This window comes from Staphylococcus sp. ACRSN, assembly GCF_022346615.1.
Lineage (GTDB): Bacteria > Bacillota > Bacilli > Staphylococcales > Staphylococcaceae > Staphylococcus.
In genome coordinates, this window is sequence record NZ_JAKRNS010000005.1 from 1 (window position 1) to 57,671 (window position 57,671).

Sequence of the window (57,671 nt, forward strand, 5' to 3'; positions counted from 1 at the left end):
GTACTGTATAGATGAATGTATTATTGCTTATAGAAATAATAAACCAAGAAAATCTAATATAGACTTTGCTGTAGAAGTAATTAATCAAATAGTAATGTACAAGAAAGCTTATATTTATATAGGCGATTTTGCTAATTATTTTGATAGAATAAATCATATGATTTTAAAAGAAAATTTAAAAAGAGTTCTTAATATTAATAGGGTACCTGAAGATTGGTTCAATATTTATAAATCAATTACCAGTATGGTTTTTATAAAAGGGACTTTTTAGAGACTTGTATAGGCAGAGAACGATATTTACGTTTACAAAAATGATAGAAGTTATTTTAGTAGTTTAAAAGATTTCCGAGACTTTCAAAAAGTACATAGAACAAACTATAACGATAAAAAATTTGGCATACCTCAAGGAACAGCAATTAGTACGGTATTCGCAAATATATGCTTTAGACTTTGATCTGAAAATGAAGCAGATTGTTGATAATCACTTTGGTATATATAGAAGATACTCAGATGATTTTATTCTTATACTTCCTATAAGAAAAGATATTAATGAATATCTTTATATCGAAAATGAAGTTAAATATCTAGGTGAAAATTATAAAATTGATATAAAATATAAAAAAACAAATACTTTTCTTTACAATAATTATGAAATAGTAAATTTGAATACTGAAAATATTGGTCAAATGGACTACTTAGGTTTCAATTTTGACGGAAGGAACGTTAGAATGCGCAGTAAGAGTGTTTATAAATTTTATCGTAAGGCGAAAAGACTTATAAGCTATGCGCAAAACCGAAAAACAATTGGAAACGATACCTTACCGTAAAAGTATTTATAGATTATATACAGATTTAGGAAAAACAAAAAAGGGACGTAATAGTTTTATAGATTATGCCAAAAAAGCACAAACAAAATTTGACATTTTTTCTCCAAATACTAATAATTTGATGTTGAAGCAAATTAATAATAGAAAAAAGAAAATTGAGAGATTACTTGGAATACAAATCCATACAAAAAGATAAGATAGAAATATTAGAGAAGTCATATTGTTTATTCTCTTTTTTAGTAATATCACTGATAGGGGGAGTGTATCACAAGTGATGAGGTTTATTTGAGTCACATTTTTAAGCGATTTTGAGCTGCCAACAGTCTATAAGTATTAGTAATAAGAATCAATATTGAAATCTTTATAGCAAGACAAGGACTATTTATAATTCTTTAGAAGTTGATAGAAATAAGAAAGTTATATAAAAATATATTTGTACCCAATTACAAGAGAATCTTCTTGCAAAGCAAACCACCCATTATACGGGTGGTTTTGTTTATTTATTCTTCACTATAAAAGTGATTTGCGATAGGTTCATAAATCGATTTTAAATTGTTTATCATTGTCGTGGAGCCACTAACAATATCTACAACATCACTGCTATTACATAGTAGATTATGTTCATTATAAATACACATATAAGGATTTTTTAATGCATTTTTTAAATATAAAAGGTAATTAATCAATTCAGATTTTCTAATACGCTTAATCGTTACAATTGCATAAATTTCTTTCTCATTAAACTCATTTTCTATTTCGATTAGTTCTTCTTTCCAGTTGTTTATTGAAATATACTTACCTATTCGAGTAGGTTCTTTAATTATTTTTGGAAAAACTGTTCCATAGTAATAGGAAAGATTAATACTGTAATCATCTTTAAAGAGTGTATTAACTATTTGACTAAGGTTATTTCGGTTAATATAGTCTATATCTAGTCTTAACCTATTTTCATTTTCTACTTGAAAAAAAGGATCAGGACCTTCATTTCTAAAGTTTATCTTTAAATTTTCTAACTGAATATTCAATATTATCCACCTATTCTTTTTAAGTTTGCATCATAAGTTCCACTTCTAGGTTTTTTCGTCCCTAAATTTTTCACTGAACTTGCACCTTCCCAAGCACCAGCAATATGGCAAGTTCTATCAATATTTATATATTTGGGATGTTTCTTTTAAATACCAATTACTTCAAGAAGTATAATTAGGGGATGAGTAACCTAATCTTTTTGCTGCATTAGCTACAGTTTTTGGATTATTATTATCATATTTGTAACTGCAGTTTTAAAATTATCTTCATAAATAATGTCATTAAATTCGATGATATATAATAGCTATTTAAAGTTTGTGATATTATAACATAAATTATTAATTAATTAATTTTGATTAATGTAATTTGAGGTGTTTCATGACTCTTACTCTGAAATAGTTTTCTTTCAATTTATTTTAGAGTATGTTTTTGACCAGTTCCTACTCATTAAAAAATTATTATTATCTATTTATAAATGAAAGTATTTTTGATAGATGTATTTTATATTTGAAGAAACATTGTTCATTATTTTTAAATCTTTAAAGAATTCCCAGTAGTTAGATTTGATTAAATAATATATTTAAAAAGTAGATTAAACTATCGCAAAATTGATAAAATAGTAATTAATAGAAGATAATTCGATAGGTGATAATGATGGGAAACTTGTTAAAGATAGAAAATATGCAATATTCATTAGAAAATCTTAATAATTCAGTGCAAAAATGGAAATCTTCCTCAGATGGTAAATATTTATTAACATATCCAACCGTTTATATAATAAATGATAAAAAACGTGGAAGTAATTTTGAGGTTTATGTTGGAGAAACAGCAGATATTAGAAATAGAACTAGACAGCATCTTAATGTAGATAGAAAAATGAAACCATTTTGGGATGATTTTTCTATATCCAATAATTCATCAATGTACGTTATAGGCCATGAATTGTTTAATAAGTCATTAACCTTAGATATTGAAAATAGATTAATGCAGTATTTATTAAGTGTAGATAATGTTTCTAGAGTTCATAATAGTAGAACAAATCAACAAAATGAATATTTTACTTCTGATAAGCTAGATGACATATTTTCTGATATTTGGAAGGCATTAAATAGAAAAAATAAATCTTTATTTCCAATTGAAAGTATTATTAAAGATTCAGCAATATTTAAAGCATCACCTTTTCATAAATTAACTCAAGAGCAAATAAATGCCAAAGAAGAAATATTAGATAAAATTAAAGAATCTGTTATTTCAAATGAGGAAGGACAATTAATAGTTGTTGAGGGTGAAGCTGGATCAGGAAAAACGGTTTTAATGAGTACATTGCTTTATGAAATTGGAAAATATAATTTAGATTTAGATAGAAATATAGATATTCATTTATTAGTAAATCATAATGAGCATGTATCTATCTATAATCAAATAGTCACTAAATTAGGAATATCTACTAAAGCGAATGACATTGTTAGTAGACCAACTAGATTTATTAATAGTCATTCAACAAATGAAAAAGTAGATGTTGTAATTGTTGATGAAGCACATTTACTTTTAACTCAAGGGAAGCAGAGTTATCAAGGTAAAAATCATTTAAATGATTTATTAGAAAGAGCTAAAGTAGTTGTTATTGTTTTCGATTTAAAGCAAGTACTTAAAACTGAACAAATATGGGAATTAGATAAGTTGAACTATTATTTTGATAGTGCAAAAATTAAGAATAATCATATCAGATTGAAAAATCAAATGCGTATTAATGGTGATGAAGCAACAGTTAATTGGATAAGAAATTTGGTGGATAATCAAAAGATAAGTAATATTCCATATGATAATAAGGGGTATGAAATTAAAATTTTTGATACACCAAATGAATTAAAAAAAGCCATAAACGATAAATCTCAAAATACAGATAGTGGTATATCAAGAATGCTTGCTACTTTTGATTGGCAATACAAAGAAAAATCCCCTGAGAATGAGGATTATTGGAGAGTGAAAATTGGTGATTGGTCAATGCCATGGAATTATCAGCTAAAAGTAAGTAGAAAACAGAAAAATTTGCCATGGCTTGAGCAAAATCAATCAATAGACGAAATTGGCTCAACATATACAATTCAAGGTTTAGACTTAAACGTTGCAGGAGTAATAATTGGACCTTCAGTAAAATATAGAGATGGTAGAATCATTTTTGATGAAAAAAGTAGTGCCAATAAAAAAGCTACACAACGAAGAACATTAGAAGATGGTTCAAAGCATTATTTCTCAGAAATGCTATTGAAAAATGAATTAAATGTTTTACTGACACGTGGTGTTAATGGACTATATATTTATGCAGTAGATGATCAATTAAGAGAAGTACTAAAAAAAGCGTCTAAAGGTGATAAAAATGGATAAAACAGAAGAAGTGCTAAAAGAAATCAATCGATTTAGGGATGAGCGTAACTGGAGACAATTTCATAATGAAAAAGATCTATCTTTATCAATAAGTTTAGAAGCAGCTGAATTACTTGAGTTATTCCAGTGGAAAGCATCTGAAGAGGTAGTGAATACTAACCAAGAAAGGTTAGCAGAAGAATTAGCAGATGTATTAATCTATAGTTATATGCTAGCAGATAACTTAGATTTTGATATTAATGATATTATTCGTAAAAAACTAGAGAAAAATGCTGAAAAATATCCAATAGATAAAAGCAAAAATTCGAAGAATAAATGCTAAGATCTATAAATTAAGGATATTAATATATAGTGAAATTTAAATTAAAAAGTAATTAAATTTTCAAATTTTACTTCTTATCATACTTAAATTTATATATTGGATATATTTGTTCTGAATAGACAATGTCATGACCATGTGAAGTGGTAATTAATTTAGGTTTAACTTTATCAATGATGCTTCCATTATTAATATTTTGTGTCATATCATAGGTGAATTTATTTATTGGTGGATGTAATGTTTCGGAATTCGTGATGAATAAATCTCCACAAATCAGCACATCATCTTCGTTGTGGTAGTAGATTACATGTCCTGGTGCATGACCGGGTGTTAAATAGTAAGTGAAAGGCATATTTAATGATGGTTGCAGTGGCTGCACTTTATGCGCAACATGTGTTGTTTCAACTTTGTTTTTATTTGGATAAGGTAATGTGCCATTAATGTAAGGTAATTCAAGTTCATGCGCGTACATCGGAATATTGAGTGCTTCAGTTATTATACTTGCGCCATTTATATGATCTAAGTGCCCATGTGATAAAAGAATTGCTTGAGGTGTACCAAGTAGTTGCGCTGTTTTTATTTGTGTATCAGCATAGAATGCCATTCCTGTGTCTATAATATATACATTATCTCCATTCACTACATACCATGTGTTGATAATAATTGGAATACCGACATTAGTTTCTACAGTTAATTTATAGATATGATTTGATATTTGTTTTAGTTCCAATTTCCCCGCCCCTTTGTAAAATTTGATATGATAAAAGTGTAAAATAGGATTATTTCTATCACAAGAAGGCACAAATAAGTAACTGGTTGATTATAGGAGGGAAACTATGATGTATACAACAATCAAGTATGGTAATTGTAATGCAGTGATTCAACGTGGATGTCCGATTGAAACCATTCTTCGAGCATTAGGTGGTAAATGGAAAGGCATCATAATTAGTGCACTTTATCATGAACCTCATTTTTATAATGCGCTACATAGAGATATACCAGGAATAAGCAGAAAAACATTAACAGAACAGTTGAATGATTTAATTTCACTACAAATTGTACAAAGGGAAGAAATGGATGATTACCAAAATAAGGTTAAGTATGCGTTAACACCAAAAGGGGAGGTCATCTATCCAATGATTCAAGAAATGACAAATATTATAAATACAGATTTATAGATATTAATTTAGTAGGGTAAACAACCGCATTATAAACTGAAAAGCACAAGATTATCACAAATAATAATCATAAGTTTCTTTACTGGTAAAAAACATAAGTATTTAGAGTGTTAGTTAATCCCGATATAATCAATAAAATCTCCCTTATTAACAAGGGAGATTTTATAGTTTCAAAAATTTATGATTCTACTTCTTCCATCTGAGCTTCAAACTCATCCAGCAATGCGAGTGCTTCGTCTGTCGAATGTGTCTGCATCAATTGATGTCGTAGTTCGCTAGCACCTCTCATGCCACGTACGTAGATTTTAAAGAATCTGCGTAAGGGCTTATATTGTCGATTTTCATCTTGGGTATATTTGTTGAACAATGCGAGATGTAATCTCAATAAGTCTAATAGTTCTTTACTTGTATGTTCGCGTGGTTCTTTTTCAAATGCATAGGGATTATTAAAAATACCTCTACCAATCATGACACCATCAATGCCATATTTTTCTGCCAATTCGAGGCCAGTTTTTCTGTCTGGGATATCACCATTAATAGTAAGTAATGTATCCGGTGCGATGTCGTCTCGCAATTTTTTAATTTCTTCGATCAATTCCCAATGTGCATCAACTTTACTCATCTCTTTGCGGGTACGGAGGTGTATGGATAAGTTTGCGATATCTTGTTCGAAGACGTGTTTTAACCATTCCCTCCACTCGTCTATATCATAATATCCGAGGCGCGTTTTAACACTTACCGGTAGACCTCCTGCTTTGGCTGCTTGAATAATTTCGGCTGCAGTTTCAGGTCGTAAAATAAGCCCAGAACCTTTACCTTTGCTTGCAACATTGGCTACTGGACAACCCATATTTAAATCAATACCTTTAAAGCCCATCTCAGCCATGCCGATACTCATTTCTCGGAAATGCTCTGGTTTGTCTCCCCAAATATGAGCGACCATAGGTTGTTCATCTTCACTGAATGTTAAGCGTCCGCGTACACTGTGCACACCTTCAGGATGGCAAAAGCTCTCAGTATTTGTAAATTCAGTGAAAAATACATCAGGTCGACCTGCTTCACTAACCACATGGCGAAAAACGATATCTGTCACATCTTCCATAGGTGCTAAAATAAAAAATGGACGTGGTAATTCACGCCAAAAATTTTCTTTCATAATATATTTAAACCTTCTTTTCTATTAATATATCGACTTTTTATACATGATGATATTACCATAAATTATAAAATTACAAAATGGTTGCTGATCAGTAATAACCTTTTGGAAGCAATTTCTTTCAATTGTATAAAAACGTATGATGACTATGATAATTTTACCAATGTAATGAGTAACAAACAATCGACTTTTTAAATTATTTAAAGTGATCAAAAATTTATGAATAATTGTAGTTTTACAAAAAAATCATAATGCAGCATCCCCATTAAGATATATGTGAACTATGGAAGCGCGCAACGATGAATTTTTTGATTGTAGAGAAGCTATAAGTATCGATTAATACAAAGTCTGACGATAAATTTATAATGGATTATTATTTCCTGGAAAATAGTTATAGAAAGAAATGAATGCAGATAATGTTTACTTGTAAATTAAAAAATTTTTATACGCACAAATTGACAAATGCATTTAATTTTAAGTCTTGAGTATCGTTATTTTGAGTGTAAAAAGATTTGTTTTATCATGTAATATAAGATAAATGATATATAGATTGATTACTAAAAGTTTAGAATTAGACTATAAAGGGAGTGTGTTTATGAATATAAAGCGATTGGATCATTTAGTGTTAACGATATCTAGTATAGAGGAGACTGTTGCATTTTATGGAGATGTATTAGGTATGGAAGTTATCAAATTTGGTGAAGATAGAACCGCATTGAAATTTGGTAATCAAAAGATCAATCTACATCAGAAAGATAATGTTATTAAGCCAAATGCTAAAAATGCAGTGCCAGGATCTGCTGACCTTTGTTTTATAACAGATGTTCCTATTGATGATGTAATAAAACATGTTAAAAGTTTGGGGATTAGTATAGAAATTGGTCCAGTAGAAAGAACCGGGGCATCAGGTGAAATTAATTCAATATACTTAAGAGATCCAGATGAAAACTTAATTGAAATCTCAAACTATAAATAATGGTATAGTTACCCTATTTTTGCTGTATATTTTTAATAGACTTTAAAATAAGTTTTTTAATCATAATTCTAATGCTTTTTCTCTCTGTAACATTAGAAACATCGTATTATTAGAAAAACAACCTTTTGTGTGATTAAGATTAATCGCTTTAACGCCAGGGTGTTGGTTCTAGTGTTATTTTTTATAAAAAATTTCGAGTAACTATATTGCTAGGATTATAAATTTGATGTGCACTATACATAGGTATTCGAACTAAAACATTAAACGAATCCATGAATTGTAGTCTTATTATTCTTTAAGGCTTACCTCGTTATAAAAACCACTGGAGTTTGACGGCTTCAGTGGTTTGTTTATTCATACTATAGTTGATATATCTATGAGAATTATCCCTTTTCTTTTTGTGTAATTATTAAAATAATAAATGCGATAATCATATAAAATGTTATTAGCCACATCACTGTATGATAATAGCTGATTATATTCGTAATTTGAGAAGTTATTAATACGATAATTGATAAACCAACTGGTCCACCTAGTTGGTGCATACTATTAGTCATGCCACTTGCAGCGCCTGCTATTTTATTATCGACTTTATAAATAGCAGCGTTAGTTAAGGGAGCAAGAATCCACCCTTGTCCAAGTCCTACAAATATCATTGGAAGTCCAATTGCTATCCAATAACCATTGGAAGGGTCAACGAATGCAGAAATAACTAAACCTATAATTAATATAAGTTGTCCTGCGAGTAATACACGTGTATTTCCGAATTTTTCTGTAATTACTGGTAAGTACATTGCAGCAATAAAGTTTACAATTGTTAGTGGTAAAAATCCAACACCTGCTTGTAATGGTGTATAGTGATAAATTTGCTGCATGATTTGAGGCAGTATAAACCAATAAGGAAGCATTGCCATCATAAATATAAATCTACCTATATATGCGCCGGAACGTACAGAATTTTTAAAAAGAGACAATGGCATTAATGCATAGTCTAATTTCTTTTCTAACCAAACAAAAGCAATGATAAGTATCAAACCTAAAATGATGAAAGATAATACATTATCTGTAATGCCATAAACCAAACTCATAGCTGCAACCACAGACAGAATGGCACCTAAATAATCTATCTTTACATGTTTTATTGGCGTTTGTTTAACATATAATAACGTTAAAATAATTAATAGAATTGTGAAGGGTACGTTAATTAAAAATCCTGAGCGCCAACTGATAGCACTTGTTAACCATCCTCCTAATAGTAAACCCACACTTGCACCTATGCCAGCTGTTGCCCCATAATAGCTGATTGCTTTGATACGTTTTTTACCTTCATACGTATCCATAAGAAGTGCAAGAGAAGTAGGAGCAATAATAGCAGAACCAATGCCTTGTATCGCTCTAAAAGAGATAATTTGATATTCTGTTTGAGAAATGCCAATTAATAAACTAGATATACCAAATATCATTAAGCCGATTAGAAATATTCTTTTACGCCCTAGAAGGTCTCCGAGTCTGCCTGCAAGTAATAAAAAACCGCCAAATGTAATTGTGTAAGCATTAGAAACCCAAGAGAGTGAAGCATTGTTCATATGAAGATCATGTGCTATTTTAACTGTACTTGTGAATATAATGGAATTGTCCATCAATATTAAAAAGTAACTGAATAAAATAATCGGTAATACAATACCGAATGTGTGTTTCGACATGTGTAAAAACTCCTTTAAATTAATAAAAGTATTATAATGTATGGAGTGGACTCCCGAGCAAGGCTATTTTATAAATTTTTTTCTACAATGAAATTAAATCTAGTTATTGAATTGATTTAGTTATGGAAGGGGTAGATATTATGAAAACGAAAGAAGTAGTAAAATTAATGGAAATTTCTCAAGATACGCTTAGATATTATGAAAAGGTCGGTGTAATTCCACCTGTTACGCGTGATAAAAACGGTTATCGTGATTATAAGGATAATGATTTAAACTGGGTTTATTTAGTAAAACACTTAAGAAGAGCAGGAGTTAGTATCGAGTCATTAGTAGAATTTTGCAGACTGGGTCAATTACCTAAAGACCAATATATACAAAATCAACAAAAACAAGTCTTAAATAATCAACTAGACGAATTAAATGAAAAATTGGAAACGGTTCTTAATGCTAGAGATTTACTGCAATATAAAATTGAAAATTATGATAATCATATTGCTAAAATTGAAGCGGGTGAAGTTGATGAGGAAAATATTGAACGACTTTGGGAAAAAGCTGTTAACAAATAGCTTGCCGTTGAGTTAACTCCATGGTATAAGATTTCAAATATAGGAGGTGCTTTCATATGAAAATGAGAGTATTAGGAAATTCTAATATACAAGTTTCAGCGATTGGTTTAGGCGCTATGGGTATGGATCATGCTTATGGTCCACAATCTGATAGGGATGAAATGAAAAGTTTACTTAAACGAGCTGTTGATTTAGGATGTAATTTTTTTGATACTGCACCTGTGTATGGTGAATCCAACGAAAGGTTGTTGGGCGAAGCATTTAAAGGTATAAGAGAGAATGTAATTATTGCAACTAAGTTTGGTATCACAGGACAAGAAAAGGTATCGAATAAAATTCAAAACAAACTTAATAGTAAACCTAATAGTATAAGACAACAAATTGATGGATCTTTAGAAAGATTGGAAACAGATTATATAGATTTATATTTTCAACACCGAGTTGATCCGGATGTAGAACCAGAAGAAGTAGCACAAACAATGAGTGAACTCATTCAAGAAGGTAAGATTAAAGCATGGGGCGTTTCCGAAGCACCACTTGATTATATTAAAAGAGCACATAGAATATGTCCAATATCTGCTATAGAAAACCAATATTCTATGGTATATAGAAAACCAGAAGATGAACTCTTTGAATTTTGTGAAGAACAAAATATAGCATTTGTAGCGTATAGCCCACTTGGAAATGGCTTCTTAAGCGGCAAATATTCTGACAATCAATCATTTTCTGATGATGATTTTAGAAGTGAAATGGGAAGATTTAAGCCTGAAGTAATGGCACAAAATCAAGCAGTATTAGATGAAATTACACAAATGGCCAAAGATAAAAATGTAACACCTGCACAAATTGTACTTGCATGGGAATTACACCAAAAACCATTTATTATTCCAATACCTGGTACGACTAAAATAGAACGTCTTAAAGAAAATTTGAAAAGTAATGAAGTAGAATTAAGTGAACAAGAACTTGATTACCTTAATCAAACTTTAGACAAACTTGATATTGATGAAACACATTTTTAAAAAGTTAGTAAATTGAAGAAAATACAGTATTAATTAATGCAAGTAAAGACGACAATTGTATTAGCTGAACATCAGGGAAAGCTTGTTCAATCAGTTTAGTAATTTAAATATAGTTTTAAGAAATTATTACATTTGTTAAAAAGGTCAAAGGGATAGTAGTAATGTAATCGATCAAGTGGTAAAACTAATTGGTTATGTAGATATCAGGGCCTAGGCACACGAGTTTATTAAATCTGAAGTTGTGCTTCTCTACAATCAAACATAAATTCACCAGTAAAGTTATTGAAAAAATATAAATTTAAAGAATCATATGATAAAACCACCTATTGCCAAGGTGGTTTTATTTAAAAATAGAATTAGTTAATTTTATTTAATGCATATTCAATCTCAAATTCACCATCTGTCATATCAAATGATTTATTTATCGTATTTTCATTTTCTAGTGAATTTAATATAGTTAATGCAACATTTTCTCTTGAAGTTGTATGATAATCAAGTTTATCTCCAGCAATGATTTTTCCATATCCATGTTCATCTGTTAAATGAGATGGACGGATAATTGTATAATTAAGGCCACTATTTTTTAACCACTCATCTGCGTAAAATTTTGCAATACTATAAGGGGCGAGTGCAGTATCTATCTTTGTATCATCTTCAAAATCATGAATTCTGTCGACATACATCCCACTTAGCATAATAAATCTATTCACGCCCGCTTGTTTAGCTGCTTCTATAGATTTCACAGCACCATCTAAGTCTATTTGAATCGTTTTATCAGTATCAGTATGACCACCAGATCCGGCAACAAATACAACTGCATCGACTTGTTGACTCATGTTTGCCAGTGACGAAATTGAACTTTCTAAATCTCCGATAATAGTTGAGATACCTTTTCGTGAAAAGAAATCCTGCTGACTTTCTTTTCGAATCATAGCAATGGGTGTATGATTTTTAGAATTTTGAAGTTTGTCTACTAGAATTTTACCAACTTTACCATTTGCCCCGATAACTAAAACTTTCATATGATATCTATCACCTTTCACAAAATTTATTTTATATTCCAAATCCACCATCTATACTGTAATTAGCTTCAGTCACCAATACGGTTTTATTTTGGAATACTTGTTTCATAGTCGTTCTCCTTTTCGAAAAATGAAAGTGAATTAAATTTATACCCCAATAACACTGACACGTTTACGAACGTAATCATTTTCTATAATTTCAACAAAAGCCATAGCAAAATCTTCATAGCTAATATAGCTTTCGCCTTTTTCATTAGTAAAATATTCTTCTCCACCGATAATGTATTTTCCAGTTCTTGCACCATCTATATCTAATTCAAATGCAGGTGTTACATATGTCCATCGTAAGTTTGAAAAAGAGCGTAGACGATTAAGATTAGCGCTCAATACTTTACCTAAAGGTTTAAGTTCGTCAGGGAAATCTGCTTGATCCATTACTTGTAATGAATGTGATTTATTGATATATAATGTTCCTGCACCACCAACCATCAATAATTTTGTTTCTGTACCTTCTAATAGGTTTGCTAAGTGTGATAAACCTGTTGTGTGGATATCAAAAGTTTCCTCAGTCCAAGCGCTCACTGCGTTTACTACTGCATCTAAGCCTGTTAAATCTGCTTTATTTAAGTTCATTAAGTCTTTTTCTAAAATTCGCTCAAAGTTATCATTTCTTTTTTGTCTAACAATTGCTGTAACCTCATGACCTTTTCTTTCTGCTTCTTTTGCAATTAGATTTCCAGCATTTCCATGTGCACCAATAACAGCTATTTTCATATTTAAAAACTCCTTTTATTAAAATTTATAGTTTATTTATTTTAAGATTGTAAAACTAAATTACTACGACGATTAAATAACCAAATCAATAATGCTAAGACATTAAGTGCGAGTCCCGTTGACATGATTCCGAGCCAACCTGAACTTGCCCAGATAGGTCCAGAAATAATGGAACCTATAGCGCCACCGATAAAATTGCCTACGACAATTGCAGTGTTTAAGCGACTTCTTTCAGTAACAGGTAAGTTGAATAGTCTAGTTTGTCCTAATACTAAAGCACTTTGTGTCGCGACATCTAAAATGATAATGACGATGATAATCGCAATAATTGAATTGCTGAACAATGCGCCAATCACTAAAGATAAGGCAATCAAAATAATAGATATACCAGTAACAGGGATAGACAATCCGCGATCATGAAAAATACCTGCTCGTTGTGCTGCTAGAGCACCTACTAAACCAATAAGACCAAATAGCCCAATTTGACTAACAGAATAATAAAATGGTCCATCAGACAATAAGTAGGTTAATGATGTCCAAAATAATGAAAAGTTAGCAAATATTAAAGCAGTTATCGCAAGTGTAGGTGGGACAACTTTATATTTTTTTACAGTATTAAAAACCGATAACAGTAATTTGATATACGATATTTGGTTATTTGTCGGTAATTTAGGTATAACTTTAAATAATACAATAGCGATTAAAATAATTAATATGCCTGCAATCCCAAAGACAAATCGCCAGTTGATTAAATCGGAAATAACACCACTCACAGTTCTGGATACTAAGATACCTGTTAATGCACCAGATGACACAATACCAACTACTCGACCACGACTATTTGAATCAGCGAGTTCACTAGATAATGGAATTAATAATTGTCCAGCTACGGTAGTCAATCCAAGTAAACCTAACAAGAGTAGTAAAAATGAAAAATTGGGTGCAACGCTTGCACCTATAAGCATTAATCCAGATAAACTCATTACTAATGGAATAAAAAGCTTACGGTTTAATACGTCACCTAATGGAACTAATAAAAACACACCTAATGCATAGCCCAATTGTGTAACAGTTACTAGAATGGATGCACTTGTCGGTGTTATATCAAGTGAACTAGCAATAACTTTAAAAAGTGGTTGAGTTAAATACAAATTGCCAATTGCTAAACCAGATGCAACAGCAAACAATAGCACCGTAAATCTACTTAACTTCCAATTCTTGTGCATAGCTTTAATCTCCTTTCATCCAATAAATAAGCTCGATATTTACAATATTGAGTATTTGAAGTAATATTACTTTAATACCTTCGAGTTACTCGAAGTCAACACTTAAAATAAAAATAAGGTGATAAATATGTATACAATTAAAGAAGCATCTAAAATTTTAGGGTTAACTGAGCACACATTACGTTACTATACAGATAAAGGATTAACGCCAAGTCTTATTAGAGATGAGAATAATAAACGATTATTTAATGACGCTTCATTACAATGGTTAGCAGGCGCAAAAAAACTCAAAACATGTGGCATGTCGATCGATAATATAAAAAAATATGTAGATTTATGTCTAGAAGGCGAATCAACAATTAATGAACGCTACGAACTCATTGCAGCTCAAAAAGAAGAAGTTCTAAAGAAATATGAAGAAATTAAAAAAATGAAAGAATACATTATAAATAAAGAGCAACACTACAGAGATATTATGGAAGGTAAAATAGAAGACGATACAAACCCATCATTGTGGGGAAATAGTGATAAAAAATTTGACTATATAGAAGTATAGTTTGTATAGATATGAAGATAATAGAACCAACAAATACTTAAACGTGAATAAGATGGACCGCTAATATAAAAAATAAGCGAAGTGCTTTGGCACTTCGCTTAATCAATTATTATTGAGATGAATCTGTGATTTTTAAAATAGTATCCTTATCTTTTGAAACATCGATTTGTTGAAGTATTTGATGTTTAATTTGATTGATCTTACCTCGTTTTAATATACTACTTGAAAAGTTCTTAGCTGAATATTGATTCCAATATTCTAATTCTGCGTATAGTTCATGACATGATTTCATGATATAACCACCTTTATAATTATATACAATAAAATAGCTCTTCAAATTAAGAAGAGCATTACATATCTTCTCATCTTTCAGTCTAAATACTGTTGGAATTAGCACATCGCAAATTAGCTGTTGCTGGAGCTTCTAAGGGCCAAATCCCTCCACTCACTCTTAATAAGAGAACTATTTTATTAAGATGATTATAACACAATATAAATGCTTTTGAATATTGACGTGTAGTAATTTTTAGATAAATTGAATTAGTGGTGTATTAAGGCAATATCTATTAAGTATTATACGAGACTGCCTTTTGATATAAAGCAATGTAATCCTGAGAATGACTATTTTTAATTGTTAAAAATATAAATATTTTGTGTTTCATAGTTCTGTTGATTAGATTAGTAAAAGTGAAGATTGACCACCTTAATATTAATCAATGTTTTAATTTTGAGGAAACCTATTAATACTATTAATTTATTTGTTAAAATAGTGTTAAGCAAAAAAATAAAACAGTCAAGGTGGGTTATGATGGGGCAATTGGTAAAGGATACATTGTCAGCGTGGTTGTTAATTGAATCTTTAAGTCCTGGTAAAGTAGATTATACAACTGAAGATGTTTTGTCATCAAACCATTTCAAAAATGGAAGGAAACAAACGAAACTTCAAAGTTTTAATGAATATTTTGATATATGGAACGATAATCGTTTTATTGTTTCAGATGAGAAGAAGAAAACTGGCAATATAATATTTAAATTCTATAGACATTGCTTTTACTATAATAAGATTAATCTGAAAATTCAAGATATTTTTAGTAATCATTCAGATATTTATAATCCTAGTACAAAGCATTGTTATGGTTATACTTTCAATACTGATGAAAAAGGTAAGGTCTTAAGTGATTCAATACATATACCAATGATAATGAGCGCTTTAAAAGAAATTGAAAAAAATAAAAACGCTGATATAGAAGAGCGATACAATGATTCAGTAAATAAATTTCTGCAGAAAGTAAAAGAAATTTTAGCAGATGAGCCTATTAATGAACAAAAACTAGAAAAAATGGATAAAGCATACGATACGTTTTTCTCAGTACTACATTCAACAAATGACGGCTTGTTTGAACATTATGTAACAATCGATTTCTTGAATAATTATAATTCTCCGCAACCAGAATTTAATAGTTTCTTTATAAGTGATATAGAAGAGGCAAGAAAAAATCCAAGTGACGCTTTAATAAGTTATATAGAAGGAGTTGATGATAGTCAACGTATAGAAGTTGATGAAAATAAAGAAATTATTGAGAAATTTTTGCATCCTTCACAATTACCTGATGGACGCTGGCCTTCACAAACTGAGCATAGATTATCTCTTATGCAACAGCTCGCTGTGAATCGTATTACGAATACAGATGCAAATATTGATTCAGTTAATGGACCACCTGGAACAGGGAAAACGACTTTATTAAAAGATGTTTTTGCACACTTTGTTGTTGAAAGAGGTAAAGAATTAGCTAAACTGAAAAATCCTAAAGATGCATTTGAGAAAACTAAGTTACATGAAACAGATGAAAGAGATGTTTATCTTTTAAAAGAGAATATTTCAAAATATAAGATGGTTGTCGCTTCTAGTAACAATGGTGCAGTTGAGAATATATCTAAAGATTTACCAAAATTGGAAGAGGTTATTAGAAATCCTGAAAAATGCAAATTTCCAGAATATGAAAAGAGTTACGCAGAATTAGTGAAAGAGTTAGGTCAATTTGCAGGGATTGCTGAAGGTTTAATCGGCGAAAAGGCATGGGGATTATTTTCAGGTGTATTTGGTAAAAGTAAAAATATTAATGAAGTACTGGACCAACTGTTGAAACAAGATGATGAAAATATCGGTTTTGCAAAATTGCTAAAAAACGAAAATAATAATTTGAGTTATTTAGAATTGATGAAAGAGTGGAAAAAACAACAAAAATTATTTTTAGAAGAACTAAATAATGTTGAAAACTTGAAAAAAGAAGCAACAAAAGCATTTGATGTATATAAAGACTATGAACAATATTTAATTGATGAAATTTCACTGGAAAGTGAAAAACAAACAATAAAGAAACAATTAGAAAAAACAAAACTTGAAGTAGAGAATGGTAATAAAAAATTAGAAGATTTGAATAATCAAATTAATTATAATGATAAGCAATTGGGTATTATAAGTGACTTAATGCAATCTATAAAGGCAAATAATAAAGGTTTAATCAATAAATTGAAAGCTTTAATCAATGCTGAAGAAGACAGTCAATTTCAGGAATATAATAAAGAACAACAAGAGTTATTAACAAAAAAGCTGAACTTAGAGAGAACTAAAAATTCAATACAAGAAGATATTACTGATAAAAACACAAAACAAGAATCTTTAAATCAGCAACTAATAAAAGTTCAAAAGCATTTGGCAAGTATTGAATATAAAGTACAAGACTTTGAAACGTATTGTGTCGACTCTAAATTCACGATTCCCTCTAAAGATTTTTGGAATGAAAATAATTATGATTCAAGACAAATCTCAAATTTATGGACAAGTGATGAATTACAGTATAGAAGGGCAATGTTATTCCTAAGATCAATGATTTTACATAAATTGTTGTTAATAGCTAACAATACAACTATTTATTATGGTATCAAGGATTTTAAGGATAGACGAAGGTTGATAGATGCAAAACCTGAGGTTGTATATAATGCATGGAATGTGATGCACTTGATATTTCCAATTGTCAGTACAACGTTTGCTAGTTTTAAATCTATGTATCAAAGCATACCACAAAATTTTATTGATCATTTATTTATAGATGAAGCGGGACAAGCAATTCCCCAAGCAGCAGTTGGTGCTTTGAATCGATCTAAGCATATGGTGGCTGTAGGGGATCCTATTCAAATAGAACCTGTTGTTACGTTAGAAAGTCATTTGATAGATAATATTCGGAAAAATTATAATGTTCCAGAACGTTTAGTATCAAAAGAAGCATCGGTGCAAGCTATAGCAGACAATGCCAATCGTTATGGATTCTGGAAAAAAGATGCTACTGAGGAAGATCAGAAGACGTGGATAGGAATTCCATTATGGGTGCATAGACGTTGTTTAAATCCTATGTTCTCAATTGCTAATCAGATAGCTTATAACAATAAAATGGTGTTACCTAGCGACATTGAAAAAGTAGGGAAAACGGGTTGGTTTAATTCGAGAGGGACTTCATTGCAAAAGCAATATGTGAAAGAACATGGTGAAAAAGTATTAGAATTGCTAGCTAATGATTGGAATGAAGCAATCAAAAATGGAGAGATGGAACCGAATTCTTTTGTGATTTCTCCATTTTCTGCAGTCCAAAATCAAATCAAGCAATTAGTAAAATCTAGATTGCCTCACAAGACTAATATAGAACGGGGAACAATTAGTCGATGGGTGAATAAATCTATAGGTACTGTACATACTTTCCAAGGGAAAGAAGCACAGAAAGCATACTTTGTAGTTGGTACTGATAATACACAAGACGGTGCTGTAAACTGGTCTTGTGAGAAACCTAATTTATTGAATGTAGCAGTAACAAGGGCTAAAAAGGAATTCTATGTTATTGGTGACCTTCAAAGAATACAATCTAAACCGTTTTATGAAATTATATATAAAGAAAAGAATATTGATTAAGCATATATTTGATAAGTGTATAAATCAGGCTTAATGGGAGATGAAATGATGGTTGAATTAGTTGATAAAACATGGATTAAATTTTATAGAAAACTTGCTAATAGATTACTTGATTTTCGTGAGCAGCGAGATCAACTAATTAATAATATAAAAAGAGTATATGAACTTGCAGAAATGAAACTACCTACGCTAGAGCGAGATAATAATATAATGGATATAGATCCATTTACTGTTTTTTCATTGTTTAATAAAAGTTCTATGAGAGTATCTAATAAAATTAAAATTGCTAAATATTTAGCTGAAATTTTAAATGTAGAGGCAGATATACCGACTAGTTTTGAGAGTATACCCACAGTTAATAATATGGGAGCTACATTCTATTATTTTGTTGGAGACCGAGAAGAAGATGATATAGATGAGTTATGGTCGTTGTTTGAGGCAGCATTAAATTATTCTAATGAGAATAATGAGTATCGTGCTAATCAATTTATTCACTATTTTGATCGAGTGATTTCCAAAAAAGGAATAGGCAATAGTAAGTTAACAAGTGGTTTGTATTGGATATCTCCTCAAACATATGTGAATTTAGATAAGCGCTCAATTTGGTATATTTATGAGTCTGGTAAAATCCCAAACGAACTAACGAATCAAATGCCAAAATTTACATATTATTTAAGCGGTAAGGATTATTTAAACATTATTAAAATATTAAACGATTATTTATTTAATGCACAAAAAGAATTAATTGATTTTGTTGATTTCAGTTATGAAGTTTGGCGGTATTCAGAAGAAATAAAAAAACAAAAAAAAGAATCTAGTATTAAAGAAGTTGAAACAACTGATGCGGATAAGGATATCGAATCGAAAGATTATTGGATTTTTTCACCTGGGTCTCAAGGAGTAAATTGGGAGTTGTTTTATGAAAAAGGCATAATGTCTATTGAATGGAATGAAATAGGTGATTTTTCAATATATAGCAATAAAGAAGAAATAAATAGTAAATTACAGGAAGTACATGCTAATGACAGAAATTATACCAACATAACAAATGCAATATGGCAATTCACTAATGAAATGAAAATAGGGGATACAGTTTATGCAAAAAGGGGACAAAATACAATTCTAGGTTGGGGGATTGTCACTTCCGACTATGTTTACAATTCCGATAGCCAATTTAAAAGTATTCGCTATATCGAATGGCAGAATAAAGGTATTTGGCCAATTTTTATTAAACCAGCGAATAAAACATTAACTAAAATTACGCCCTATAATGAATTTGTTAAAAAATTAAATTTACTATTCGAACAAGATGATGTAGAGAAAATTGAAACACCGGATACAGTTTATCCAATTTATACAGATTATGATTTTTTAAATGAAGTTTTCATAGAATCAGATGATTATTTTAAACTCGTTCAGTTAATTAAAATGAAAAAAAATGTCATTTTGCAGGGTCCTCCGGGTGTTGGTAAAACATTTGCGGCAAAACGTTTAGCGTACTCAATGATGGGATGTAAAGATAAAGAAAGAGTAAAAATGATCCAATTTCATCAAAGTTACTCATATGAAGATTTTATTATGGGTTTTCGACCAACAGAAAAAGGTTTTGAACTCCGTAACGGCACATTTTACAATTTTTGTAAGCAGGCGGAAATAGATAGTGAAAATGATTACTTCTTTATCATAGATGAAATTAATCGTGGAAATCTAAGTAAGATATTTGGGGAATTATTTATGTTAATTGAGAATGATAAACGAGGATCAGAATTGGAATTACTTTATGCTGATGAAAAGTTTTCAGTTCCCAAAAACCTCTATATTATTGGAATGATGAACACAGCGGACCGAAGTCTTGCCATACTTGATTATGCACTACGTAGACGATTTGCATTTTACAATATGATGGCATCATTTACTACTAAAGGTTTTAGGTCATATCAAGAGATGTTAGGAAATGAAAAATTTGATTCACTAGTTCAATGCATTCAAAATTTGAATGCAGAAATCATGGTTGATGATACTTTAGGGGAAGGTTTCGTAATTGGCCATAGCTACTTTTGTAATTTAGTCAATACAACAGACGATGTATTATCTAATATTGTAGAATATGAAATACTGCCTTTACTTAATGAATATTGGTTTGATGAGCAGTCTAAAGTTGATTTGTGGGCTGAAAAGTTAAGGGATTCGATAAAATGATAGAGATTAAAAATATCTATTATATGTTATCGTATGCTTTTACTATTTTAAAAGAAAATGGTTATAAAGAAGTATTAACAGAACAGTTTAATAATTCTACTGAATTATATACGGAAATTTTAGTAAAAGGAGTTTCCAATCAAATTAAACGGGGTCTACACTATGAATATGTCGAACAACAAGAGTCACTTACAACGCTTCGCGGTAAAATTGATATTTCACAATCGATTAGAAATCAAGATTTTATGAATAAAAAGCTCAGTTGTACATATGATGAATTCTCTAAAGATAATTATATGAACCAAATAATTAAAACAACAATGTTGTCATTATTAAAAAATAGAATTACAAAAAAGCAAAAAAAGAACATCAAAAACTTACTAGCATATTTTGAAAATATTAAAATACTAAATATACGTACTATAAATTGGAATTTACGTTTTAGTCGAAATAATAAGACTTATAAAATGTTGATATCTATTTGCCAATTAATTATAGAAGGTTTACTTCAAGATAAAAGTGAAGGAAGTAAACAGCTTATGGATTTTATAGATGAACAACGTATGTCACGCTTGTATGAAAAATTTATATTTGAATATTACAAACAAGAATTTCCTCAATTATCAGTGACAGCATCACACATTCCTTGGAGTTTAGATAACAACGAAGCGAAAATGTTACCAAGTATGAAAAGTGATATTATGCTTTCTTGTAATAATAATTACTTAATTATAGATGCTAAGTACTATACTAAATCATTACAAAGCTTTTATGATACATATAAAATTCATTCAGCGAACCTTTATCAAATTTTTACATATGTAAAAAATCAAGATATGAATTTAAAGGTAAAACAAGCGAAGGTTTCAGGAATGCTATTATATGCGAAAACAGATGAAAAAATAGTGCCAAACAATAAATTTCAAATGAGTGGCAATCAAATCAGTGTTACTACATTAGATATGAATACAGATTTTTTTCAAATTAAAAAGCAATTGAACAAAATTGTAAAAGAGTATTTTGATATTTAGTATCAAAATACTCTTTTTAATATATGCTCTTGTAATAATTACAAAATGCATAATGATGTAAAATTAGACACATTGGACTTTTTGATTCTATCACAGATAAATTTAACTACATGCTATATTATTTTGTATGTTTATAATAAATAATATAAGAAATATGATATAATAGTGCAAAATATGAAACATACATAATTTAATTTAGGAGTGTTTGTATTGTTGATAAGTGAGTCAGATTTATCCGTTAGAAGTAAGAATGCATTGATAAATGCTGGATACTTCAATACTGAAGAAATTTACCAAATCAAAGAATCAGATTTAAAAAAAATTAAAAATTTAGGAGAGAAATCAGTCAAAGAAATTATAAATTTCAAACCTAACAAAGTACAAAATTATAATTTGAAGAATCTGAGTTTTAATGAATTAAAAACAAAACGTATCGAAGAAATAGCAATTGAAAATAGTTTATATATTCTTCTAAAGAATAATAATATTCAAACGGTTGGGGTATTCTTAGAATTAAAGAAGGATGATTTGAAAAAATTTAGAGGAATTAATAAAAATGAAATCACGATATTATTAGATATTATAAGTAACATCAGAAATGACTTGAATATGAATTACTGTGATATTGAACAAATAGTATTTACTAATAATTATGTACAAATAAAACAAGGAATAAGTGATGCTCTATACATTAAGGATTCTGAAAATTTAAATTTTTATTTTAGAGATAAAAAGAAATTGAAGACAGAAATCGAGTTAAATTGTATTGATGCAAGGGATAGTGAAATCAAAAAAATAATGGACTTATCTTTAAATAATGTCGAAACATTTATCACGTTTACTCCAAGGAATGTAAATGGATTATCTGATAATAAATTAGAAAAAATTGTAAAAACACTTTTAAATAAATTAGTAGTTATGTATAACGAAAAAATTATTTACGAACCTTTAGAAATCAATTTTTTGAGGAAGCATAGATTTAAATTTTGGTTAAATATTGATGAAAATATTCTGTTATCTATAACTCGAAAAATTAAAAAAATAATAAATAATTATATAGATGTAACCCAATATGGTTTTAATGAGTTGATTTATTTCGTTATTGAAAATAAAGAAATAAATAAAGAAATAAGAGAATTAGAATTTAATATTACAGAGTCAAAAGAAATAGTTTATAAGTATGTAAAAGAGTATTCGAATAAAATGAAATATGAACAATTAAAAGATAATTTTAAGAATGTTAATTCTCAAATTGATTTCAATAAAATATTTAATATGGTTGAGAGTGACGGATTATTTGTTTTAGATGGTATGAAAGTAAAGGTGTTAGATAAGTCATTATTAGATTATGCTAAGCAATTTAAACCCGAAAATCAATATTTAGCGTTAAATTATCGATTGAAAGGGCAAACTCTTCAAGAAGTAGGAGAAAATTTAAATCTAACTCGTGAAAGAGCAAGACAATTGATAAAAAAGGCGTTAATTTATTTACCTGGAAATGTTAAGGAATCAAGAAATTCATATTGGTTTAAAAATTACAATTTAAATCAAACAATTTTTTATTATTTATTTGAAGATGATGGATATAATTATTTGGCTTTAAAGTATGATGAAGGAGAAGAACCCTGGGAAAACATCTTGTATGATGAAAGAGCAGATGATAGTTTGAAACGTAAAGTAACAACTAAATTACAAGAAAATCAAATTATTTTAGGAGAAGTATCAATCATCAAAAAAAGATTACCTATATTAAGGTACATTATTCGCCATTACTGTGAAGATATCACGACACATAAAGAGCTTGAAGAATTATATTCTCTCTTTATCGAAGAAAATATAGGTACTAAAGAAGGATTAGAATTAGACAATAGATATGTAGAGGCAAGAATCAGTGATCAAGATATAGTAGTTGAAAGACCCAAAAAGCAGTTTAGGTTTTATGACTATAATGAATTTGATTGGGAATTGTTTTATGAAGAATTGGGTTTAATAGAATGGCAAGATATGGATCTATCAACGGAACTCATATTTAATAGTAACGAACAATTAATGAAAGATTATAATATACTAAATAAATATGAATTACATAACATAATGAAACGTACTCAAAAGTTTATTAAAGAAGTTGAAATTAAATTTGTGAGAACACCTCATATTATTATAGGAAAGGCTGATAGAAACCAACAAGTGAAAAACCTTTTATTTGAAAACTCTCCGATAAAAAAAGAACAATTAGCAGAACTATATTCTGAAGTATATGGAGTGAAGAAAGGTTCGATTCTAGCTAATTATTTTGGGGAAATAAATGAATACTTAGTAAATGATACTTACATAGTAAGAAATATTGAAATAAGTGAGGATATTTTAAATAAGCTAATAGAAATTGTAGATAATCAGGCAATAATTTTTGTAGATGATATACGCAATGAAATTAGTATAGAGCCAAGTATGGTGACTTTATATTTAAATCAGTTAGGTTACAAAAAATACACTAATTATTACATAAGTGATTACTATAATAATACTACAGAGTTATTTGACGAACTATATTTTAAAAAATACGAAATTATAGATGCATATAAAATACCCTTGAAAATTTGGCATTTAAGCTCATTTGGAAGTCAACTATTTAAAAAAATTTATAGTATGGACCTCATTGAATTTGATAATCACAAATATATAAATATAGAGAAATTAAACAAAATAGGTCTATATAAAGAATTATTTATACAATTTCGGGAAGAGGTTTTGAATTTATTAAAAGATAATGAGTATTGGTCACTTTCAAATATTTTAGAAGTTATAGATACTACGAAAATAGATGAATTTGGTTTTGATAATATATTTTATCGTTCAATATTAAGAGGGGTTGGCAATATTTATAGTCAAAGAATAAGTAATAATTACTTATTTAAATTGAATGAACCAGTAAGTTTAAAAACTTTTTTATATCATATTATAAATTACAAAAAAATCATAGATATTTACAATTTATTATCATTTATAAGTGACACTTACAATATAAACATAGAAAAGTACAAAGTTATAGCTGTGATACAAGATTTAGGTATGTATTACGATGAAATTATGGAGAAAATTTATTTAGATATAGACTATTATTACGAGGAGTTTTTATAAATGTTAAATGAAAAAAAGATTAGTGAAACTAAAGAAACTAAAGAAACGAAGAAATTGACTATAGATGGTCTAACAGAGGTTTATCCTGTTTATAAAATTAGAATAAGCGAACTATATTATAATGATCAGAATGACAGAATTGCTACTTGGATTAGTAAATACAAAGCAGATAATGAAGTGGATAGCATTAATCGAACTGACACAGAATATTATAACGAAATTATAGCTGAATTTATTAAAAAAAGTGATGAAGCAGCATTTAAAAAAACAATGAATAATATCAATGCGATTGGACAACAGGAGCCCATAATTGTATTGAATGATGGACGTATTATTGATGGTAATAGACGATTTACATGTATACGTGAACTTGCAAAAAATGATGAAAAATTCAATTATATTGAAGGAGTTTTAATTGATAAAGATATTGAGGAGAGCAAAAAAGAAATAAAATTACTTGAGTTATATTTGCAACATGGTAGAGAAGAAAGGGTTGGATATAATCCGATAGATAGGTTAGTTGGAGTATATAATGACATTATAGAAAATGAATTGATATCAGTTAAAGAATATGCCAGAAATACTGAGCAATCAGAAGGTGAAGTCAAGAAATTAGTTAATAGAGCAACATTAATGGTAGAATTTCTTGAATTTATTAATATGCCAAAACATTTTTATATCGCAAGAGAGTTGGAATTAGATGGGCCATTAAGCGAAATTAACATGATATTAAATAAAGTTAAAGATGAAGATAAAAAGGAAGACTTAAAAAATATTATTTTTAATTTTATAATGGTTAAACCTGGTGGAGACATGACAAGGTATATAAGAAATATAAAAAACCTAGTCAATACACCACAGTTCGATCCATTTATGGAAGAGCAATTAAACCATGCTGAAAAGGTTCAGGAAAAAATAGAAGAAAAAGACGATGTAGTGGATTTGAATTTTTTAAATACTGAAATTCGTGGAGATGATGAACTAGTAGAAGAAATTAGTGATAGTTATAACAAATATCAAGAAAGAATAAAAAAGACAGAAACTAAAAGTGCACCAAAAAAGCAATTGGAAAAAGCAATTGAAGCTATAGAGAATATTGATAGCATGATTCTAATTTCGTTAGAAGAAGATAAAATTGCTGAATTTTTAAATACATTAACACAATTAGAAGAAGAAATAGTGAAAATTAAAAAAGAGGCTGGAAAAAATGATTAATATTGCAATGGTTGATAATCAACTAACTGTATCAGCCGAAAAGAATGAAATTTTAAAATTAATAAAGACACCAAAATATAAGATGAGAATAAAAAAGTACGTTGAAAATAATACAGATCGAAAGTTAGATTTCAAAAAATCAATTTATTATGCAGATATTAATAAAATTGTTGGATTAATCACACAAGTTTGTGAGCAAAAGAATATAAATTTTGTAATTTCTGAAAATATAGAAGAATATATAGAACAAATACAATCACATATAAATTTAAAATATTCAGTAGGTAATGACATTAAAAAGAGAGATAGTAGATATACAGAGCAATATGATAAATTTAAAGAGATAGTAAATAATGCTTTGGATCGTGAATTAAGAGACAAGCAAATGCTTGATGCATTTTATATGACGTTGATGCAAAAATCTGGTAATTTTTCTGTTCCTGGTTCTGGAAAGACATCAACAGTTTATGGCATGTATGCATATTTATCTCAGAATAAAAGCGTAAATAAAATTATAATGATTGGTCCACTGAATTCATTTGGATCATGGATAGACGAGTTTACATCTTGTTTTGGTGAGAAAGCTAAATTGAATTACTTAAATATTAAAGAAAGTAATAGTGGTAATGAAAAGCGTAAACAATTGAAATATGATAGCGGCGGTAGAAATTTAATTCTTTTAAATTATGAAGTTTTAGAAAGTGTTGAAGAAGAAGTAAAAAATATAATTGATGAACATACCTTAATTGTATTTGATGAGGTGCATAGAATAAAAAATCCAAGTGGCAAAAGAGCAAGCTTCGCTCTAAATATAATAGAAAATGCTAGATATGTAGTTGCGTTAACGGGAACACCGATACCTAATGGTTACCAAGATATTTATAATTTGTTGAATTTATTATATCCATATGATTATAATCATTTTTTTAAATTTGATTTATCATTATTAAAAAATCCTAATGAGAATGAAATAGAATTAATAAATAATAAAATTAGACCTTTTTTTACACGAACAACTAAACATCAATTAAATGTACCACCAGTTAATGAAGATAAGTTTATTAAAGTTACAGCAAATAGAGATGAAGAAGAACTATTTAGGCTATTATTTAGCAAATTTAAAAATAATCAACTTGCTCTATTTGCAAAAATCGCTCAAATGGAAAGCGTTCCTGAGATGTTACTTAATACTACGAATCTCAAAGAATTTACTAGCATGTTTGATTTTTATGAGAACGATATAGACTTAATTGAACAAAAGGATAATAGCAAGGAAATAGAAAAATTAGTAAATAAAATTGAAATATCAAGTAAATTGAAGGAACTACTGAAGTTAGTTGAATCTTTATATAATGAAAACAAAACTGTGATTATTTGGTGTATTTTTATTAAAAGTATGAGAACTATTAAGAAACATCTAGATGAAATGCATATTAATTCAGATATAATATCAGGAGATGTTGATCATCAAAATAGGAAGAATATAATAAATAATTTTAAAAAAAAGAATATAAAAGTACTTATTACAAATCCACATACCCTTGCAGAATCAGTGTCATTACATAAGACTTGTCACGATGCAATTTATTTTGAATATAGTTTTAATTTAGTACATTTATTACAATCCAAGGATAGAATTCATCGATTAGGTTTAAAGGATAAAGATTACACACAATATTATTATATGCAACAAGTATATAAATTTAATCAAGGAAATTATTCGTTAGGAGAGAGAATTTACGAAAGGCTATCTGACAAAGAAAGACTAATGCTAGAAGCGATAGACAATGATAAATTAGAAATACTTCCAACTGATGATGAAGATTTAGATTTTTTCTTCAAAAACGTCTTTAATTAAACTTTAATGAAGCCTTTATGTATTTTTAGTACGGAATACTTTTAATAAAAAAAATAATAGTCATAACTCTAAAATTAAACCTTTTATATTATATTAACTATCAATTCATTGAGAATTAACGGAGGAAACCATGACTGAATATAAAACGAAGCAACAAGTCCACAATAGAGCGAAAGAAGCTGTTGGTAAGACTTTAAAAGAACTCAATGGTGGTAATACAATTACTGGAACTAAAAGTTCAGCGGGCGATGCCTTTGAAACCTGGTTTGGTAAGGAGAAAGACAATGATAGTAAACCAGATATGGAAGAGGCAGGTGTTGAATTAAAAGCAACACCTATTAAAAAATTGAAAAATGGTCAATACAGTTCTAAAGAAAGATTAGTATTGAATATAATTAATTATGATAAGGTTGCGGAAGAAACTTTTGAAGAGAGTAGCTTTTTATATAAAAATGGAACGATTGAGTTAGCGTTTTATGAATATATAAAAGAGGATATTCGAGATAATTGGTTAATCAAAGAAGCAATTTTATATGAGATGAAACACAATCCGATAGACTATGAAATTATTAAGCAAGATTGGCATATCATACATGATTACATAAGAAGTGGTAAGGCGCATGAATTAAGTGAAGGTTTGACAAATTATTTATCCCCTTGTACTAAAGGCGCAACATCAAAATCGGTTAGAAATCAGCCTTATTCAGATATTAAAGCTAAACAACGAGCTTTCTCCTTGAAATCTGGTTATATGACATCACTATTGAGAAAATATGTATTGGGTGATGAAAAAATAAACTCTATAATCAAAGATAAGTTTGAAATAGAAGAGAAATCTATAGAGAATATTGTTCGTGATAAATTTCGTCCATACGTTGGATGGTCAACTGAAGAATTATGTAGTCATTTTAATATAAATCAGGGTGCATATCATTTAAACTATAGAATTGCTTCTGCCATTTTGAATTTGAAAGGTAAAATTACAACGAGCAATCCTTTTCCAAAGGTAGAAGAGTTTGAAAAATCTTCAATAGTAGTTAAAACAATTAAATTTAATGAAAAAAATCAAAATAAAGAGAGTATGTCATTTGAGTCATTTAAGTTTGAGGAATTGGCACATGAAACTTGGGTTGATGAAAATGGTTTTCCAAGTGCTCAATGGCATAATTTTTTACTTGAAACTAGATTCTTATTTTTTGTAGTTAAAACAGAAGGTGAAAAAGATGTCTTTAAAGGTATTAAATTTTTTAGTATGCCAGAAGAAGATATTGAAGGGCCTGTAAAAGAGATGTGGCAGGACACAGTCGATAAGATTAATGACGGTATTATTTTAGAGGCAGTTCCTGATAAAACAACTACTGATGGATGGAAAATAAAAAATAATTTCGTAAATAAATCAGATCAATTAATCTGTCATGTACGGCCACATGAAACTAAGAGAGATTATAGAGAAAATGGTAAATATGCTAATAAGTTACCTCAGCCTATTCGTTGGATTAATAAGCCTAATAGCGATGATTACTCAAATGAATGGATGACTAAGCAAAGTTTTTGGATAAACAATGACTATATTAAAAAGCAGGTTGAGGAATTACTTTAGGCTTTCTATGTTATAATGTAAAATGTTTAATTATAGCAAATATATATAGAACGATCGTTCGGTTTTATGTTATAATAATTAACAAGTAATTATAGGAGGTCGCCTAATGGGTAGTATTAAAGTAGTAGAGTTATTTGCTGGAGTTGGCGGTTTTCGTTTAGGTTTAGAGCAAACAAAAAATCGAATTTTTGATGTCAATTGGGCAAATCAGTGGGAGCCTTCACGTAAAGTACAACATGCTTTTGATTGTTATAATAAGAGATTTGATACAGGTGAACATGTGAATAGAGATATTGCAGAAATTTCAGATGAGGAAATGGCTGCGACGGAAGCTGACATGATTGTTGGTGGATTTCCATGTCAAGATTATTCAGTTGCTAGAAGTTTGAACGGAGAACTAGGTATTCAAGGGAAAAAAGGTGTGCTATTTTGGCAAATCATAAGATTTGTACAAAATACATTTCCTAAATATTTATTATTAGAAAATGTAGATAGATTACTGAAATCTCCCTCAAGTCAACGAGGCAGAGACTTTGCTGTCATGCTATCAACTTTAAGTGAGTTAGGTTATGATGTTGAGTGGAGAGTTATTAATGCTGCGGATTATGGTAATGCACAAAGACGTAGACGAGTATTTATTTTCGCATATAAGCAAGGTTTAGATTATAGTAATGAAATGAGTAAAGAGTCACTTGAAAATATTATCTATAAAAAGGGAATGTTTGCACAGGCATTTCCAATTGAAGGTGAACCAAATAAAAAAAGAATCGCCCAAACAAAACTTTCGAGTGATATTGTAGAAGTGTCAGACAACTTTAAATTTCAATTTTATAATAGTGGTATTTTAAGAAATGGTGAAGTATTGACTATTGATACGATTCCTAAATTTGAAAAACCAATAACATTAAAAGATATAATACAAGAAAATGTAGACGATAATTATTCCCTGAATGTGGATCAAATTGAAAAATTTCGATATTTAAGAGGCCCTAAAAAAATTAAAAGAACAACAAAAGAAGGTCATGAATATTACTTTTCAGAGGGCGGGATGTCAGAAACAGACTCACTAGATTTACCTGCTAGAACAATGTTGACTAGCGAAGCCTCTGTTAATAGAAGTACGCATTTTTTAAATATAAATAATGTGTATCGTACTTTAACACCAATTGAAGCTGAGAGATTGAACGGATTTCCAGATAATTGGACAGATACTATGCCTGATAGAATGAGATTTTTCTGTATGGGTAATGCTTTAGTTGTGCCTGTTATTACTAGAATAGGCAATCAAATTGAGCAAATTGAACAGCAAACAAGAGATTCATTTAGTCAATTAAAGTTATTTTAAATATTAATCCAGTAGCTAATAAAGTTACTGGATTTTTTATTTTACCGAATTGTCACACCAATAATTTCTTCACACAACACCTTACGTTATTGCCTTTTTTTCTGTCTATATGGCACAATGTACTTATTACAATAAGGGGTGTCATATGAAGATAAATAAAATCATCAATAACAATGTAATCAGCGTCACCCAAAACAAGCAAGAACGAGTTGTTATGGGAAAAGGGATTGGGTTTCAAAAGCATGAAGGTGATATAGTTGAAGAATCAAAGATTGAGAAGATTTTTGATTTGAGTAATCAAGAAATATCCGATCGATTTAAAACATTATTAATTGAAGTACCAATTGAAATCGTAAAAGCAGTGGAAAAAATCATAGAAGTTTCTAAAATTGAATATAACAAGCAATTAAGTGATATGATTTATGTTGCGCTGACTGACCATATTAATTTTGCCATTGAACGTCAACAAGAAGGTATGGCAATTAAAAATGGTTTATTATGGGAAATTAAGAAATTTTATCCAACTGAGTACGAAATTGGGATACGTGCATTGGATTGGATAACTGACATCGTTGGCATAAAATTACCCATTGATGAAGCGGGTTTTATCGCAATCCATTTGTTAAATGCAGAGCATAATAATGTTGCAGATTATAATCAAGTGACTGAAATGGTACAAAATTTATTGAGTTTAGTGAAATATCATTTTAGGTTGGATTTTGATGAAGAAAGTTTAACTTACTTTAGATTTATTACACATTTAAAGTTTCTTGCGCAACGTATTTTAGCGAATAAGCCTTTAAATACGGATGAAATAGAATTGTATGAAATTGTGAAAGAAAAGTATGGAGATGCGTTTAAGTGTGTAAATAAAATCGCAACATTTTTACTTAAAAAATATCAATATGAGATGACGCATGACGAAGCTTTGTATTTAACGATTCACATTCAGAGACTTATTTCCAGAAATGAAAGCGTTGACAATTAGTGGCTATGTGCTATATTAATGTTAAGAAAACAAAATAAACAATTAATTGTTTAGGATTGTAACTGTTCGGCAGGCGAGACCTAAGCCATTAATAGATGATTTTATCTGAGGATAAATATGTCTATTTGTGGTTTGGGTCTCTTTTTTGTTGTACAGGGAAAAGTTGGGAGTGAGTGAAATGGCAAATGATCAAAATATGGCTAACAAAATACTGAAAAATGTTGGCGGTAGTGGGAACGTAAAGAATTTAACACATTGTATGACGCGTTTGAGATTTGTTTTAAAGGATGAGTCTAAGGCCAATGATGAAGAGATTAAACAAATTGATGGTGTGATGGGATTACGTAAGCAAGGTGGACAGTATCAAGTTATAGTGGGGAATAATGTCGCTCGTACTTATACGGAATTACTAGAACTAGGCGTGAGTGGCGGTGCCAAAAGTAATGAGCCAGTTGAAAAGAAAAAATTAACACCTAAACAAATTGGTATTAATATTTTGGATGCCATTATCGGAACAATGTCTCCATTAATACCAGCCATTATTGGTGGCTCAATGATTAAATTATTGGCTATGATTTTAAATATGACGGGGGGTTTATCGCTCGAAAGTTCTACTTATAATATTTTAAATACAATTGGAGATGCGCCATTCTTCTTCTTACCTATGCTAGTTGCAGTATCAGCAGCTAGAAAATTTAATAGTAATGTCTTTTTAGCATTAGCCATTGCTGGTGTGATGGTTCACCCGGTATTTATGGAGATTATGGAAAAAGCAGCTGAAGGTAAAGCGACGACATTTGTATATATACCAGTAATGTCAGTGAAGTATACTTATACAATTATTCCAGCAATAGTAATGACATGGCTTTTAAAATATATTGAAGATTTTGTAGACCACATTACACCGATTGTTATGAAGAACTTTTTAAAGCCGATGTTAATATTATTAATTGCTGCACCAATTGCAATTATTATTGTAGGGCCATTTGGAATATTGATTGGAACAGGATTATCTCAAATTGTGTTCTTTATACATGATAAATTAGGATTTTTATCGGTAGCAATTGTGGGGGCAATATGGCCATTATTAGTTGTTACAGGTATGCATCGCGTATTTACACCAACTATTGTACAAACTATAGCTGAAACTGGTAAAGAAGGCATGGTTATGCCATCTGAAATTGGTGCTAACTTATCTCTTGGTGGTGTTTCATTGGCGGTAGCAATTAAAACTAAAAATAGAGAATTGCGTCAAACAGCGTATGCTGCTGCGTCTTCAGCTATTATAGCTGGTATTACAGAGCCTGCTTTATATGGGGTAGCTATTCGGTTAAAACGCCCAATGATTGCATCAGTTATCACAGGATTTATTACTGGTGGTATAGCTGGACTTGCTGGACTCGCGAGCCATTCAATGGCGGCTCCTGGATTGTTTACAAGTGTTCAATTTATAGATAAAGATAATCCGGGGAGTATTTTATGGATTATCGTTGTAATGGTATTATCGATTGTTATTTCGTTTATATTAACATTAGTAATTGGATTTGAAGATATTCCGGAATCAGAGGATGAATTATTAGATTTAGGTACACAAGATACCGACAACATTATAGTCTCAGCGCCAGTTGAAGGTAAAATTAAACCAATTGCAAGTGTTCAAGATGATGTGTTTAGTAGAGAAGTTATTGGTAAAAGTATCGCAATTGAACCAACTGGAAATAAAATTTATGCACCAGTAACTGGTACGATTACTTCAGTATTTCCCTCAAAACATGCTATTGGTATTACCAGTGACAAAGGTATTGAAGTATTAGTTCATGTGGGCATTGACACTGTTAAGTTAAACGGAGAGCCATTTACATCGTCCATTCAACAAGGAGATCATGTGGACACAGGTGATGTGATAGGTACATTTGATGCAACAAAAATTATTGAAGCAGGATATGATCCAACAACTATTGTTGTGATTACAAATACAGAAGATTATGAGACTATTAAAGCATTTGATAATGTTGATGTTGAAGCTCATACATCTATATTGGGAGCGGTGAAATGATGACAATAAAGCAATTTCCTAAAGATTTTTTATGGGGTGGAGCTATTTCAGCCAATCAAACTGAAGGTGCTTGGAATGAAGATGGAAGAGGGATAAGTAATATAGATTTAATTCCTCACGGTAACAATCGCCAAGCCATTAAATTAGGTTATAAGAAAGCTGTGTTGGATAAAGATGAGTATTATCCAAGTCATACAGGTATCGGTTTTTATCATAGATATAAAGAAGATATTGCCTTGATGGTAGATCTTGGTTTAAAAGTTTTTAGAACTTCTATTTCTTGGAGTAGAATTTATCCAAATGGTGACGAAGAAACTCCCAATCAAGCAGGTATCGATTATTACATTGATTTATTTAAAACATGTAAGGAACATAATATGGAATTACTTGTTACATTGGCACACTTTGATATACCAATGGGTATCGTTGAGCAATATAATGGGTGGAAAAATAGAGAAACAATTGATTTATATGTAAAATTTGCAGAAATCTGTTTTGAAAAATTTGGTGAATATGTAAATTATTGGATACCGTTTAATGAAATCAATGTTGTATTACACAGTCCATTTTCTGGTGGTGGATTATACTTTAATGAGAATGAAAATAGAGAAGAACTGCTATATCAAGCAGCGCATTATATGTTAGTGGCAAGTGCGAAAGCAGTAGAAAGTTGTCATAAAATCGCACCGAATGCGAAAATAGGTTGTATGATTGCTGGGGGGAGCTTCTATCCTTATAGTTGTAATCCAGAAGATGTTTGGCAGTCTATGGTGGATGAGCGGACGAATACTTTTTTTGTCGATGTACAAGCAAAAGGAAAATATCCATATTATATGGAATCATATTTTAAATCGCAAAATATCCATATAGATATCGAAAAGGATAAAGAAACATTGAAGCAAACAGTAGATTTTGTGGCATTTAGTTATTATGCATCAAGAACATCGATTGCCGATGTAACTAGGGCTGAGACAAATGAGGGGAATGTTATAGTTTCGGCTAAAAATCCACATCTAAAAACCAGTAATTGGGGGTGGGTTATCGATCCACTTGGTTTAAGAATTACAATGAATCAAATTTATGAAAGATTTAAGAAGCCATTGTTTGTTGTAGAAAATGGGTTAGGTGCAAAAGATATCATTGAAAATGACGGTAATATTCAGGATGATTATAGAATTGATTATATGAAACAACATATTCAAGCCATGTATGATGGTATTCAAGATGGAGTTCCATTATTAGGTTATATAAGTTGGGGAATCATTGATTTGGTTTCAGCTTCAACAGGTGAGATGAGTAAACGCTATGGCATGATTTATGTAGATAAAGATGATTCAGGAAAGGGTTCTTTGGAACGTAAGAAGAAAAAATCGTTTTCATGGTATAAACAAGTAATTCAACAAAATGGTATAGGGATATAAATACAGAAAAGCGCTTTGAGAGTTAAATTCTCGAAGCGCTTTTGAGTCTAATACCTCCGCAAAATTTACATAAATGAATCAATGATATACGCGAAACTAAAGGCGATTAATGCGAGCAATGTTTCCATTACTGACCAAGTTTTAAAAGTTTCTTTCACATTTAAACCTAAATATTCTTTAACCATCCAAAATCCAGCGTCATTAACATGGGAAAGCATTAAGGAACCTGCGCCTGTGGCAATAACTAATAATTCTAAGTTCACGCCAGACATATGTTGGATAATGGGTGACACAATACCTGCAGCTGTTGTTAATGCAACTGTGGCAGATCCGGTAGCAACACGTATTAGTCCGGCTACTAAAAATGCTAAGAGTAGTGGTGAGATTGAAAGGTGTTCTGTCATTTGTGCAATTGTGTCGCCTACACCTGTTTCAATCAGTATCTCTTTAAATCCGCCACCAGCTCCGATAATTAAAATAATTGAACCCACCGGTAAAATGCATTCTTCTACTAAATCTTTGATTACATTTTTGTTCATGCCTTGTTTAAATCCTAATAAATAAAAGGCGACAAAACATGAAATCAGTAGTGCAATAACGGGACTACCTATAAATAATAAAGTGTTTTTTAATAGATTTGGTATGTTTCCAAGATATGGTGTAATTATAGATAACAACATTAGTAATACTGGTAAGGCAATAACTAAAAATGATATAGCAACACTTGGAAATGCATTTGTTTTATTCTCAACTTTAATAATATTAGGCGGATTTTCTGGTGTGAGTCGTTTACTAATAAATTTGCCGAATATTGGACCAGCTATAATTGCAGTTGGCAATGCGATGATAAGAGAATAGAGCAATACTTTTCCTAAATTAGCTTCGTAAATACCTATGGCAGTCATCGCTCCAGGGTGAGGAGGGACAATACCATGTACAATAGATAAGCCAGCTAGTAATGGAATTGATATGAGTAATATATTTGCTTTAGTCGTTTTATGAATTGAAATAACGAGTGGTAATAAAATTACAATACCTACTTCAAAGAACACAGGTATGCCAATAATAAAACCTGATAACATCATTGCCCAAGGCAGTTTTTTATATCCTAAGGCTTTAACAAGAAAATCAGAAATTTGCATGCCTGCGCCTGAATCGGACATAAGTTTACCCAAGATAGTTCCTAGTGCTAATATGCCTACGAGGTGACCCAGCACATCGCCAACACCTGATTCATAAGCTGTTACAATTTTTTCGGGAGATAAGCCTGCTAATATTGCTAAAAATAAGCTGGCAACTGTTAAACTAATAAATGCATGCCATTTCCACCAAGCAACGCCTAAAATAACAATTACAATTGACAGTAGTGTAATAATTAATAAATAAATATTAGAATCCATCCATGTTCCTCCAATTATGTTAGCGCTTTCAAAATGCTATAAAAAATCTGCATCAATCTTTTAGACTGATGCCATATTTTTTCAATTCACTATTATAATAACCAATACTATACTCTAACACTGCGCCATCTACAGAATAAGATTTTCTTTCTCTAATGAGTAATGGCTTATTTGTATCAAGGTTTAGTTGTAACGCAGCATCTTGATTAAAATTAGCAGAAAATTCATCTTCTATGTCTTGAATCTTTAATTTATCTGCTTCTAAAATTTTATATATTGATAGATCGTTATTTTCTTTAGATTTATCAATATCACTTAAAATATTAAGTGGGTAGGGCAAATAGTGCTCGAATAGTATATAGGGTTGATCATTTAATAAGTAGATTCTTGTAAGTTTATAGGATTTTGTGCCAAACATTTTAAATAAATGACTATCTTTTTCGTGTGTTATTACTGTAATATCTTTAATGATTTTTTGGATTTTATTACCTTGTTCTACAAGTTTTTCTGTGAAATTTTTATTTTTTGTTTGTGTGTCCGCTTGTTTGTGACTAATTACTGTAGTGCCTTTGCCGCTTTTCTTTTCTACGTAACCTAAATTGACTAACTCTTTAATTGCAGCTCTTACTGTTACTTTGCTTACGTTAAATTCTTTTTCGAATTCTATTTCTGTAGGTATATAGTTTCCTACTGTGTATATACCATGAATAATTCTATCTTCAATAATTTGTTTGATTTGTAAATATAAAGGTCCTTTGGCTGATGATAATTTTGTCATAAATCAATTACCTCTCAATATCGTTTTTTTCATTATTTATGATTTTTATTATATCATCAGTATCAAACAATGGTGTATCTCCAGAAATTGTATGCGCGAGTACACAAGAAGCTGTTGAAAATGATACGATATCTTGTGGCGCCATGCTTGAAAGTTCTCCATGTATAATGCCGCAGGTGTAAGCATCGCCAGTGCCAATTCTATCTAAGATATTAACATCATATATTTTAGAGTAATACATATTTTCGTTACTATATAAGTAGCCCTTAATGGTATTATGAGTGCTATCTTGTACAGTTCGTATCGTTCCTGCAATTTTATTTATGTTAAATTTTTGAGCTACAATAGGTAACAGTTCTTCTAGTTGACCTTCTTTTGTTTGATGGTTTGTTGAAAGGCCTAACGTTTGAATTGCATCTTTTTCACTCATGATGACGATATCGGCTTGTGATAATATTGTTTCGTAAAATGGTTTCGCACGTTGATTACCATTTTCTCCCCATAGGGAAGCCCTGAAATTACAATCGAATACTACTTTAATGTTTTTCTCTTTTGCTGCTTTCACTAATTTCATAATGTTATCTCGTGTTAATTGATTCATAGCGAGTGTGATACCACATATATGCAAGATATCGACACCTTTTAGTGATTGTATTAAATCATATTTTGAAATATCTGTAGTATTAAAACTACTGTGTTGTCTATTAGTATAAGTTACGTTGCTTGGACGGTTACCGAAGCCTTTTTCTAAAAAATACATACCCAAATTGTCGTTATTTTTAATAATCAAATCACTATGAATGCCTAATCTACGTATGGCACCAATTGCAGAGGAACCAATGGAATTATCTGGTACAGCACTGATTAAACTAGAGTTATATCCAAATTGAGCTAATAGTCCTGTAATATTTACGCCTGTTCCTGTAAATGAGTATTTTAAATTCTCGGCTTGTCTAAGCAAAAGGTTATCTGGAACTTCTAAACGCATCATTATTTCTCCGTAAGCAACAATGTTTTTATTCATATTGATCAACTAGAGATTTCATTTTAGTAGTTAGCCATTCTACATCTTCAACATTAGTTAAGCCTGTATCTTTGCTAATTATGGAAGAATATACGTGAGGTATGATTTTGGGAACATTATGATCTAGAGCAATTTTTAAAATAGCTTCAAAGTTTTCTTTTGTAATGCCGCCTGTTGGTTCTAAACCGAAATTTGTTTCTCCACATGCTTGAGCTACGGCTTTATATTCTTCAACTGTATCTAAACCGCCCATTGGAAAGAATTTAATAGAATTTCCACCCATATCTTTAATTAGATTAATAGCTGATTTTATAGGTATAATTGCTTTTTCAGAATCAGTACTGCTTATCGGACCTGTTGAAATATTTACATAACCTACTTTGCCAGAAGGTGACACTAAAGCATTGACCCAAGATTCATCACTTGCATTAGCTGTAGTTTGTCCTACGCTTGTAAATACTTGATTAATATGTGAACCTTGATAACTTTTTGCAATGTCTGAGACAACTTTTGCTTGTCTATTATCACCAGCGCCTAATCCAATTGATATTGCATCATCAATATTTGAACCTAAAGCACGCATACTATCTACAGCATCCTCCACAGTTTTATAATCTTTTGATAATACGCCAACAACTACTTTTTTATCTGCTGCTTGATAGACATCTTGAATATTTTGTTCGCCTTTTGCTAACACGTTAAGCGTTACTCTGCCTTTATAAAATCTGTCTGATATTTTCATTAAATTTCACCCTCCATTATTTGGACAATCGTTTTATAGATAACCTCTATCTCGCCATCTTTTAATGGTCTTGGATCAATGTCAAAGAACCCTTGTTTAACGCCATAATCTCGTGTATAAATAGCAATTTCAGCCGATTTTAATTTCTCAACAACTGATTCTGCAGTTAAAGTTGGTGAATTCACGTGTACACGTGTTCTATAAATTTCTCTGCCTGCTTCATCTTGAACAATTTCTAAATTTATTTCCTTATAATTGTTCAATCTATCTAGCTTTTGTAGTTCTTCTTTTTCATGTATAGAGGTATCTACTTTTTCAAAATATTCATCGAGTGCTTGTAATAGTCCAAAAGTAGATTCTTTACCTACCTTCATACTTCGGCCTATAAAGTGTAGCTGCACTTTAGTTGCATCAATAAATTGCTTTTTACCTGCAATAATACCGGTTGTAGGTCCTTGTATAGCTTTTGATCCACTAAAAATAGCCATATCTGAACACTGTATATATTTTTCTAAGTTTTCTTCTGCAGCTGCATCTACTATAAAAGGAATATTATTTTTCTGTGCGACTTCATATATTTCATCTACGGTTGCCATGTTTTTTTGTACTGCATGATGGGATTTTACAAATAATATTGCAGCAGTGTTTTCATTAATTGCTTCTTGTATATGTTGTGCCTTACCTTCATTGGCATAACCTACTTCAACAACTGATCCGCCACCTAAATAAATCATAGTTTCTATAGGTGCACCATATTGAACATTATGTCCTTTAAAAATAATCACTTCATTTTTGCTAATTTTATCATTATGAAGTCTTTGGCTTTTTCGTTCATTGCCACCTGTTATAACGCCTGCAATTGATAATGCTATCCCGCTTGAAGCGGAGTTTACAACAACAGCATCTTCTGAATTAAGTTTATTCGCAATATACAATCCGGATTGCTTAACCAATTCTTCAATTTCTACATAATTTTGTCCGCCGAATTTCATTGCTTCCATGACTGAGTTGGTTGGTGAAGATACACCAAGAATGCTCATTCTTCCACTGGCATTAATGACTTGTTTTAAGCCATATTTATAATTTAATGAATTTGCCATTTGTAACTACGCCTCTTTCCTTGATAAATTTTTTCGTTTTGACTTTTTGTTGTGCTGAATCTATAAGGGATATTTCTTCATCAACTACATCAAATAGAGTTAAATTTGCTAGAATACCTTCTCTAAATTCTGCCAATTGAGGTTTATTTATAATTTCCGCTGGTTTAAGCGTTACTGCATTAATAATTTCTTTTAAGCTATAGTCTAAATATAAAAATTTTGATAAGACATTAGATAAACTATATACGGGTCCGTGTATTCTGTTTTTTTTATAAATATCAGTACTAATCGTATCAAAATGTATATTTGCGCTTTGTGCTTGCTTAGCTACATCAAAAGAAAAGCTAGCATTGCCATGACCTACATCTAAATTAACGCCTCTATCAACAGCTTCTTTAAGTACGTTCAGTGGTTCTCCATTGTCACCAAATAGATTATTATCTTTACCATTTAAGAAATGTGTAATGACATCGCCTTGTCGTAATAGTGGTATGACATCTTGAATCTTTGGTGGTGCAGATCCGATATGTGTCATAATAGGCAATTCTAATTGTTTACTTATTTCTATTGCGCTTTTCAGAGGAATAGTACCATTACCTTTTACAACACTACTACTTATACGAGCTTTTAGACCGATAATCATATCTGGATATTTGTGTGCGGCAGATATACATAATTCTTTGTCTATCCAAGATAAATTGGATAATTCATCAATTCTCTCTAGGCCTATTTTTGAAATATTTAAGAATGAAAATAATTGTGTATCGCTATATAATGCGCGTTGATACAATTCATCAATCTTATCTGCACCACAACTTCCAGCGTCAACAATCGTTGTAACACCTTGTTTGACCCCGATATCATCTATTTCATCCCCATATGGACTAAAGTCAGAAAATGCATGTACATGCAAATCAATCCATCCAGTTGATAAACAAGACTCAGAACCATCAAAAAGTATGGGTCCTTTTAATGTATTGGGTTTTCCTATATCTTTGATGACACCTGCCTCAAGTGAAACATCCATTCGTGTTTCTTTTTCTACTAATAATATGTTTTTTATTATTCCTGTACTTTTCACACAATATCACCTCGCAAAAAGATTATAACATTATAATGTTTGAAAGCGCAATCATTATAATATTCGAGTAATAAAAATAATAAACAGTATTAAATAAATCTATAATGTATTGAATTATAAAACATATTCCAAATAAAAATGATGTAATATTGACAATTTAAAAATAATATGATTATATTCTTGTGCTTTCACATATATATTTTCATTTCACATATATGAAATGAGGAGGGGGATGGTGAGTATAGTTAAATCTGCAAAGCGTGTATTTGATGTTTTAGAGTTATTGAAGGATGCATCGCTACCGTTGAGTGAGAAGGAAATTGGTGATGCCTTAAATATTCCACCAAGTAGTTTGTTTAATTTACTTAAAACAATGTTGGATTCTAAATATATTAGAAAGGATTATCAAAATAAATATTTATTAGGGCATAAGTTGATTAATTTGGGCAATAGAGCTCGAGAAGATTTGGATTTATATAATGAAAGTTTAACTTATATTAAAAATCTAAATGACAAAATAAATGAAACAATTTTTCTTGCTTATCCTCAATACAATGAAATGATCTATCTAACTAAGATTGATAGTAATAGGTCTATTAGAACGACTGCACAACCTGGAACGAATAAACCGATATATTCCACAGGATTGGGCAAAGCTTGTTTATCCATGTATGACAGCAATTTATTAGATGAAATGTTTGAGCATATTAAATTTGAAGCAATCACACCTAAAACTGTAGGTAATTATGCTGAGCTTAAAAAGCAGTTAGCGATGTTTAAAGCACAAGGTTATGCCATTGATGATGAGGAAAATGAGATGGGATTATATTGCATCGCGGCACCAATATTGAATGATGCGCAGCAAGTTGTTGGTGCAATAAGTTGTGCTGGACCTAAGGAAAGAATTATTGAAAATAAAAATATCCCAGGACTTATTAAGCAAAATGCTTATTTTATTTCTAAGGCAATGGGTTTAACGAGAAATGGAGTGAATATATATTGACTGTAATTTCATATGGAGAAGTCATGGGTGTATTTTCAATTAATGATGGTAAGTTCGTATATCAAGATCGTGCACAATTTGATATTGCAGGTGCGGAAGTTAATACAATGATTGGTTTAGCTAAATTAGGTTTATCTTCACAGTTTATTACTGCTGTAGGTAATGATGCGATAGGGGATGCTATACGATATCAGTTGAATGGCGAAGCTGTAGGAACGCATTTTCTAACAACACTAAACAATTTTTCCACTGGACTCATGACTAAAGAAAGAGGCGTATCCAATACGATTCGTGTAGATTATTTTAGACAGAACAGTGCAGTGAATCATTATGATATTAATCCTTTTTTTAAAGATATTTTTGAAAGCGCAACCATTTTGTATATTACCGGTATTACACCGGCATTAAGTGAATTAACTTACAACACTACTTTAGACTTAATTAAAGAAGCGAAAACTAGAGGATTAACAGTGATTTTTGATCCGAATTATCGAAAAAAATTATGGACTCAAGATGAATTTAAGTGCTTTTATAACAAAATTGCCCAAGATGTAGATATTTTACTAACCGGTAGCAGTGAAGCACAGATTATATTTGGAAATAAAGCGAATGAAACGATTGCGAAGGAACTTAATCATAAATTGTTAGTTATTAAAGATGGTTCAAACGGTGCCTTTTTTGCAAATCATAAAGCGCAGTGCTTTAAATCGGCATATCATGTTCAGGAAATTGATTCGGTAGGTGCGGGTGACGCTTTTGCTGCTGGATTAATATATGGTCTTGAAAAATATGGATTGGAAAACTTAGCGCAAATGTCTCAATATGCGCTAGCTATGGGCGCATTGGCTACAACGGCTTATGGAGATTTTTATGGGTTACCAACGCTAAATGAATTAGAAAAATTTATAAATCATCAACTAAGTGATGTGGAAAGGTAGTGCATTATATGAACACTGATGTAATAAAAGAACACAAAATCATATCAATCATTAGAGGATATGATACTGAAGATACATTGAAAATAGTAGAACAACTATATGAAGCGGGGATTAAACTAGTTGAAGTCACGTTGAATTCTCCGGAGGCATTGAAATCTATTAGCGATTTAAATGAAATTTATGGAGAAGCAATGTATATAGGCGCAGGTACTGTATTAAATGCAGAAGATTGTCAACAAGCCATAAATGCAGGAGCAAAATTTATTATTTCGCCAGATACGAATAAAGAAGTAATAACATGTACGAAAAATAATCATATCATTTCCATTCCAGGTGCATTAACACCTTCTGAAATTACGTTGGCCATGAATACCGGTGCAGATATAGTGAAAGTATTTCCAATATCTGAAATGGGACCAGGCTATATCAAAGATATTTTAGCGCCATTAAATGAGGCTGATTTATTACCGACGGGTGGAATTAATTTAGAAAATATCAAGCAATACATTGATGTAGGTGCAATTGGTGTCGGTGTTAGCAGCGCGATTGTAAAAAGTAATCTAGAAATTAATAGAACAACATTGAATGAAATCAAATTGAAAGCGGAGAAGTTACTTGAAAAGCTAAATTAGGAGGCTATTAATATGAAAATTAAAAGTTATGAATTGTATCAGGTACCACCGAGATGGTTGTTTTTAAAAATTACAACAGATTGTGGTATTTCCGGTTGGGGTGAGCCAGTCATTGAAGGTAAAGCCGCGACTGTGAAAGCGGCAGTGACTGAATTAATGGACCAAATTATTGGTGAAGATCCGAGTAATATTGAAGGATTATGGAATCAAATGTACCGTTCTTCATTTTATAGAGGTGGTCCAATATTGATGAGTGCAATTGCTGGTATTGATCAGGCGCTTTGGGATATTAAAGGAAAGCATCTTAATGCACCAGTGCATCAATTATTAGGTGGTAAAGCACGTGAAAATATCAAAGTCTATTCATGGATTGGTGGAGATAGACCTACAGATGTTGCGATAGAAGCTCAAAAAGTTGCAGATAAAGGATTCACAGCAATTAAAATGAATGCTACAGAAGAATTACAATATATTGATGATTTTAGGAAAGTTCAAGATGTTGTTGAACGTGTAAGTGCGATTCGAACGAAAATGGGAGATGACTTTGGTATAGGTATTGATTTTCATGGTCGCGTACATAAACCTATGGCGAAAATTTTGTTTAAAGAATTAGAACCGCTCCATCCATTATTTATTGAAGAGCCTGTTTTACCAGAACATAATGATAGTTTGAAACATTTATCGAACTTTTCGACACCAATTGCAACTGGGGAAAGAATGTATTCACGTTATGATTATAAATCATTATTAGCTGAAGGTTATGTAGATATTATTCAACCTGATTTGTCTCATGCGGGTGGTATTACGGAATGTAAAAAGATTATATCTATGGCAGAAGCTTATGATGTTGCAGCGGCACCACATTGCCCACTGGGACCAATTGCTCTAGCTGCTTGCTTGCAAGTAGATGCAACTTGTCACAATGCAATTATACAAGAGCAAAGTTTAGGTATTCATTATAACAAAGGAAATGATTTATTGGATTATGTGAAAGATAGAAGTATTTTTGAATATGAAAATGGTTTTGTGAAAATACCTGACGGACCTGGTTTAGGCATTGAAATTGATGAAGACTATGTTAAGGAAAAAGCAAAAGAAAGTCATAATTGGAAAAATCCAGTATGGAAACATAAGGATGGCTCTATTGCCGAATGGTAAAGGGTCGTAAGGGGGATAAATATGAGCTTAGTTGGCGTTATATTTAGTGTAGTTATCAGTGTCGCCATTCTCTTAATTTTAATTATAGTATTAAAGTTAAATACATTTGTTTCATTAATTATTACATCAATCATTGCTGGTTTATTTTTAAACATACCAATGGAAAAAATAATGGGAAGTATTGAAAGTGGAATAGGAAGTACACTTGGTCATATTGCTTTAATATTTGGTCTTGGGGCAATGTTAGGTAAATTACTTTCTGATGGTGGTGGTGCGAATAGAATTGCAGAAACACTGATTTCGAAATTTGGAGAAAAATATACACAATGGGCAATCATCATTGCTTCGTTTATTGTGGGTATAGCCTTATTTTTAGAAGTTGGTTTAGTATTGCTTATACCATTAGTATTTACGATTGCCAAAAAACTTAAGGTATCACAATTAAAAATTGGAATTCCGATGATGGCGGCGCTTTCCGTAACGCATGGCTTTTTACCGCCACATCCCGGACCCACAGTTATAGCGAAAGAGTTACATGCCAATATTGGAGAAGTACTCATGTATGGCATCATCATTGCGATACCTGTAGCGATTATATCTGGACCTTTATTTTTAAAAGTGGCAGAAAAAATTGCACCCTCTGCATTTCGAAAAGAAGGGGATATTTCGGAATTAGGCTCTCAAAAGCAGTTTTCCGAAAATGAAATGCCGAGTTTTGGTTTAAGTGTTTTTACAGCATTATTACCTGTGATATTAATGTTATTATCTACGATTTTACAATTAATAACAGGTCACGAAGATGGTAAGGGTATGAATTATATTGAGAACTTTGTGTATTTTATAGGTACAGCAGGAACAGCTATGGTGATTTCAGTTATATTTGCTATATTTTCTATGGGATTATGGAGAGGAAAACGAATTGGAGAAACAATGGAGTCTGTTACGAACTCGATTTATCCAATTGGCATGATGCTACTTATTATTGGTGGCGGTGGTGCATTTAAACAAATTCTAATAGACGGTGGCGTAGGCGATACGATTAAAGAGAGTTTTACAAATACAGCTATGTCTCCGTTACTGTTTGCTTGGATTATAGCTGCGGTACTGCGTATTGCATTGGGATCTGCAACGGTAGCAGGTATCTCGACGACGGCAATTATATTACCTATTGTACAAAATTCGGACACGAATGTTGCACTTGCTGTCCTGGCAATAGGCGCTGGAAGTCTAATCTTTTCTCATGTTAATGATGCGGCGTTCTGGATGTTTAAAGAATATTTTGGTCTGACTATTAAAGAAACATTTTTAACGTGGTCGCTTTTAGAAACCATTTTGTCAGTTTCAGGAATTATATTTATCTTATTTATAAGTTTGTTTGTATAATTCAAATGCTACGGCATTATTTATGTAGATAAAGATGATTCAGGAAAGGCATTTTGGAGCGTAAAAGAAAAATTATTTGCATGGTATAAACAAGTAATTCAATAAAACGGTATAGAAATATAATTGTAAAAATGCGCTTTGGAAATTAATTGTAAAATAGTATTGCAATACAAAATCCCCCGTTAGATTGGTAGTGAAAAGCTAATTTAATGGGGGATTTGTAATCATCATTAATTATGAAAAAATTCCTTAATATTCATATACATAACCGAAAAATGCGTCATTTAATCGCATCTTCCAAGCAAGAAGCGGTTTATAAGGATTTTAAAAATATTATTAGTCGCTTAATGTTGGAGAATACTCAAATTAAAGATGACGAGCTATCTAGGCGTATTAGAAATTCAAAATATCCAAAATTATTATGTGATTTATATAGCAGTGCATTAACTGAATTATTAAGGCAATGGTTAGAACATAAATATGAAATTTCACCTGAAGCATTGGTAGATTTCATTGAAAGTGAATTTATCGGTTGTTAAAAAGTGCACAATTAATTTTTAATGCTATTTATATCAGTGAAATTTAATAAAACTTTACCATTTGTATGATGATGAAAAGCATAATTTAATGCCTCATTGATATCATTTATAGTAAATATTTTTGGATCAATATCAGGAACAATGTTTTCATTTTCAATCATTTGAGATAGTGCTCTTAATTGATTACCATCAGCCCGTACAAAGACAAATCTATAATTGACGTCTTTTCGGTTTGCTTTTTTATCAAATTTTTTACCTGCTAATGAGAATAATTTAGTTTTTAATTTTGAAAAACCATTTTTCTTAGCAAAATATTTGTTTGGTGAATTGATTAAACTTACTATTGTACCGCCAGGCTTGATAACAGACAATTCTTTATCGAATTCACTTGGTCCTAATGTATCTATAATATAATCTACATCTGATAGTAGATCCCAATAATTTTCTTGCTTATAATCGATATATTGATCGACGCCTTTATTGATAAATTGCTTTTTTAATCTAGGACTACCAGAAACAATGACATTAAGTCCTAAAGATTTGGCAATTGGTACTGCCATTTGACCAAAACTACCTGATCCTCCAGGGATAAACAGCGTTTTCCCAGATTCTATATTAAGTTCTTCAGTTAGCGCTTGATAAGCAGTTAAACCAGTCAATGCAGCAGCAGCACCAGTTTTGAAATCTAAATTATTCGGTAATAATGAAATGTATTTTGCATCAACTGTGACATAATCAGCAAAACTACCAATTTTTTCAATAGGCAACCGCGTATATACAGAATCCCCAACAGAAAATTCATTTACTTCAGTTCCAATATTTACGATTGTGCCTGAAAGTTCGTTACCAAGCGTAAAGGTTTTTTTATAATCTTGAATTAAGCGTACTTTTCCAGAAATAGTTAAATTTTCTAATGGATTAATTGCAGCATATGCAACTTTAATTAATACGTCATTGGAATTAACTTGGGGAATTGGAATTTCATTGACTTTTACGTTTAATTTTTTATTATATTTACTAAGTTGAATTGCTTTCATACTTTTACACCTCTTTATATTTTAATATATTATGATAGTATATTGATTATGGAAAAACAGAAAATAACACGACGTTTAATAATTAATACTGCGCACACATTGATTCAAGAAACTCAAAAATCTGAAATTTCACTTTCGAAAATCGCCTCTGCACTCAACATAACGCACGCAGCAATATATAAACACTTTGAAAACAAACAAGATTTATGGATTGCTGTTTGTTCAGACTGGTTCCAAACATATATCATTAATAATATTAAAATTGATGATGACGCATATGTTGATAAACAGTTATGGTTACATGATTATATGTGGGCATTTGTTAATGCCAAAAAGATGGCTTATCATTCAAATCAATTGATGTTTGAATTAAATACGTATTATGTTGAAAAAGATCCTTTTATACTTCAAGAAGTGTTAAAACCTTGTTTTATACGCATACAACAAAAAATGGATTATGATAAAAGTAATCTATATAAACCTGAAATTATATTATCAGCGTTTTCAACATTTACACTTCCTATGTTTAAGGATACTTGGAACCTACCAGACTATGAGTTGCGATTTGAAATGACTTGGGATTTAATAAAGCACAACGTATAAAATAAGCGATGATTATTAATATCATCGCTTATTTTTTTATTTTTCATTTAAGAATAAATTTACATGTTGAGCAAATCGATATGGATGTTGATGTAAGTGACCATGACCTGCTTTAGGATAAATAATTAATTGTGCATCAGGAATATTTTTACTTAAAATAATACTATTTTCTGTAGGCACCATAATGTCATTATCACCATTAATTACTAATGTAGGTTGCTGTATTTTATTAAGTTGATTTAATGCTTGATCATGATTACCATTTGACCATTTTGCAATCGCTGCTAATTGTGCATCACGGACTTGTAAGCTACTTTCAATAGTCTTTTGGTTTAAGATGCGCTTTAATGAAGCAATACCTAATTTTTTACCTTTTTCAGTGTCAGGATAGAATAAAAATAAGAATGTATTTACTACATCTTCCTGATTTCCATCTTCTCTATGCATTGCGTCTTGTAATTTAGGGTGTGTAGGTGATATTCCACCTGCTGCAGAAGTTCCGGAAAGAATAAGTTTACGAATGAGTTCTGGGTGTTGAATTGTTAGTACTTGTGCGACCATACCACCAATTGAAAATCCTAATAAATCTACTTGCTCATACCCTAATGCAGTAATAAATTGAAAAGCATCTTCTGACATCTCTGCAATCGTTGTTGGTGTTTCACCATTTGTATAACCAATACCAGTATTATCAAATAAAATAACTGGTCGTTCTGCTGCAATATGTTCTAGCATTGCAGGGTCCCAATTTTCCATTGTCCCGCGAAAATGTATTAAAAATACGAGAGGGATACCGTCGTTCTTTCCTAATTTTTTATATGCATAATCTATTTCTCCAACAGAAATATAGCTGTTTTCAGTAGGTAAAGTGAAATTTGTCATAGTAAATCTCCTTCCAAGTTACATTTTTTATATTTTGTAACTACAAAGATAGCATAACGTTTTGAAAATTTCTATGATTTAGTATTTTGATTTGGAAATTATATGGAATTTATATGATTTGAGGGGATAATGGTGGTTATAGATAGGTATTAAAATTAAAAAATTCTAATGTATAAATATTAGCAAAAGATATTAGGTTAAATGCCTTCTTATAATTTGCTTTAGTATAATTAAATTAAGAAATAAAAAGCTCTCTATCTGTAAAAGGATAGAGAGCTTTTTATAAATTTATTCGAGTTCTTTCAATTTATTTATGACTGTTACCATATCATCGTTGATTACTAAGTTAGCATCGTTATCATATGGTGTAGCATCTCTGTTGATGATAATAAGGTTTTCGCCTTCAAAATTTGAGATAAGGCCAGCGGCTGGTTGTACAACGAGTGATGATCCAAGTACAACTAAAGTATCTGCAGTTTTGATTTTATGAAGGGCGTTGAATATTGTACCTTGATTTAGCATTTCTCCATAAAGTACGATATCTGGTCTGATTGGACTCCCACATGTTTCACAAACACGTAATTCTTTAGTGATAACATCCGTTTTTAAATAATTATGATTGCAATTAATGCAGTAAAATCTATTGAGTGTTCCATGTAATTCGTCAACATGTGTACTACCAGCATCGGCATGTAAACCGTCAATATTTTGAGTGATAACGCCTAGGGAACGTTGTGCTTGTTCTAATTGAGCGATCCATTGATGAACACTATTAGGTTTTTTATCGGCAAAAAGTAAGTATTGATGGCAAAAATTAATAAATCCTTCAGGATCACTGTTTAAGTAATCATCACTTAATAAGTATTCAGGTGAATATCCATTTTTTGCAATTTCATCATATAACCCACCTACAGAACGGAAGTCAGGTATACCACTAGCTACGGATATACCTGCCCCTGTGAAAAATACGATTTTATTTGAACGTTCAATAATGTCTTTTAACTTTTTAATGCTACTTTCCATGCTTATCACTCCATTAAAGTTTAAAATCTATAGTCTCTATATTACTTTATAATAATTTTAAAATTTTGGACCGCTTTTATCAAATATGCAAACTAGACAAAAAAGTTAATAAGTAGTTGTTTGACGTATTTTTTCACAGCATCTATTATACTAAGGTTAAATGTAAGGAATCGAGGTTAGATAATTGAAAAAATTATGGATGACTATTTTAAGTATATTCGTTGTAGTTGTTATCGTTAGTGTAATTGCGTTTACTTTTATGAATAAAAAGCATGATTCAAAAGGTACAAATCATTCAGAATCTATAAATCAGCAAATACCTACTTTATTTTTACATGGCTATGCGGGTAGTGTTAATTCAGAAAAATATATGGTGCAAAGAGCTGTAGAAAAAGGTGTTTCTAAACAAGTTATTACAGCAATGGTATCAACAGATGGGAAGGTTTCATTAAAAGGAAAGTTATCAAAAAAGACTACAAATCCAATTGTTCAAATAGAATTAGAGGATAACAAACAGGGAGATTATGCAAAAAATGCGCAATGGTTTAAAAGTGTAATAACCAAATTGCAAAGTAAATATCACTTTAACAAATTTAATTTTGTCGGCCACTCAATGGGCAATATGACATTATCACAATATATGCTTACATATGGAAATGATCAATCATTGCCACAATTAAATAAGCAAGTGAATATTGCAGGTCCTTTCAATGGTGTCTTAAATATGAATGAAAAAGTAAATGAAATCAGTGTGGATTCAAATGGAAAGCCAAGTCGAATGAATCCGCCATATCAAAGCTTCCGTAAACTTCAGCAAATATATAAAGGAAAAGGGATTGAAGTACTAAATATCTATGGTGATTTAAAAGACGGAACGCACTCTGACGGAAGTGTATCTAATAGTTCTGCACGGTCTTTAAAATATTTGTTAGGTAATAGTCCGAAAATATATAAAGAAAAACAATTTGAGGGTAAATCAGCGCAACATAGCCAATTACATGAAAATAGTAAAGTTGCAGATGAATTGATTCAATTCTTGTGGAAGCATTAAGGGAATTTTTAAGTATAGTAAACAAAAATGAAATCACGGATCATCCTTCGAATATAAAAATTAGAAACTGGAACATAAAGATTCGAAAAATAACAGGTTAAGGCACTAATTAGTGTCTTAACCTGTATTGATTTTTGGTCATGTTTTATGATTAGAATAACATTTTATCGCTACCAAATGTATCGCCTAGAGCTTGTTGTGCGAGCACATTTAAGTAGTTCCAAGGGCGATCGAAATCTGGTTGGAAGAAGAAGTCTACATATGCAAGTTGTTCGAGTGTCCAACTTGCATTAATTGCGACTGATAGCGTATTGATTGATTCTGCTAAGTCTTCTTTGGACATGATTTGACCGCCGAGTATACGATGAGAATCTTTGTCGAAAATAATTTTCATGTGTACTTTAGTATCATTTTGCATAAATTTAGGTCTCACGAGCTCTTCAACATATTTTGTACCTAAATTACCGTTATAATCTTCTGATTCAAAGCCATGAACGCCTGTTTGTCCAAATTTATAATCGAAGAGTGATAAACCAGATGTACCTGAAACTTTTGGCATTTTCAGTGAATTACCGGTCATATTTTTAGCTGCAATCACACCTTGTCTACGAGAGTTTGTCGCTAAAGCTATATAACGTTGCTCATCTACAGGTGCATAAGGAATCATTGTAGCATCTCCGCCGGCATAAACATCTTGAGCAGATGTTTGTAGATAATCATCAATTTCAATAATACCTTTAGTGCCAAGTTTAAGTTTACCGTCTAACCACTCAGTTGCTGGCGCGACACCTACGGCAAAGACTACAGTATCTGCTTCATAAGTGCCTTTGTCTGTAACGACTCCACTTAAATCACCTGATTCATCAGCTTTTAATGCTTTAACGGTTTCTCCACCATTAAATGTTAAACCATGAGATTGAGCATTAGATTCTAAGATATCTGTAAATTCTTTATCTAGATAAGTGCTTAATATGCGTGTGTTGACATCGATAATCTTAGTTTCGATACCTGCTTTAGTGAATGCTTCTGCTGCTTCGATACCAATATATCCACCACCGACTACAATTGCTTTTTGAGCTTTAGACATGCGATCTTTGATGGCATCAGCCCATTCACGACCACGCATAAAGTAAACATTATTAACATCATCTATGCCGTCTACGGGTGGTGTTACTGGCTTGCCACCAGGACTTAAGAATAATTTATCATAAGTAACTTCTGTTGTTTGCCCATTTTCATTTACTGTAATAGTTTTGTTGCTAGTATCTAAATCTACGACATCACTATTGATATGAACGTTGACACCTTGTTGTTGATAAGAATCAGCATTTGCATAATGTAGTGAGTCGAGTGAAGGTGAGATATCTTCTAAGTAGCTTTGAATACCACATGATAAGAAAGAAGGTTTATCACCTCGCTCGTATAAATGAATTTCAGCTTCTGGCTCTTCTTTTAAAAGTGTTTGTATCACTTCAAATCCTGCATGTGAAGATCCGACTACTATATATTTCATTATGTTTACCTCCTTGATATATGAAAAAAACGCTTAATAACGTTTTAAATAAAATATTATTTGTCTTGCTTAATACATATACCACTTAGATTAAATATTATTCTAAACAATTTTGTGAACAAATTATATTGAAAGCGCTATATATTGTTTGTGTTAGATTGGCAAATTTATGAAAATAAGCATCGCTATCGTATTTGAAACGCAAAAATTGTTTAGTTGAATTTGCAAAAAGAGTTAGAATGTAAATTTGAAAATTTTATGAAAACTTGACATATCAATAAAAATTTACAAAAACCCCTTTTAATTTAAGTCGATTTTTTGTAATATAGCATCTATGATTTTTTTGAAGAGCGATTAGATTGATTTATTATAAGGGAGGGGAAGAGTAATGAGAAATAATAATTTAATCTTTATTATTTTTATGATTGGTACGTTTACAGTAGGGATGGCAGAATATGTAGTTACTGGTTTATTAACACAAATTGCTAATGACATGCATGTTTCTATTTCTAGTGCAGGTTTGCTCATTAGTGTTTATGCAATAAGTGTGGCAGTCATCGGACCATTTATGAGAATTGCGACGATTAATTTTTCTGCCAAAAAGTTATTACCAATCCTTGTTGGTATATTTATCGTAAGTAATATTATCGGTATGATGGCACCAAACTTTTATGTACTATTGCTTTCAAGATTGTTATCTGCAGCGATGCATGCACCTTTCTTTGGGGTTTGTATGAGTGTTGCTGCAACGATTGCACCACCTGCTAAAAAGACACAAGCGATTGCATTAGTTCAAGCAGGATTAACGATTGCAGTAATGATAGGAGTACCTTTTGGTTCTTTCTTAGGTAGTTTTACAAACTGGAGAACTGTATTTGGTATTATGGTTATCTTAGCGATTATTACATTTATAGGTGTGCTTAAATTCACTCCAAATGTAAGTTTGAGTACGGAAGCTAATGTAAAAGATGAACTAAAAGTATTTAAGAATCCACATATTCTTATTATTATAGCGATTATCGTCTTTGGCTTTTCAGGTGTGTTTACGTCTTACACATTTATGGAACCAATGATTCATGAATTTGCACCATTTAAGACGGTCGGACTAACGGGATGTCTATTTATGTTTGGTTTAGGTGGTGTTGTTGGTAATTTAACGACAGGTAATATTCCAGAAAGAAAGTTAACTCAGTATTTATTCTATACTTTCTTATTATTGCTCGTTACAATTGCATTATTCGTAACGGTATTACATGTTGCAGTATTAGCATTAATTATCTGCTTTATGTTTGGATTTGGTACATTTGGTACGACACCACTGCTTAATAGTATGATTATCTTAAATGCACATGAAGCGCCATTGTTAGCAAGTACATTAGCAGCTTCAGTATTTAATTTGGCAAACTTTATCGGTGCAATTTTAGGTTCACTATTATTGAATATTGGCTTACCTTATATTGAAATTACATTTGTTTCAGCAGGTATTATTCTGTTAGGTATTGTATTGAACTTTGTCAATTTCTTATATGAACGTAAAACCATGCGTGAAAATTAATCATATACAAAGTAAATGCATGAAATGATTTAAATTTAAGAAAAAATAACAGGCTACGGCATTGATATTGTCGCAACCTGAATCATAGTTTAATCAGTTACTGAAGTGGGGCGAAAATCTTTATTAAAAATAAGGTTTCTGTCCCATTTTTTTGTTATTTAGATATAATTCCAAATTGCTTCAAGGCAGTTGCTAAATTTTCTTCAAAATGCTCTGTAATGATCGAACCAATATATCCATCAGGTCTTATCAATATAATTGTATCGGTCGTAAGACCATAATTTTTTATAATGTTTTTTGAATAATCAGCAATACCTTGGGATGAATTTTCAACATTGTTAATTTCATAATGTTTGAGTATTTGTTCAGAAATGTCATAAGCCTTGCTAGTAGTTATTGCATGTTTTCCATACGACAACAACGTAAAATGTGTTCCTTTAAACAACTCGAATAATCTCTTATTTTCTCCTGAGGTTTTAAATTTGGCATCAGGCGCTCTATCGCCAGATTTTAGTGTGTCTGTTTGTGGCGTTTCTTTGGAAGCAAGTGGTCCGCCGTAATATGAAATACTTAACTGTCTTTCTTCATCACCACGTTTTAATCCAGTTACACTATTATTTTCAATCTCTGAATATAATTCATTAGACTTGTTTAGCACACGTGCTGCTATAGGCTGGCGTTCCGCTTCATAGGTATTTAATAACGAGTCGTCGGCAGTACCGTGAATAACTTGACCAATTTTCCAACCAAGATTATAAGCATCTTGTACTCCTGTGTTTAATCCTTGAGCTCCAGCAGGTGTATGAACATGTGCTGCATCACCTGCTATAAATACACGTTTATTTCTGTACTTTTCCGATAAACGAACATTAGGTCTAAAAACAGAAGTCCAAGTAATGTCATAGATTGTTTTACCAATTAAAGATTTTAACTGTTGTGTTAATACTTGATGATCTAAATCAATTTCATCATTAGGTTGAACTCTAATCATGACTTGGAATTGATCGGAGTGAGGCAAGGGGCATGCTGCTACTTGTTTACCTTGAACTTTAGGCCAAACATGCCATCTTTTTCGAGATAAATTATCAATTGTACCATCAATGAGTATCATTCTATCTTCTTCGTGTGTTTCCCCAACAAATTGGAAGTTGGACAACTTACGTACTTTACTAGCACCTCCATCAGCTCCTACTAGGTACTGACAATAGACAACTTCACCAGTAGCAAGTGTCACTGAAATCCCTTCTTGATCTTGATTGTAATCTGTGACTTCTGTACTGTACTCAATATTACATCCGTGGCTCTCAATTAATGTATGCAATATTTGATCAGTACGAAATTGAGGTATTAACAATGTATTCGGATATGGAACATCAGATGTGATTTTTTTCTTTTTTTGCATTTTAAAAGGTAAAGTTAAAGGTCCTAAATGTATGCCCATAAGTGGATATAATGTGCTTTGATTTTGTATTTCATTTAATATACCTAAATCTTCAAAAATTTCTTGTGTTCTAGGTTGAATACCTTTTGCTCGAGATCCTTGAAATGAATGAGGCGCTTTGTCAACGATTCTAACGGATATATCTCTGCGTAATAAATCAGCGGCTAACGTTGTTCCAGTTGGTCCGGCTCCAACAATAAGTACATCAGTATCATAAGTTTTATTCATTTATATAACCCTCCGTTATTTTTAAATAAATTTAAGTAACAAGGATTATTGTAGTGAGAAAAGAAAAGGTACGCATTAACAATTGTTAATACATACCAGTTAATTTCTATTTTTTATTCTACTTAATGAAACAGATGTAATGCCTAAATAAGAAGCAATATAATGGTCAGGGACACGCTTTATAATTTCGCTGTTATTTTGTAATAGTTCTTGATAGCGTAATTCTGGAGAATTTTTAATTCTTGATAAAAACAAATGCATATAGTTGATAAATCTTTTACTCATAAATGCTATGAACTCTTTATTAATATCAGGTTCTTTATCAATTAATGTATCAAAAGTTTGTCTATTAATTTCAATTAGTACAGTATCTTCTATGGTTTCTATTGAAAAATCACTTGGTTGTTGAAGGTAGAAGCTTTCAAAAGATGATACAAATTGATTTTCGAAAAAGAATTGTAGTGTAATGTCTTTACCATCATCATTATGCCAAAGTCTAAGTGCTCCTTTTTTCACGATATAAATACTATTTGCAACATCACCTTCGTATAATACAGTTTCCTTTTTAGTAAAAGTAAGTTCGTTGAATAAATGCATATATTGTTGTAGTGATTTGATCATATATTTAACCTCTAAATTTGGATGGAATTCATAATTCTTTTTATCAGTATAACACTGGAAAATATCGATTTATAATACAGAAATTAAATAATAATATATGATATAACAAATATAGTATTTAGTGCTGCTTTATTCATCTTTAAAAAACAGGTGTTTAGGAACTATTTTACTTAATACAGCTGATAATTCCTCAGGCGTTTCTTTCTGCCCATGATTTACCCACTCTTGGATAATACCGAATATCGCATTACTTAAAAATACAGTTAGATAATGTTTGTCAGTTTCTGAATAATCATTTGTATTAATCATAGGTAATACATTTTTCTTAGCGTTAAGTTGTATTAAACGTTTAACTTGATTTTGTATATCAGCAGAACCATTATCAGAAATA

49 protein-coding genes, 2 pseudogenes and 1 riboswitch (1 of these 52 running past the window's edge) are annotated in these 57,671 nt (G+C 30.8%); of the genes and pseudogenes, 29 read left to right on the forward strand and 22 right to left on the reverse strand.

The features are described from left to right. Together MHZ36_RS05975 and MHZ36_RS05980 are read left to right on the forward strand one after the other, a co-directional pair. Positions 1-271: pseudogene (locus MHZ36_RS05975) on the forward strand (RNA-dependent DNA polymerase); the annotation flags it as partial. Between the two features lie 512 nt (positions 272-783). Beyond that, positions 784-1,023: a hypothetical protein gene (locus MHZ36_RS05980; RefSeq protein ID WP_239230273.1), complete on the forward strand. Its 240-nt coding sequence runs from the start codon at positions 784-786 to the stop codon at positions 1,021-1,023. Positions 1,024-1,327: 304 nt separating this feature from the next. Here the strand turns inward: MHZ36_RS05980 and MHZ36_RS05985 are convergent, their stop codons facing one another. Then, complete coding sequence (locus tag MHZ36_RS05985; protein WP_239230275.1) at positions 1,328-1,852, reverse strand: hypothetical protein; 525 nt, start codon at positions 1,850-1,852, stop codon at positions 1,328-1,330. Between the two features lie 2 nt (positions 1,853-1,854). After that, a pseudogene (locus MHZ36_RS05990) lies at positions 1,855-1,995 on the reverse strand (toxin C-terminal domain-containing protein); the annotation flags it as partial. A gap of 512 nt (positions 1,996-2,507) precedes the next feature. On the opposite strand from MHZ36_RS05990, the gene MHZ36_RS05995 reads away from it, so the two are divergent. Further along, positions 2,508-4,238, forward strand: a complete 1,731-nt coding sequence (locus MHZ36_RS05995; protein WP_239230277.1) for a DUF2075 domain-containing protein — start codon at positions 2,508-2,510, stop codon at positions 4,236-4,238. Further along, entirely contained in the window at positions 4,231-4,560 is a 330-nt protein-coding gene (locus MHZ36_RS06000; protein WP_239230582.1) for a nucleotide pyrophosphohydrolase, read from the forward strand. The genes MHZ36_RS05995 and MHZ36_RS06000 overlap by 8 nt, the downstream gene beginning before the upstream one ends. 67 nt (positions 4,561-4,627) lie before the next feature. Here the strand turns inward: MHZ36_RS06000 and MHZ36_RS06005 are convergent, their stop codons facing one another. Beyond that, a complete protein-coding gene (locus tag MHZ36_RS06005) occupies positions 4,628-5,287 on the reverse strand; it encodes an MBL fold metallo-hydrolase (protein ID WP_239230278.1) in 660 nt (219 codons plus the stop codon). Between the two features lie 106 nt (positions 5,288-5,393). Here MHZ36_RS06005 and MHZ36_RS06010 point away from each other — a divergent pair, with 106 nt between their 5' ends. Continuing rightward, a complete protein-coding gene (locus tag MHZ36_RS06010; protein ID WP_239230280.1) occupies positions 5,394-5,735 on the forward strand; it encodes a winged helix-turn-helix transcriptional regulator in 342 nt (113 codons plus the stop codon). A gap of 178 nt (positions 5,736-5,913) precedes the next feature. Here MHZ36_RS06010 and MHZ36_RS06015 read toward each other — a convergent pair whose 3' ends face one another. Next, positions 5,914-6,891, reverse strand: a complete 978-nt coding sequence (locus MHZ36_RS06015; protein WP_239230282.1) for a tRNA dihydrouridine synthase — start codon at positions 6,889-6,891, stop codon at positions 5,914-5,916. Positions 6,892-7,486: 595 nt separating this feature from the next. On the opposite strand from MHZ36_RS06015, the gene MHZ36_RS06020 reads away from it, so the two are divergent. After that, entirely contained in the window at positions 7,487-7,867 is a 381-nt protein-coding gene (locus MHZ36_RS06020; protein ID WP_239230284.1) for a VOC family protein, read from the forward strand. Between the two features lie 383 nt (positions 7,868-8,250). On the opposite strand, the gene MHZ36_RS06025 is transcribed toward MHZ36_RS06020, so the two are convergent. Beyond that, a complete protein-coding gene (locus MHZ36_RS06025; protein ID WP_239230286.1) occupies positions 8,251-9,570 on the reverse strand; it encodes an MFS transporter in 1,320 nt (439 codons plus the stop codon). A 140-nt stretch (positions 9,571-9,710) separates the two neighbouring features. On the opposite strand from MHZ36_RS06025, the gene MHZ36_RS06030 reads away from it, so the two are divergent. Both MHZ36_RS06030 and MHZ36_RS06035 read left to right on the forward strand, forming a co-directional pair. Next, the gene (locus MHZ36_RS06030) at positions 9,711-10,136 is read left to right on the forward strand and encodes a MerR family transcriptional regulator (protein ID WP_239230288.1); all 426 of its coding nucleotides are present in this window, start codon (positions 9,711-9,713) and stop codon (positions 10,134-10,136) included. A gap of 56 nt (positions 10,137-10,192) precedes the next feature. After that, entirely contained in the window at positions 10,193-11,158 is a 966-nt protein-coding gene (locus MHZ36_RS06035) for an aldo/keto reductase (protein ID WP_239230290.1), read from the forward strand. 356 nt (positions 11,159-11,514) lie between these two features. Here the strand turns inward: MHZ36_RS06035 and MHZ36_RS06040 are convergent, their stop codons facing one another. The 3 genes from MHZ36_RS06040 to MHZ36_RS06050 all read right to left on the reverse strand — a co-directional run bounded on the left by MHZ36_RS06040 (position 11,515) and on the right by MHZ36_RS06050 (position 14,180). Continuing rightward, complete coding sequence (locus tag MHZ36_RS06040; RefSeq protein WP_239230292.1) at positions 11,515-12,180, reverse strand: SDR family oxidoreductase; 666 nt, start codon at positions 12,178-12,180, stop codon at positions 11,515-11,517. 147 nt (positions 12,181-12,327) lie between these two features. Beyond that, positions 12,328-12,954 carry an NAD(P)-dependent oxidoreductase gene (locus MHZ36_RS06045; RefSeq protein ID WP_239230294.1) on the reverse strand — a complete coding sequence of 209 codons (627 nt, stop codon included), beginning with the start codon at positions 12,952-12,954 and terminating at the stop codon, positions 12,328-12,330. Positions 12,955-12,995: 41 nt separating this feature from the next. Beyond that, positions 12,996-14,180, reverse strand: a complete 1,185-nt coding sequence (locus MHZ36_RS06050; protein WP_239230296.1) for an MFS transporter — start codon at positions 14,178-14,180, stop codon at positions 12,996-12,998. Between the two features lie 127 nt (positions 14,181-14,307). Here MHZ36_RS06050 and MHZ36_RS06055 point away from each other — a divergent pair, with 127 nt between their 5' ends. Next, entirely contained in the window at positions 14,308-14,736 is a 429-nt protein-coding gene (locus tag MHZ36_RS06055) for a MerR family transcriptional regulator (protein WP_239230298.1), read from the forward strand. A 109-nt stretch (positions 14,737-14,845) separates the two neighbouring features. Here MHZ36_RS06055 and MHZ36_RS06060 read toward each other — a convergent pair whose 3' ends face one another. Beyond that, positions 14,846-15,028: a hypothetical protein gene (locus MHZ36_RS06060; RefSeq protein WP_239230299.1), complete on the reverse strand. Its 183-nt coding sequence runs from the start codon at positions 15,026-15,028 to the stop codon at positions 14,846-14,848. 67 nt (positions 15,029-15,095) lie between these two features. Beyond that, positions 15,096-15,197: riboswitch (SAM riboswitch) on the reverse strand. Positions 15,198-15,544: 347 nt separating this feature from the next. Here MHZ36_RS06060 and MHZ36_RS06065 point away from each other — a divergent pair. From MHZ36_RS06065 to ascB, 11 genes are all read left to right on the forward strand, one after another. Beyond that, entirely contained in the window at positions 15,545-18,697 is a 3,153-nt protein-coding gene (locus MHZ36_RS06065) for a DEAD/DEAH box helicase (RefSeq protein WP_239230300.1), read from the forward strand. A 48-nt stretch (positions 18,698-18,745) separates the two neighbouring features. Next, positions 18,746-20,896, forward strand: coding sequence for an AAA family ATPase (locus MHZ36_RS06070; protein WP_239230301.1), 2,151 nt, complete (start codon positions 18,746-18,748; stop codon positions 20,894-20,896). Continuing rightward, entirely contained in the window at positions 20,893-21,927 is a 1,035-nt protein-coding gene (mcrC, locus tag MHZ36_RS06075; protein WP_239230302.1) for a 5-methylcytosine-specific restriction endonuclease system specificity protein McrC, read from the forward strand. The genes MHZ36_RS06070 and mcrC overlap by 4 nt, the downstream gene beginning before the upstream one ends. 210 nt (positions 21,928-22,137) lie before the next feature. Further along, a complete protein-coding gene (locus MHZ36_RS06080; RefSeq protein ID WP_239230303.1) occupies positions 22,138-25,065 on the forward strand; it encodes a DNA-directed RNA polymerase subunit alpha C-terminal domain-containing protein in 2,928 nt (975 codons plus the stop codon). Further along, positions 25,066-26,280: a ParB/RepB/Spo0J family partition protein gene (locus MHZ36_RS06085; RefSeq protein ID WP_239230304.1), complete on the forward strand. Its 1,215-nt coding sequence runs from the start codon at positions 25,066-25,068 to the stop codon at positions 26,278-26,280. Then, positions 26,273-28,138: a DEAD/DEAH box helicase gene (locus tag MHZ36_RS06090; RefSeq protein WP_239230305.1), complete on the forward strand. Its 1,866-nt coding sequence runs from the start codon at positions 26,273-26,275 to the stop codon at positions 28,136-28,138. The genes MHZ36_RS06085 and MHZ36_RS06090 overlap by 8 nt, the downstream gene beginning before the upstream one ends. A gap of 130 nt (positions 28,139-28,268) precedes the next feature. Next, the gene (locus MHZ36_RS06095) at positions 28,269-29,738 is read left to right on the forward strand and encodes a Sau3AI family type II restriction endonuclease (protein ID WP_239230306.1); all 1,470 of its coding nucleotides are present in this window, start codon (positions 28,269-28,271) and stop codon (positions 29,736-29,738) included. A 106-nt stretch (positions 29,739-29,844) separates the two neighbouring features. After that, positions 29,845-31,083: a DNA (cytosine-5-)-methyltransferase gene (gene dcm / locus MHZ36_RS06100; RefSeq protein WP_239230308.1), complete on the forward strand. Its 1,239-nt coding sequence runs from the start codon at positions 29,845-29,847 to the stop codon at positions 31,081-31,083. Positions 31,084-31,228: 145 nt separating this feature from the next. After that, positions 31,229-32,071 (forward strand): BglG family transcription antiterminator LicT, encoded by an 843-nt coding sequence (gene licT / locus MHZ36_RS06105; protein ID WP_239230310.1) that lies wholly within the window; start codon positions 31,229-31,231, stop codon positions 32,069-32,071. 178 nt (positions 32,072-32,249) lie between these two features. Next, positions 32,250-34,127: a PTS cellobiose/arbutin/salicin transporter subunit IIBC gene (ascF, locus tag MHZ36_RS06110; protein ID WP_239230312.1), complete on the forward strand. Its 1,878-nt coding sequence runs from the start codon at positions 32,250-32,252 to the stop codon at positions 34,125-34,127. Then, positions 34,127-35,548 carry a 6-phospho-beta-glucosidase gene (gene ascB / locus MHZ36_RS06115; protein WP_239230584.1) on the forward strand — a complete coding sequence of 474 codons (1,422 nt, stop codon included), beginning with the start codon at positions 34,127-34,129 and terminating at the stop codon, positions 35,546-35,548. The genes ascF and ascB overlap by 1 nt, the downstream gene beginning before the upstream one ends. A 65-nt stretch (positions 35,549-35,613) precedes the next feature. On the opposite strand, the gene MHZ36_RS06120 is transcribed toward ascB, so the two are convergent. From MHZ36_RS06120 to MHZ36_RS06145, 6 genes are read right to left on the reverse strand one after another with little or no spacing between them, the layout of a single operon-like run. Continuing rightward, positions 35,614-36,948, reverse strand: coding sequence for a GntT/GntP/DsdX family permease (locus tag MHZ36_RS06120; RefSeq protein WP_239230314.1), 1,335 nt, complete (start codon positions 36,946-36,948; stop codon positions 35,614-35,616). A 52-nt stretch (positions 36,949-37,000) separates the two neighbouring features. Next, on the reverse strand, positions 37,001-37,726 hold the full coding sequence (locus MHZ36_RS06125) for a GntR family transcriptional regulator (RefSeq protein ID WP_239230316.1): 726 nt from the start codon (positions 37,724-37,726) through the stop codon (positions 37,001-37,003). 7 nt (positions 37,727-37,733) lie between these two features. Then, positions 37,734-38,750, reverse strand: coding sequence for a sugar kinase (locus MHZ36_RS06130; protein ID WP_239230318.1), 1,017 nt, complete (start codon positions 38,748-38,750; stop codon positions 37,734-37,736). Next, the gene (gene dagF, locus MHZ36_RS06135) at positions 38,743-39,492 is read right to left on the reverse strand and encodes a 2-dehydro-3-deoxy-phosphogluconate aldolase (RefSeq protein WP_239230320.1); all 750 of its coding nucleotides are present in this window, start codon (positions 39,490-39,492) and stop codon (positions 38,743-38,745) included. The genes MHZ36_RS06130 and dagF overlap by 8 nt, the downstream gene beginning before the upstream one ends. Further along, positions 39,492-40,592: a DgaE family pyridoxal phosphate-dependent ammonia lyase gene (locus tag MHZ36_RS06140; RefSeq protein ID WP_239230322.1), complete on the reverse strand. Its 1,101-nt coding sequence runs from the start codon at positions 40,590-40,592 to the stop codon at positions 39,492-39,494. Before MHZ36_RS06140 ends, dagF begins: the two co-directional genes overlap by 1 nt. Further along, positions 40,570-41,619, reverse strand: a complete 1,050-nt coding sequence (locus MHZ36_RS06145) for an amidohydrolase/deacetylase family metallohydrolase (RefSeq protein WP_275432155.1) — start codon at positions 41,617-41,619, stop codon at positions 40,570-40,572. The genes MHZ36_RS06140 and MHZ36_RS06145 overlap by 23 nt, the downstream gene beginning before the upstream one ends. 289 nt (positions 41,620-41,908) lie before the next feature. On the opposite strand from MHZ36_RS06145, the gene MHZ36_RS06150 reads away from it, so the two are divergent. From MHZ36_RS06150 to MHZ36_RS06175, 6 genes are all read left to right on the forward strand, one after another. Continuing rightward, entirely contained in the window at positions 41,909-42,676 is a 768-nt protein-coding gene (locus MHZ36_RS06150; protein WP_232161430.1) for an IclR family transcriptional regulator, read from the forward strand. Beyond that, positions 42,673-43,614 carry a sugar kinase gene (locus tag MHZ36_RS06155; RefSeq protein ID WP_239230326.1) on the forward strand — a complete coding sequence of 314 codons (942 nt, stop codon included), beginning with the start codon at positions 42,673-42,675 and terminating at the stop codon, positions 43,612-43,614. Before MHZ36_RS06150 ends, MHZ36_RS06155 begins: the two co-directional genes overlap by 4 nt. An 8-nt stretch (positions 43,615-43,622) precedes the next feature. Then, a complete protein-coding gene (locus MHZ36_RS06160; RefSeq protein ID WP_239230328.1) occupies positions 43,623-44,246 on the forward strand; it encodes a bifunctional 4-hydroxy-2-oxoglutarate aldolase/2-dehydro-3-deoxy-phosphogluconate aldolase in 624 nt (207 codons plus the stop codon). Positions 44,247-44,258: 12 nt separating this feature from the next. Then, on the forward strand, positions 44,259-45,404 hold the full coding sequence (gene dgoD, locus MHZ36_RS06165) for a galactonate dehydratase (RefSeq protein ID WP_239230330.1): 1,146 nt from the start codon (positions 44,259-44,261) through the stop codon (positions 45,402-45,404). A 21-nt stretch (positions 45,405-45,425) separates the two neighbouring features. Further along, entirely contained in the window at positions 45,426-46,787 is a 1,362-nt protein-coding gene (locus tag MHZ36_RS06170; RefSeq protein ID WP_107590122.1) for a gluconate:H+ symporter, read from the forward strand. A gap of 236 nt (positions 46,788-47,023) precedes the next feature. Beyond that, positions 47,024-47,326: a TetR-like C-terminal domain-containing protein gene (locus MHZ36_RS06175; protein ID WP_239230332.1), complete on the forward strand. Its 303-nt coding sequence runs from the start codon at positions 47,024-47,026 to the stop codon at positions 47,324-47,326. 11 nt (positions 47,327-47,337) lie between these two features. Here the strand turns inward: MHZ36_RS06175 and MHZ36_RS06180 are convergent, their stop codons facing one another. Beyond that, a complete protein-coding gene (locus MHZ36_RS06180) occupies positions 47,338-48,363 on the reverse strand; it encodes an NADP-dependent oxidoreductase (protein WP_239230334.1) in 1,026 nt (341 codons plus the stop codon). Positions 48,364-48,411: 48 nt separating this feature from the next. Here MHZ36_RS06180 and MHZ36_RS06185 point away from each other — a divergent pair, with 48 nt between their 5' ends. Next, positions 48,412-48,966, forward strand: coding sequence for a TetR/AcrR family transcriptional regulator (locus MHZ36_RS06185; RefSeq protein WP_239230336.1), 555 nt, complete (start codon positions 48,412-48,414; stop codon positions 48,964-48,966). A 36-nt stretch (positions 48,967-49,002) separates the two neighbouring features. On the opposite strand, the gene MHZ36_RS06190 is transcribed toward MHZ36_RS06185, so the two are convergent. Next, entirely contained in the window at positions 49,003-49,848 is an 846-nt protein-coding gene (locus MHZ36_RS06190) for an alpha/beta fold hydrolase (RefSeq protein ID WP_239230338.1), read from the reverse strand. A 288-nt stretch (positions 49,849-50,136) separates the two neighbouring features. After that, the gene (locus MHZ36_RS06195) at positions 50,137-50,871 is read right to left on the reverse strand and encodes an NAD-dependent protein deacylase (protein ID WP_239230340.1); all 735 of its coding nucleotides are present in this window, start codon (positions 50,869-50,871) and stop codon (positions 50,137-50,139) included. A gap of 259 nt (positions 50,872-51,130) precedes the next feature. On the opposite strand from MHZ36_RS06195, the gene MHZ36_RS06200 reads away from it, so the two are divergent. After that, the gene (locus MHZ36_RS06200; RefSeq protein ID WP_239230586.1) at positions 51,131-51,922 is read left to right on the forward strand and encodes an alpha/beta hydrolase; all 792 of its coding nucleotides are present in this window, start codon (positions 51,131-51,133) and stop codon (positions 51,920-51,922) included. 151 nt (positions 51,923-52,073) lie between these two features. Here the strand turns inward: MHZ36_RS06200 and MHZ36_RS06205 are convergent, their stop codons facing one another. Then, positions 52,074-53,435, reverse strand: a complete 1,362-nt coding sequence (locus tag MHZ36_RS06205; RefSeq protein WP_239230341.1) for an FAD-dependent oxidoreductase — start codon at positions 53,433-53,435, stop codon at positions 52,074-52,076. A 388-nt stretch (positions 53,436-53,823) separates the two neighbouring features. On the opposite strand from MHZ36_RS06205, the gene MHZ36_RS06210 reads away from it, so the two are divergent. Then, entirely contained in the window at positions 53,824-54,990 is a 1,167-nt protein-coding gene (locus MHZ36_RS06210) for an MFS transporter (RefSeq protein ID WP_239230342.1), read from the forward strand. Positions 54,991-55,144: 154 nt separating this feature from the next. Here MHZ36_RS06210 and MHZ36_RS06215 read toward each other — a convergent pair whose 3' ends face one another. The 3 genes from MHZ36_RS06215 to MHZ36_RS06225 form a co-directional block, all read right to left on the reverse strand. Beyond that, positions 55,145-56,659 (reverse strand): FAD-dependent monooxygenase, encoded by a 1,515-nt coding sequence (locus MHZ36_RS06215; protein WP_239230343.1) that lies wholly within the window; start codon positions 56,657-56,659, stop codon positions 55,145-55,147. A gap of 99 nt (positions 56,660-56,758) precedes the next feature. Further along, complete coding sequence (locus tag MHZ36_RS06220; protein WP_239230344.1) at positions 56,759-57,280, reverse strand: Crp/Fnr family transcriptional regulator; 522 nt, start codon at positions 57,278-57,280, stop codon at positions 56,759-56,761. Between the two features lie 129 nt (positions 57,281-57,409). Beyond that, positions 57,410-57,671, reverse strand: partial view of a TetR-like C-terminal domain-containing protein gene (locus tag MHZ36_RS06225; RefSeq protein ID WP_239230345.1) — the end only. 314 nt of this gene lie beyond the right edge of the window; 262 of the gene's 576 nt are visible here — the last part of the coding sequence; its start codon lies beyond the right edge, outside the window — the gene reads right to left on this strand; the stop codon is at positions 57,410-57,412.

Coding starts and splice junctions, on each gene's coding strand:
- MHZ36_RS05980 (WP_239230273.1), top strand. CDS start 784: ATGCGCAAAACCGAAAAACAATTGGAAACGATACCTTACCGTAAAAGT.
- MHZ36_RS05995 (WP_239230277.1), top strand. CDS start 2,508: ATGGGAAACTTGTTAAAGATAGAAAATATGCAATATTCATTAGAAAAT.
- MHZ36_RS06000 (WP_239230582.1), top strand. CDS start 4,231: ATGGATAAAACAGAAGAAGTGCTAAAAGAAATCAATCGATTTAGGGAT.
- MHZ36_RS06010 (WP_239230280.1), top strand. CDS start 5,394: ATGATGTATACAACAATCAAGTATGGTAATTGTAATGCAGTGATTCAA.
- MHZ36_RS06015 (WP_239230282.1), bottom strand. CDS start 6,891: ATGAAAGAAAATTTTTGGCGTGAATTACCACGTCCATTTTTTATTTTA.
- MHZ36_RS06020 (WP_239230284.1), top strand. CDS start 7,487: ATGAATATAAAGCGATTGGATCATTTAGTGTTAACGATATCTAGTATA.
- MHZ36_RS06025 (WP_239230286.1), bottom strand. CDS start 9,570: ATGTCGAAACACACATTCGGTATTGTATTACCGATTATTTTATTCAGT.
- MHZ36_RS06030 (WP_239230288.1), top strand. CDS start 9,711: ATGAAAACGAAAGAAGTAGTAAAATTAATGGAAATTTCTCAAGATACG.
- MHZ36_RS06035 (WP_239230290.1), top strand. CDS start 10,193: ATGAAAATGAGAGTATTAGGAAATTCTAATATACAAGTTTCAGCGATT.
- MHZ36_RS06040 (WP_239230292.1), bottom strand. CDS start 12,180: ATGAAAGTTTTAGTTATCGGGGCAAATGGTAAAGTTGGTAAAATTCTA.
- MHZ36_RS06045 (WP_239230294.1), bottom strand. CDS start 12,954: ATGAAAATAGCTGTTATTGGTGCACATGGAAATGCTGGAAATCTAATT.
- MHZ36_RS06050 (WP_239230296.1), bottom strand. CDS start 14,180: ATGCACAAGAATTGGAAGTTAAGTAGATTTACGGTGCTATTGTTTGCT.
- MHZ36_RS06055 (WP_239230298.1), top strand. CDS start 14,308: ATGTATACAATTAAAGAAGCATCTAAAATTTTAGGGTTAACTGAGCAC.
- MHZ36_RS06060 (WP_239230299.1), bottom strand. CDS start 15,028: ATGAAATCATGTCATGAACTATACGCAGAATTAGAATATTGGAATCAA.
- MHZ36_RS06065 (WP_239230300.1), top strand. CDS start 15,545: ATGGGGCAATTGGTAAAGGATACATTGTCAGCGTGGTTGTTAATTGAA.
- MHZ36_RS06070 (WP_239230301.1), top strand. CDS start 18,746: ATGGTTGAATTAGTTGATAAAACATGGATTAAATTTTATAGAAAACTT.
- mcrC (WP_239230302.1), top strand. CDS start 20,893: ATGATAGAGATTAAAAATATCTATTATATGTTATCGTATGCTTTTACT.
- MHZ36_RS06085 (WP_239230304.1), top strand. CDS start 25,066: ATGTTAAATGAAAAAAAGATTAGTGAAACTAAAGAAACTAAAGAAACG.
- MHZ36_RS06090 (WP_239230305.1), top strand. CDS start 26,273: ATGATTAATATTGCAATGGTTGATAATCAACTAACTGTATCAGCCGAA.
- MHZ36_RS06095 (WP_239230306.1), top strand. CDS start 28,269: ATGACTGAATATAAAACGAAGCAACAAGTCCACAATAGAGCGAAAGAA.
- dcm (WP_239230308.1), top strand. CDS start 29,845: ATGGGTAGTATTAAAGTAGTAGAGTTATTTGCTGGAGTTGGCGGTTTT.
- licT (WP_239230310.1), top strand. CDS start 31,229: ATGAAGATAAATAAAATCATCAATAACAATGTAATCAGCGTCACCCAA.
- ascF (WP_239230312.1), top strand. CDS start 32,250: ATGGCAAATGATCAAAATATGGCTAACAAAATACTGAAAAATGTTGGC.
- ascB (WP_239230584.1), top strand. CDS start 34,127: ATGACAATAAAGCAATTTCCTAAAGATTTTTTATGGGGTGGAGCTATT.
- MHZ36_RS06120 (WP_239230314.1), bottom strand. CDS start 36,948: ATGGATTCTAATATTTATTTATTAATTATTACACTACTGTCAATTGTA.
- MHZ36_RS06125 (WP_239230316.1), bottom strand. CDS start 37,726: ATGACAAAATTATCATCAGCCAAAGGACCTTTATATTTACAAATCAAA.
- MHZ36_RS06130 (WP_239230318.1), bottom strand. CDS start 38,750: ATGAATAAAAACATTGTTGCTTACGGAGAAATAATGATGCGTTTAGAA.
- dagF (WP_239230320.1), bottom strand. CDS start 39,492: ATGAAAATATCAGACAGATTTTATAAAGGCAGAGTAACGCTTAACGTG.
- MHZ36_RS06140 (WP_239230322.1), bottom strand. CDS start 40,592: ATGGCAAATTCATTAAATTATAAATATGGCTTAAAACAAGTCATTAAT.
- MHZ36_RS06145 (WP_275432155.1), bottom strand. CDS start 41,619: ATGGATGTTTCACTTGAGGCAGGTGTCATCAAAGATATAGGAAAACCC.
- MHZ36_RS06160 (WP_239230328.1), top strand. CDS start 43,623: ATGAACACTGATGTAATAAAAGAACACAAAATCATATCAATCATTAGA.
- dgoD (WP_239230330.1), top strand. CDS start 44,259: ATGAAAATTAAAAGTTATGAATTGTATCAGGTACCACCGAGATGGTTG.
- MHZ36_RS06170 (WP_107590122.1), top strand. CDS start 45,426: ATGAGCTTAGTTGGCGTTATATTTAGTGTAGTTATCAGTGTCGCCATT.
- MHZ36_RS06175 (WP_239230332.1), top strand. CDS start 47,024: ATGAAAAAATTCCTTAATATTCATATACATAACCGAAAAATGCGTCAT.
- MHZ36_RS06180 (WP_239230334.1), bottom strand. CDS start 48,363: ATGAAAGCAATTCAACTTAGTAAATATAATAAAAAATTAAACGTAAAA.
- MHZ36_RS06185 (WP_239230336.1), top strand. CDS start 48,412: ATGGAAAAACAGAAAATAACACGACGTTTAATAATTAATACTGCGCAC.
- MHZ36_RS06190 (WP_239230338.1), bottom strand. CDS start 49,848: ATGACAAATTTCACTTTACCTACTGAAAACAGCTATATTTCTGTTGGA.
- MHZ36_RS06195 (WP_239230340.1), bottom strand. CDS start 50,871: ATGGAAAGTAGCATTAAAAAGTTAAAAGACATTATTGAACGTTCAAAT.
- MHZ36_RS06200 (WP_239230586.1), top strand. CDS start 51,131: ATGAATAAAAAGCATGATTCAAAAGGTACAAATCATTCAGAATCTATA.
- MHZ36_RS06205 (WP_239230341.1), bottom strand. CDS start 53,435: ATGAAATATATAGTAGTCGGATCTTCACATGCAGGATTTGAAGTGATA.
- MHZ36_RS06210 (WP_239230342.1), top strand. CDS start 53,824: ATGAGAAATAATAATTTAATCTTTATTATTTTTATGATTGGTACGTTT.
- MHZ36_RS06215 (WP_239230343.1), bottom strand. CDS start 56,659: ATGAATAAAACTTATGATACTGATGTACTTATTGTTGGAGCCGGACCA.
- MHZ36_RS06220 (WP_239230344.1), bottom strand. CDS start 57,280: ATGATCAAATCACTACAACAATATATGCATTTATTCAACGAACTTACT.